The 56,747-nt window shown below is 36.6% G+C and carries 66 protein-coding genes and 2 tRNA genes (2 of these 68 only partly in view); 47 read left to right on the top strand and 21 right to left on the bottom strand.

Annotated features, from left to right (window positions below; all coding sequences use genetic code 11):
• The 5 genes from J2743_RS09380 to J2743_RS12060 form a co-directional block, all read left to right on the top strand.
• On the top strand, nt 1–416 hold the 3' portion of the coding sequence (locus tag J2743_RS09380; protein WP_209626553.1) for a class I SAM-dependent methyltransferase. The gene continues 154 nt to the left of window position 1, outside the view; the window shows 416 of its 570 coding nt (coding positions 155–570); its start codon lies beyond the left edge, outside the window; it ends in the stop codon at nt 414–416.
• 5 nt (nt 417–421) lie between these two features.
• Nucleotides 422–1,036 (top strand): GNAT family N-acetyltransferase, encoded by a 615-nt coding sequence (locus J2743_RS09375; RefSeq protein ID WP_209626551.1) that lies wholly within the window; start codon nt 422–424, stop codon nt 1,034–1,036.
• A 255-nt stretch (nt 1,037–1,291) separates the two neighbouring features.
• A complete protein-coding gene (locus J2743_RS09370) occupies nt 1,292–1,777 on the top strand; it encodes a MarR family winged helix-turn-helix transcriptional regulator (RefSeq protein ID WP_209626548.1) in 486 nt (161 codons plus the stop codon).
• Nucleotides 1,770–2,897 carry an MFS transporter gene (locus tag J2743_RS12065; protein ID WP_245248209.1) on the top strand — a complete coding sequence of 376 codons (1,128 nt, stop codon included), beginning with the start codon at nt 1,770–1,772 and terminating at the stop codon, nt 2,895–2,897. Before J2743_RS09370 ends, J2743_RS12065 begins: the two co-directional genes overlap by 8 nt.
• An 8-nt stretch (nt 2,898–2,905) precedes the next feature.
• Nucleotides 2,906–3,529, top strand: a complete 624-nt coding sequence (locus J2743_RS12060; protein ID WP_245248208.1) for an MFS transporter — start codon at nt 2,906–2,908, stop codon at nt 3,527–3,529.
• Nucleotides 3,530–3,613: 84 nt separating this feature from the next.
• Here the strand turns inward: J2743_RS12060 and J2743_RS09360 are convergent, their stop codons facing one another.
• Nucleotides 3,614–4,294 (bottom strand): hypothetical protein, encoded by a 681-nt coding sequence (locus J2743_RS09360; RefSeq protein WP_209626546.1) that lies wholly within the window; start codon nt 4,292–4,294, stop codon nt 3,614–3,616.
• Between the two features lie 571 nt (nt 4,295–4,865).
• Here J2743_RS09360 and J2743_RS09355 point away from each other — a divergent pair.
• Genes J2743_RS09355 through J2743_RS09340 form a run of 4 tightly spaced genes read left to right on the top strand, consistent with a single transcriptional unit; the run spans nt 4,866 to nt 7,785 of the window.
• Nucleotides 4,866–5,537 (top strand): MBL fold metallo-hydrolase, encoded by a 672-nt coding sequence (locus J2743_RS09355; RefSeq protein ID WP_209626544.1) that lies wholly within the window; start codon nt 4,866–4,868, stop codon nt 5,535–5,537.
• A 20-nt stretch (nt 5,538–5,557) separates the two neighbouring features.
• Nucleotides 5,558–6,022, top strand: a complete 465-nt coding sequence (locus J2743_RS09350; protein ID WP_209626541.1) for a flavodoxin family protein — start codon at nt 5,558–5,560, stop codon at nt 6,020–6,022.
• A gap of 34 nt (nt 6,023–6,056) precedes the next feature.
• Nucleotides 6,057–6,902 (top strand): EFR1 family ferrodoxin, encoded by an 846-nt coding sequence (locus J2743_RS09345; protein WP_209626539.1) that lies wholly within the window; start codon nt 6,057–6,059, stop codon nt 6,900–6,902.
• A gap of 25 nt (nt 6,903–6,927) precedes the next feature.
• Nucleotides 6,928–7,785, top strand: coding sequence for an EFR1 family ferrodoxin (locus tag J2743_RS09340; protein WP_209626536.1), 858 nt, complete (start codon nt 6,928–6,930; stop codon nt 7,783–7,785).
• A gap of 56 nt (nt 7,786–7,841) precedes the next feature.
• On the opposite strand, the gene J2743_RS09335 is transcribed toward J2743_RS09340, so the two are convergent.
• From J2743_RS09335 to ectA, 3 genes are read right to left on the bottom strand one after another with little or no spacing between them, the layout of a single operon-like run.
• On the bottom strand, nt 7,842–8,255 hold the full coding sequence (locus J2743_RS09335; RefSeq protein ID WP_209626534.1) for an ectoine synthase: 414 nt from the start codon (nt 8,253–8,255) through the stop codon (nt 7,842–7,844).
• On the bottom strand, nt 8,245–9,528 hold the full coding sequence (gene ectB, locus J2743_RS09330) for a diaminobutyrate--2-oxoglutarate transaminase (protein WP_209626532.1): 1,284 nt from the start codon (nt 9,526–9,528) through the stop codon (nt 8,245–8,247). Before ectB ends, J2743_RS09335 begins: the two co-directional genes overlap by 11 nt.
• Before the next feature lie 54 nt (nt 9,529–9,582).
• The gene (ectA, locus tag J2743_RS09325; protein ID WP_209626529.1) at nt 9,583–10,092 is read right to left on the bottom strand and encodes a diaminobutyrate acetyltransferase; all 510 of its coding nucleotides are present in this window, start codon (nt 10,090–10,092) and stop codon (nt 9,583–9,585) included.
• A 597-nt stretch (nt 10,093–10,689) separates the two neighbouring features.
• Between ectA and J2743_RS09320 the strand changes: the two genes are divergently transcribed.
• The 6 genes from J2743_RS09320 (at nt 10,690) to J2743_RS09295 (ending at nt 14,351) form a co-directional block, all read left to right on the top strand.
• Nucleotides 10,690–10,974: an ArsR/SmtB family transcription factor gene (locus J2743_RS09320; protein WP_209626527.1), complete on the top strand. Its 285-nt coding sequence runs from the start codon at nt 10,690–10,692 to the stop codon at nt 10,972–10,974.
• 40 nt (nt 10,975–11,014) lie between these two features.
• Entirely contained in the window at nt 11,015–11,347 is a 333-nt protein-coding gene (locus tag J2743_RS09315) for a DUF8036 family membrane protein (protein WP_209626525.1), read from the top strand.
• A 286-nt stretch (nt 11,348–11,633) separates the two neighbouring features.
• Nucleotides 11,634–12,527 (top strand): hypothetical protein, encoded by an 894-nt coding sequence (locus J2743_RS09310; protein WP_209626523.1) that lies wholly within the window; start codon nt 11,634–11,636, stop codon nt 12,525–12,527.
• Nucleotides 12,528–12,724: 197 nt separating this feature from the next.
• Complete coding sequence (locus J2743_RS09305) at nt 12,725–13,240, top strand: flavodoxin family protein (protein ID WP_209626521.1); 516 nt, start codon at nt 12,725–12,727, stop codon at nt 13,238–13,240.
• Nucleotides 13,241–13,420: 180 nt separating this feature from the next.
• Nucleotides 13,421–14,053, top strand: a complete 633-nt coding sequence (locus J2743_RS09300; RefSeq protein WP_209626519.1) for a class I SAM-dependent methyltransferase — start codon at nt 13,421–13,423, stop codon at nt 14,051–14,053.
• A gap of 37 nt (nt 14,054–14,090) precedes the next feature.
• Complete coding sequence (locus J2743_RS09295) at nt 14,091–14,351, top strand: DUF6326 family protein (RefSeq protein ID WP_209626517.1); 261 nt, start codon at nt 14,091–14,093, stop codon at nt 14,349–14,351.
• A 131-nt stretch (nt 14,352–14,482) separates the two neighbouring features.
• On the opposite strand, the gene J2743_RS09290 is transcribed toward J2743_RS09295, so the two are convergent.
• Nucleotides 14,483–15,163 carry a DUF4332 domain-containing protein gene (locus J2743_RS09290; RefSeq protein ID WP_209626516.1) on the bottom strand — a complete coding sequence of 227 codons (681 nt, stop codon included), beginning with the start codon at nt 15,161–15,163 and terminating at the stop codon, nt 14,483–14,485.
• A gap of 68 nt (nt 15,164–15,231) precedes the next feature.
• The gene (locus J2743_RS09285; RefSeq protein WP_209626514.1) at nt 15,232–16,251 is read right to left on the bottom strand and encodes a prenyltransferase/squalene oxidase repeat-containing protein; all 1,020 of its coding nucleotides are present in this window, start codon (nt 16,249–16,251) and stop codon (nt 15,232–15,234) included.
• A 130-nt stretch (nt 16,252–16,381) separates the two neighbouring features.
• Between J2743_RS09285 and J2743_RS09280 the strand changes: the two genes are divergently transcribed.
• The 22 genes from J2743_RS09280 to J2743_RS09175 all read left to right on the top strand — a co-directional run bounded on the left by J2743_RS09280 (nt 16,382) and on the right by J2743_RS09175 (nt 33,183).
• The gene (locus J2743_RS09280; RefSeq protein ID WP_209626512.1) at nt 16,382–17,137 is read left to right on the top strand and encodes a class I SAM-dependent methyltransferase; all 756 of its coding nucleotides are present in this window, start codon (nt 16,382–16,384) and stop codon (nt 17,135–17,137) included.
• A gap of 147 nt (nt 17,138–17,284) precedes the next feature.
• Nucleotides 17,285–17,629 carry a PadR family transcriptional regulator gene (locus J2743_RS09275; protein ID WP_209626509.1) on the top strand — a complete coding sequence of 115 codons (345 nt, stop codon included), beginning with the start codon at nt 17,285–17,287 and terminating at the stop codon, nt 17,627–17,629.
• A complete protein-coding gene (locus J2743_RS09270; protein ID WP_209626507.1) occupies nt 17,622–18,221 on the top strand; it encodes an HAAS signaling domain-containing protein in 600 nt (199 codons plus the stop codon). Before J2743_RS09275 ends, J2743_RS09270 begins: the two co-directional genes overlap by 8 nt.
• A 26-nt stretch (nt 18,222–18,247) precedes the next feature.
• Complete coding sequence (locus J2743_RS09265; RefSeq protein ID WP_209626505.1) at nt 18,248–18,592, top strand: ArsR/SmtB family transcription factor; 345 nt, start codon at nt 18,248–18,250, stop codon at nt 18,590–18,592.
• A gap of 536 nt (nt 18,593–19,128) precedes the next feature.
• Nucleotides 19,129–20,181 carry an ABC transporter permease gene (locus tag J2743_RS09260; protein WP_209626503.1) on the top strand — a complete coding sequence of 351 codons (1,053 nt, stop codon included), beginning with the start codon at nt 19,129–19,131 and terminating at the stop codon, nt 20,179–20,181.
• A complete protein-coding gene (locus tag J2743_RS09255) occupies nt 20,174–20,845 on the top strand; it encodes an ABC transporter ATP-binding protein (protein ID WP_209626501.1) in 672 nt (223 codons plus the stop codon). Before J2743_RS09260 ends, J2743_RS09255 begins: the two co-directional genes overlap by 8 nt.
• A 126-nt stretch (nt 20,846–20,971) precedes the next feature.
• The gene (locus tag J2743_RS09250; protein WP_209626499.1) at nt 20,972–21,532 is read left to right on the top strand and encodes a GNAT family N-acetyltransferase; all 561 of its coding nucleotides are present in this window, start codon (nt 20,972–20,974) and stop codon (nt 21,530–21,532) included.
• Between the two features lie 115 nt (nt 21,533–21,647).
• Nucleotides 21,648–21,932, top strand: a complete 285-nt coding sequence (locus J2743_RS09245; RefSeq protein WP_209626497.1) for a winged helix-turn-helix domain-containing protein — start codon at nt 21,648–21,650, stop codon at nt 21,930–21,932.
• A 38-nt stretch (nt 21,933–21,970) separates the two neighbouring features.
• A complete protein-coding gene (locus tag J2743_RS09240) occupies nt 21,971–22,303 on the top strand; it encodes a DUF8036 family membrane protein (RefSeq protein WP_209626495.1) in 333 nt (110 codons plus the stop codon).
• 156 nt (nt 22,304–22,459) lie between these two features.
• Nucleotides 22,460–23,650 carry an ABC transporter permease gene (locus tag J2743_RS09235; RefSeq protein WP_209626493.1) on the top strand — a complete coding sequence of 397 codons (1,191 nt, stop codon included), beginning with the start codon at nt 22,460–22,462 and terminating at the stop codon, nt 23,648–23,650.
• Nucleotides 23,651–23,675: 25 nt separating this feature from the next.
• Nucleotides 23,676–24,347 (top strand): ABC transporter ATP-binding protein, encoded by a 672-nt coding sequence (locus J2743_RS09230; protein ID WP_209626491.1) that lies wholly within the window; start codon nt 23,676–23,678, stop codon nt 24,345–24,347.
• A gap of 107 nt (nt 24,348–24,454) precedes the next feature.
• Nucleotides 24,455–24,793 carry a DUF8036 family membrane protein gene (locus tag J2743_RS09225; RefSeq protein WP_209626489.1) on the top strand — a complete coding sequence of 113 codons (339 nt, stop codon included), beginning with the start codon at nt 24,455–24,457 and terminating at the stop codon, nt 24,791–24,793.
• Between the two features lie 297 nt (nt 24,794–25,090).
• Nucleotides 25,091–26,020 (top strand): ABC transporter ATP-binding protein, encoded by a 930-nt coding sequence (locus J2743_RS09220; RefSeq protein WP_209626487.1) that lies wholly within the window; start codon nt 25,091–25,093, stop codon nt 26,018–26,020.
• Entirely contained in the window at nt 26,017–26,754 is a 738-nt protein-coding gene (locus J2743_RS09215; RefSeq protein ID WP_209626485.1) for an ABC transporter permease, read from the top strand. The genes J2743_RS09220 and J2743_RS09215 overlap by 4 nt, the downstream gene beginning before the upstream one ends.
• Nucleotides 26,755–26,881: 127 nt before the next feature.
• Complete coding sequence (locus tag J2743_RS09210) at nt 26,882–27,163, top strand: winged helix-turn-helix domain-containing protein (protein ID WP_209626483.1); 282 nt, start codon at nt 26,882–26,884, stop codon at nt 27,161–27,163.
• A 59-nt stretch (nt 27,164–27,222) separates the two neighbouring features.
• A complete protein-coding gene (locus J2743_RS09205) occupies nt 27,223–27,522 on the top strand; it encodes a DUF8036 family membrane protein (RefSeq protein ID WP_209626481.1) in 300 nt (99 codons plus the stop codon).
• An 823-nt stretch (nt 27,523–28,345) separates the two neighbouring features.
• A complete protein-coding gene (locus J2743_RS09200) occupies nt 28,346–28,927 on the top strand; it encodes a YbhB/YbcL family Raf kinase inhibitor-like protein (protein WP_209626479.1) in 582 nt (193 codons plus the stop codon).
• 305 nt (nt 28,928–29,232) lie between these two features.
• Nucleotides 29,233–30,036, top strand: a complete 804-nt coding sequence (locus tag J2743_RS09195) for a methyltransferase domain-containing protein (RefSeq protein ID WP_209626476.1) — start codon at nt 29,233–29,235, stop codon at nt 30,034–30,036.
• Between the two features lie 47 nt (nt 30,037–30,083).
• The gene (locus J2743_RS09190; RefSeq protein ID WP_209626474.1) at nt 30,084–30,827 is read left to right on the top strand and encodes a class I SAM-dependent methyltransferase; all 744 of its coding nucleotides are present in this window, start codon (nt 30,084–30,086) and stop codon (nt 30,825–30,827) included.
• Nucleotides 30,828–30,945: 118 nt separating this feature from the next.
• On the top strand, nt 30,946–31,770 hold the full coding sequence (locus J2743_RS09185) for a pyrroline-5-carboxylate reductase family protein (protein WP_209626472.1): 825 nt from the start codon (nt 30,946–30,948) through the stop codon (nt 31,768–31,770).
• A 169-nt stretch (nt 31,771–31,939) separates the two neighbouring features.
• Nucleotides 31,940–32,428, top strand: coding sequence for a hypothetical protein (locus tag J2743_RS09180; protein WP_209626470.1), 489 nt, complete (start codon nt 31,940–31,942; stop codon nt 32,426–32,428).
• Nucleotides 32,429–32,508: 80 nt separating this feature from the next.
• Complete coding sequence (locus tag J2743_RS09175; protein WP_209626468.1) at nt 32,509–33,183, top strand: hypothetical protein; 675 nt, start codon at nt 32,509–32,511, stop codon at nt 33,181–33,183.
• Between the two features lie 230 nt (nt 33,184–33,413).
• Here the strand turns inward: J2743_RS09175 and J2743_RS09170 are convergent, their stop codons facing one another.
• Nucleotides 33,414–33,791 carry a zinc-ribbon domain-containing protein gene (locus J2743_RS09170; protein WP_209626466.1) on the bottom strand — a complete coding sequence of 126 codons (378 nt, stop codon included), beginning with the start codon at nt 33,789–33,791 and terminating at the stop codon, nt 33,414–33,416.
• Between the two features lie 136 nt (nt 33,792–33,927).
• Between J2743_RS09170 and J2743_RS09165 the strand changes: the two genes are divergently transcribed.
• The 5 genes from J2743_RS09165 (at nt 33,928) to J2743_RS09145 (ending at nt 36,028) form a co-directional block, all read left to right on the top strand.
• On the top strand, nt 33,928–34,086 hold the full coding sequence (locus tag J2743_RS09165) for a hypothetical protein (RefSeq protein WP_209626464.1): 159 nt from the start codon (nt 33,928–33,930) through the stop codon (nt 34,084–34,086).
• A gap of 445 nt (nt 34,087–34,531) precedes the next feature.
• Complete coding sequence (locus J2743_RS09160; RefSeq protein WP_209626462.1) at nt 34,532–34,912, top strand: DUF3221 domain-containing protein; 381 nt, start codon at nt 34,532–34,534, stop codon at nt 34,910–34,912.
• A 141-nt stretch (nt 34,913–35,053) separates the two neighbouring features.
• Nucleotides 35,054–35,125, top strand: a tRNA-Cys gene (locus tag J2743_RS09155).
• 40 nt (nt 35,126–35,165) lie between these two features.
• Nucleotides 35,166–35,319, top strand: a tRNA-Trp gene (locus J2743_RS09150).
• 88 nt (nt 35,320–35,407) lie between these two features.
• A complete protein-coding gene (locus J2743_RS09145) occupies nt 35,408–36,028 on the top strand; it encodes an MBL fold metallo-hydrolase (RefSeq protein WP_209626614.1) in 621 nt (206 codons plus the stop codon).
• A gap of 86 nt (nt 36,029–36,114) precedes the next feature.
• Here J2743_RS09145 and J2743_RS09140 read toward each other — a convergent pair whose 3' ends face one another.
• The 3 genes from J2743_RS09140 to J2743_RS09130 form a co-directional block, all read right to left on the bottom strand.
• A complete protein-coding gene (locus J2743_RS09140; RefSeq protein ID WP_209626459.1) occupies nt 36,115–37,062 on the bottom strand; it encodes a metal-dependent hydrolase in 948 nt (315 codons plus the stop codon).
• Nucleotides 37,063–37,117: 55 nt separating this feature from the next.
• Nucleotides 37,118–38,578 carry a TrkH family potassium uptake protein gene (locus J2743_RS09135; RefSeq protein ID WP_209626458.1) on the bottom strand — a complete coding sequence of 487 codons (1,461 nt, stop codon included), beginning with the start codon at nt 38,576–38,578 and terminating at the stop codon, nt 37,118–37,120.
• A 267-nt stretch (nt 38,579–38,845) separates the two neighbouring features.
• Nucleotides 38,846–39,637 (bottom strand): slipin family protein, encoded by a 792-nt coding sequence (locus J2743_RS09130; RefSeq protein ID WP_209626456.1) that lies wholly within the window; start codon nt 39,635–39,637, stop codon nt 38,846–38,848.
• 375 nt (nt 39,638–40,012) lie between these two features.
• Here J2743_RS09130 and J2743_RS09125 point away from each other — a divergent pair, with 375 nt between their 5' ends.
• From J2743_RS09125 to fhcD, 4 genes are all read left to right on the top strand, one after another.
• Nucleotides 40,013–40,495 (top strand): metallophosphoesterase, encoded by a 483-nt coding sequence (locus J2743_RS09125; protein ID WP_209626454.1) that lies wholly within the window; start codon nt 40,013–40,015, stop codon nt 40,493–40,495.
• Nucleotides 40,496–40,594: 99 nt separating this feature from the next.
• Nucleotides 40,595–41,608 carry a UPF0104 family protein gene (locus J2743_RS09120; protein WP_209626452.1) on the top strand — a complete coding sequence of 338 codons (1,014 nt, stop codon included), beginning with the start codon at nt 40,595–40,597 and terminating at the stop codon, nt 41,606–41,608.
• 121 nt (nt 41,609–41,729) lie between these two features.
• Nucleotides 41,730–43,433 (top strand): histidine kinase dimerization/phosphoacceptor domain -containing protein, encoded by a 1,704-nt coding sequence (locus J2743_RS09115; RefSeq protein WP_209626450.1) that lies wholly within the window; start codon nt 41,730–41,732, stop codon nt 43,431–43,433.
• 200 nt (nt 43,434–43,633) lie between these two features.
• On the top strand, nt 43,634–44,527 hold the full coding sequence (gene fhcD / locus J2743_RS09110) for a formylmethanofuran--tetrahydromethanopterin N-formyltransferase (protein WP_209626448.1): 894 nt from the start codon (nt 43,634–43,636) through the stop codon (nt 44,525–44,527).
• 112 nt (nt 44,528–44,639) lie between these two features.
• On the opposite strand, the gene J2743_RS09105 is transcribed toward fhcD, so the two are convergent.
• The gene (locus J2743_RS09105) at nt 44,640–46,568 is read right to left on the bottom strand and encodes a 3H domain-containing protein (protein ID WP_209626446.1); all 1,929 of its coding nucleotides are present in this window, start codon (nt 46,566–46,568) and stop codon (nt 44,640–44,642) included.
• 140 nt (nt 46,569–46,708) lie between these two features.
• On the opposite strand from J2743_RS09105, the gene J2743_RS09100 reads away from it, so the two are divergent.
• Complete coding sequence (locus J2743_RS09100; RefSeq protein WP_209626444.1) at nt 46,709–48,187, top strand: NAD(P)H-hydrate dehydratase; 1,479 nt, start codon at nt 46,709–46,711, stop codon at nt 48,185–48,187.
• A 99-nt stretch (nt 48,188–48,286) separates the two neighbouring features.
• Here the strand turns inward: J2743_RS09100 and J2743_RS09095 are convergent, their stop codons facing one another.
• The 10 genes from J2743_RS09095 to J2743_RS09050 all read right to left on the bottom strand — a co-directional run.
• Nucleotides 48,287–49,507, bottom strand: a complete 1,221-nt coding sequence (locus J2743_RS09095; protein WP_209626442.1) for a VWA domain-containing protein — start codon at nt 49,505–49,507, stop codon at nt 48,287–48,289.
• Between the two features lie 15 nt (nt 49,508–49,522).
• Nucleotides 49,523–50,383: an AAA family ATPase gene (locus tag J2743_RS09090; RefSeq protein WP_209626440.1), complete on the bottom strand. Its 861-nt coding sequence runs from the start codon at nt 50,381–50,383 to the stop codon at nt 49,523–49,525.
• Nucleotides 50,384–50,419: 36 nt separating this feature from the next.
• Nucleotides 50,420–51,064, bottom strand: a complete 645-nt coding sequence (locus J2743_RS09085) for a DUF2284 domain-containing protein (protein ID WP_209626438.1) — start codon at nt 51,062–51,064, stop codon at nt 50,420–50,422.
• Nucleotides 51,065–51,306: 242 nt separating this feature from the next.
• Entirely contained in the window at nt 51,307–51,783 is a 477-nt protein-coding gene (locus J2743_RS09080; protein WP_209626436.1) for a DUF3795 domain-containing protein, read from the bottom strand.
• 120 nt (nt 51,784–51,903) lie between these two features.
• On the bottom strand, nt 51,904–52,815 hold the full coding sequence (locus J2743_RS09075; protein WP_209626433.1) for an SAM-dependent methyltransferase: 912 nt from the start codon (nt 52,813–52,815) through the stop codon (nt 51,904–51,906).
• Nucleotides 52,816–53,060: 245 nt separating this feature from the next.
• A complete protein-coding gene (locus tag J2743_RS09070) occupies nt 53,061–53,972 on the bottom strand; it encodes an SAM-dependent methyltransferase (protein WP_209626432.1) in 912 nt (303 codons plus the stop codon).
• 34 nt (nt 53,973–54,006) lie between these two features.
• Nucleotides 54,007–54,684 carry a TetR/AcrR family transcriptional regulator gene (locus J2743_RS09065; RefSeq protein ID WP_209626429.1) on the bottom strand — a complete coding sequence of 226 codons (678 nt, stop codon included), beginning with the start codon at nt 54,682–54,684 and terminating at the stop codon, nt 54,007–54,009.
• A gap of 229 nt (nt 54,685–54,913) precedes the next feature.
• Nucleotides 54,914–55,573, bottom strand: coding sequence for a TetR/AcrR family transcriptional regulator (locus J2743_RS09060; RefSeq protein WP_209626427.1), 660 nt, complete (start codon nt 55,571–55,573; stop codon nt 54,914–54,916).
• Nucleotides 55,574–55,717: 144 nt separating this feature from the next.
• On the bottom strand, nt 55,718–56,359 hold the full coding sequence (locus tag J2743_RS09055; protein WP_209626425.1) for a TetR/AcrR family transcriptional regulator: 642 nt from the start codon (nt 56,357–56,359) through the stop codon (nt 55,718–55,720).
• Between the two features lie 133 nt (nt 56,360–56,492).
• Nucleotides 56,493–56,747 carry the end of an NAD(P)/FAD-dependent oxidoreductase gene (locus tag J2743_RS09050; protein WP_209626423.1) on the bottom strand. It continues 927 nt past the right edge of the window, so only the last 255 of its 1,182 coding nucleotides appear in the window; the start codon falls outside the window, past its right edge; it ends in the stop codon at nt 56,493–56,495.

The following is a 56,747-nucleotide window of genomic DNA, read 5'->3' as shown; positions in this document are numbered from 1 at the left end:
AGAAAGTGGGAAAAGAAGGTCAGGTCTATGCTATTGATGTTAACCAGAAATCCCTTGACTATATAGTCAGGAACCTTGAAAAAGAAAGAATCAATAATGTAAAAACTATACTGGCCCAGCCACAGGGGATAGACTTACCTGAAAAAGTTGACCTATTTTTTTTAAGAAACGTATTCCATCACCTCTTTGAACCAGTAAAATATTTTAAATCCATTGGAAAATTTCTAGAAGATAAGGGCAAAATAGCCATCATTGATTATCAGAAGAAAAAATTCAGTTTCACAGGACTGTTCGGACATTACACACCTATTAACATTCTTTTAGATGTTCTGGATAGTGCCGGATTTTATCCTCTGGAAAAAGAAGATTTTCTCCAGGATCAGTTATTCGTAATTTTCGCAAAGAAGGGGGATTAAAAAAAATGCCCATAAAAACAATTAAAGACCATTTTTCCAGCAATCCATTGAAAAATCATTTTGAAAGCAACGTTTTAATGGAACATTTCAAGAACAATTCATTGAAAAATCATGGGATTTATTTTTTCAATGATAACATGGAAAATGGAGTTTTAAACCAGTTTTATAGTAGTAGTAATTTTGAATTCAGGCGATTTTCCTGGGATGATCTGGATGAATGTACACAACTATTTAAATCAGTGTTTTCAGCAGATCCATGGTACGATGAATGGACCTCCCTGGATCAGGCACGAAATTATTTGAAGGAACTCATTGGGAATCCAGTTTTTGAAGGATTCATATACTGTGAAAACTCTAATATCGTGGCAGTATGTCTGGGGCATCGGCGATCAGGGTGGATGGGTAACGAATTTTTTATAGATGAATTTTTTGTTGAAAACAATAAGCAAAGTGAAGGTATTGGAACCAAAACGTTAGACTTAGTTGGGAAAGTTCTTTTTGACATGGGGTACACTCGTTTAACATTGCTTACCAATAAAAGTATACCTGCTGAAAGTTTTTATCTTAAAAATGGGTTTTACACCAATGAAAAGAGAACAGTGATGGTTAAAGAGTTTTAAATCATCGATTTTTTGGTTAAATTTATTTCAATCTTTTTTAACACTCAACGGCTTGGGCATTGTAAATGTTACGATTTTTAGTTATTCAAAACCGACATATAGATTAAAATCACTCATGTTGCATAAACAATTGTTGCATAGTCAACATATTTATATAGGGTTAACGGCTAACTGTTACTACTTCCTGGATTCTTAAAAAAAAACCATACGATGAATTTATCAAAACCATTTTTTCAAAACAGGGGACTAAAAATCATGCATAAGATTGAAAAAATAATCGAAGAAGACTTAACTGATATTCCACTGGGTATTCTTATCTCCATAATTCACAGAACTCGTATGATGTATTTAAACAATAAAATGAAAGATTTAAACGTCACCGCTAGTCAATCTCTTTATTTAATTGGGTTATATAAAAAAGAAGGACAGACGCAGGAAGATCTGGCCACCCATTTTTTCATAGACAAGGGAACTGTGGCCCGTGGTGTGAAAAAATTAGAAGACAATGGATTCATCTGCCGAAAGACTGATCCAAAAAACCGCAGAAGATACCTCCTTTACATCACCGAAGAGGGAAAAGCATTGATGCCCGAGATCTGGACTATAATTTCAGATTGGGAAGATGTAATGAATAAAGACCTCAGTGAAGAAGAAAGACAACGAATAAGTGATTTTTTGAAAAACCGGACTATAAAAGGTTTGAACAAGCTGCGTGATGCTGGGGAAAACTTGAATGAGTAATAACATTGCTAAAGGGGGCAATTCGCCTCTCAACCCGTCACAAGATGGAAACGGGCATGGTTTTGACTACAAATGGATAGCTTTATCCAATGTTATCATTGCATCATTGATGGGAATGATCAACGGGAGTATAACCTTGATTTCACTTCCTGCCATCTTTAACGGTATTCAAATTAATCCCTTAACTTCTTTCCAGTATCTTTTATGGATACTTATGGGGTATGGGTTGGTAACAGCCACTCTGCTTTTAAGTTTTGGACGTCTTTCAGATATACACGGACGGGTTAAGCTTTTCAAACTTGGATTTCTCATATTTACCATAGGATCCATCCTGCTTTACTTGACACCATCCACTGGTGATGCTGGGGCCATGGAGATCATCCTGTTTAGAATTGTTCAGGCCGTGGGCAGTGCCCTTACCATGGCCAACAGCTCCGCCATACTCACTGATGCATTCCCAGTCAGTGAAAGAGGGAAAGCATTGGGTATAAACATGGTAGCTCTCATGTCTGGCCAGTTCATAGGTCTCCTTTTAGGAGGAATACTGGCAGTATTCAACTGGAGATACATATTCCTGGTAAGCGTGCCCTTCGGTATTTTAGGAACACTTTGGTCCACATTCAAACTTAAAGAAATATCCCTTCGCGCACCTAAAACCAAACTGGATATCTGGGGAAATGTTATATTCGTCTCAGGTATAACCACACTACTTTTAGGAGTAACCTATGGTCTCATGCCCTACGGTAATAATGCCATGGGATGGAACAATCCCTGGGTAATGGTGGCAATGATAACTGGTTTCATCCTCCCGGCCTTATTCCCTGTGGTGGAAAGTAAGGTGGAAAATCCCATGTTCCGATTGGACTTATTCAAGATAAAAATGTTCACCTATGCCAACCTTGCCGGGTTTTTAAGCTCTTTGAGCAGAGGGGGGATGATGTTCATGTTGATACTTCTCCTGCAGGGAATATGGCTTCCTTTACATGGATACAGCTATGAATCCACACCATTCTGGGCAGGAGTTTACATGTTACCTCTAACCATAGGGGTGATCATCATGGGACCAATCTCAGGAATGCTTTCAGATTTAAGTACGGTCCCCGCTGGATCGCCACTCTAGGAATGGTAATGAACACCATTGGTTTCTTGATATTAGCAACACTCTCTTACAACTTCAACTACCTGGAATTCGCCTTAGCCCTATTTTTTATGGGATTAGGCAGTGGAATGTTCGGATCTCCAAACAGTGCATCCATAATGAATTCTGTACCACCACAAGAAAGGGGAATAGCATCTGGGATGCTGACCACCATAATGAACACTGCATTCACAGCAAGCATGGCCATATTCTTTACCATTGTCATTGTAGGGATCACCCAACGTTTTCCAGATGCCTTAGCATCGTTTCTGGCCAATATTGGCGCAGCACAACTCACCCCGGTCCTAAGTAACATACCACCCACAGGGGCATTGTTTTCAGCATTTTTAGGTTACAACCCAGTTGAAACCATCCTGAGTAGTGTACCATCATCAGTGGTTAGTCAAATACCTGCTTCCACATTAACCACACTCACTGGAACATCTTGGTTCCCATCTACCCTGGCTGAAGCCTTCATGCCCTCACTGAGAGTTTCATTCTACATTGGAGCATTATTCTGTGCCATGGCTGCCATATTATCTGCAATGCGTGGAGATAAGTACATCCATGAGTTAGAGGTAATCAAAATAAGTCCAGATGATGGGGGGCAATGAATCTGAGGAAAGCCCGCAACATTTGGTAAAATATGACCCTATTCAGGGGTTTTTAACCTTTTTTCTTCAAATTATTCCTTTAAATTATTTATTTTTCAAGTTTAAAATTACATTGTGGAAATATTTTCTGGAATAAATGGCTGATAAAAGTGTAAAAACTAAAAATGAACCAAAAAGTGCTGTTAGGTTAAAATTTAGAAGAGGGGTTAAAACTGAAATCATCTGGCTCTGTTCATACGGAGGAAAATTTAAGAGACCTATAATATCTAAAATGGAGTATTTGCTGAAGGTCATCATAATCGAGATTAACATAAGTCCATAATAGATGATAAGCCCATAAAAAGCCCAAAAATACTTTTTCCAGAATCCATAGCTTAAAATAGCTAAGATAAACACGGCCATAGTAACATAAATAACTGATTCTCTCTGGAGAATAATTTTTCCAAATAATGGAAAAATGTACTGAAACAGTGTACTGGCATGAAGAATCAATATAAAAATAATGTTAAGGCTGCAAACTAGTAATATGCTTTGAGGGATTCTCTCAATGAAGTTTTCACTTCTATTTTTAAACACTTTTTTTAATTTTTTGCTTTTATAAATTTTAATCAAAACAGCAGGGATAATAATTCCGAACAAAGCCAGAAACAACAAAATAACAGTAAAAATGGCAGAATTAAGGTTTTTGAGAAATTCTGGAAGGGCAAAAATGAAACTACTCGTTATACTTATACCTAAAACAATCCATATATACAGAAGATTCAAGGAAAGTTTCCGTGCCCAATTTTGCAATTCAACTGTTCCTATGCCTATGGGAATCAGTAAAAATGTTACAATATAATATGCGGAATTTTGGATGGTTAAATAGGCAAACCAGAATGATCCAATCTGGAAACCTTCATAATAGAAGGGACCTCCACCTGAAAAAAGATAAAAGCAGTATATCTCTAATGGACCATAAAAGAGACCCACCAATCCTATGATAAGTAAAGTTATTCCTAATATTTTCATAAATAGTTCGGAATATGGTCTCAGGCGGATTTTCATTGGTAAACATCCTATATTTTCTGAAATGGGCAAAAATATTGGGAACCTAATTTCGTTTATTTCTTGTTTAATTATAAAGAATAAATCAATAATATTATTATTGTTCGTAGAATAGTTGCTGCTATTTGGAAATCAAACTACCGAAAGTGACATGTTTTCCCAGCTAGGAATTTTAGGATATTCTTACAAAAAAGGATGAATAAATATTATAACAATTAGTTAAAAAAAATTAAGTAACGGTTTCAAATGGAGAGAGGTCCCATACTATTTTACCAATTGAGGGGATAATATGCCACTGGAAATCATAACCATAAAATTAAAAATGTTAGCAGGTTTAGCTACTGTAAACTGTTATCTTATCAAAAATAATGATAATTTTGTTTTAATAGACACTGGAACTTCAGGAAATCGTGTTGAAATTGAAAACCAGCTGGAAACGGCAGGTTGTAAAACAGGAAATCTTAATTTAATCCTGTTAACCCATGGAGATTCAGACCATGCAGGGAATGCTGCATGTCTACGGGATAAATATGGTACCAAGATAGCCATGCACCAGAAAGATGAGGGGATGGTCCAAGAAGGAGACATGCTATGGAACAGGAAAGGCAATCCTCTTTCTAAAATAATGAAACCTTTCATGGGTTTAAGTAAATCAAATCGATTTACGCCTGATTTTTATGTTGAAGATGGCTATGATCTTGTTGACTATGGATTAAATGCAAGGATTATCCATATTCCTGGCCACTCCCTAGGTTCCATAGGGATACTAACTGATCAAGGAGATCTTTTTTGTGGAGATATACTAACCAACACAGATAAACCAGCTTTAAATTCTATTATGGATGATAAAAAGGCTGCCTATACCAGTATTGAAAAACTGAAGAAGTTAGATATAGTTAATGTTTACCCGGGTCATGGGGAACCATTCCCAGGGAATTTTCTAACCGAGGTAAAAGAATAAGAAAAAGGAGGGGTTTAGTTTTGAAAATAGGGATTATAGTTTATTCCCAAAGTGAAAATACCTATTCTGTTGCTTTAAAACTTCAGGATAAGTTTTTAACGGGTGGAGAGGAAGTGGATGTTCAGCGGGTGGTTTCTGTAGGGGATGCACCTCCAGGAACCAAGGATGTGAAGTTTGAAAACGCGCCTGAGGTAACTGATTATGATGCCATAATCTTTGGTGCACCAGTACACGCCTTTAACCTTGCACCAGTCATGGCAGCCTATTTAGAGCAGATTTCATCCCTTCAAGATAAAAAAATTGCCTGTTTTGTCACCAAAGGATTACCTTTTAACTGGACCGGTGGAAATAAGGCCATCAGTAAAATGAAAGAAATCTGCCAGTCTAAAGGCGGAACTGTAGTGGGAACAGACATCATAATCTGGAGAGGCAACATTGATGAGAAAATTGAGGAGTTAATTCGAAGATTCAGTGTATTATTCTAAAATCTATTATAAAGTTTTAAAATGGGGGTTAACTATGGGCACTGAAATCTACTATTTTTCAGGTACAGGGAATTCACTGACTGTAGCCAGGGATATTGCCAGGAAAATCGATGGAAAACTGATTTCCATAGCATCGGTAGTGGATAGAGGAAATATAAGAACAGATGCAGATGTAGTGGGGATTGTTTTCCCGGTTCATTTTTCAGCTATCAATGGAATTCCCGGCATTGTGCAAAGATTTGTTGAAAACCTTGAAAACGCAAATTCAAAGTATATATTCGCAATTTGCACCTGCGGTGGTTTTTCTGCGGCCACCATAGAAAATTTAGGGAAGATTATAGAATCAAGAGGAGGTGAGCTTGTTGCAGGCTTCACTGTGCAAATGCCAAGCAATATAGAGGCAGTATCTGTGAAAGAACAACAAAAACTGTTTGATGAGTGGGATAACAAGCTGGAATTTATCCATGAATTTGTGAAAGCCCGAAATGAGGGAGAATTTGAAACCATGGGATTACCCCTTAAAATAGCATTGGCCCCAATTTTTTTCTATTATAAAAACAAAACTTTCAACTTTTTCAAAAAAATCTCAGAATCATCAGATTCAGATTTCAAACAGTTAATATGGTTATCAGATAAGCGTTTTTACACTGATGATGATTGTGAAGGATGTGGAACCTGTTCACAGGTTTGTCCTGTGAATAATATTAGAATAATAGAGGAGAAGCCGCAATGGCAACATCATTGTGAGATATGTTTTGCCTGCTTAAACTGGTGCCCCAATGGAGCAATTCATGGAGAATGGATATCTGAGGAAGTAAGGTATCATCATTCTGATATTGAGGTGGCCGACATGCTGAAGCAGAGTTCGTTTAAAGATTAACTGAATTTAAGATTAAAAGAGTATTATGACTATGGAAATATATTATTTTTCAGGTAGCGGCAATTTTCTTGCAGTAGCAAGAGACATTGCAGAGAAAACCAATGGAAAACTCACTTCCATAGCGTCGGTAGTGGATAAAGGACCAATACGGGCAAGTGCAGATATGATTGGAATTATTTTCCCAACTTATCATGAGCCATACAATGGTGTTCCACTCATTGTCAGAAGATTCGTTGCAAAACTGGAAAACATTGATTCAAAATACATATTTGCCCTCTGTACCTACGGAAGTGTCTCAGTTAATACATTGAACTTTTTGGATGAAATTCTCCAGTCACGTGGTGGCAGGCTGGTGGCAGGATTCACAGTTAACATGCCCTATAACATGGGAGGTTCGTCACTTAACAATCCTGAAAAACAGCAAAAAATGTTCCGGGTTTGGGAAGAAAACCTGGAAATTATATATGAACATATTAATGCCCGTAGAAAAGTCAGATTCGACACTCCCAATGTGCTGGCTGGCAAAATTTATGGATTGATTAAATATATAGTAACTCCCCTCATTTTTCTTTTTAAACCCACAACAATCAGACATTTAAAACAATATTATGATTTAAAGAACGGGGCCTATGATGAAATGTTGCCATATGCGGATGGAACTGACAAATGTTCTGGTTGCGGGACTTGTGCCAGTATTTGTCCGGTTGAAAATATTGAACTGGTTAATGAACGGCCGGAATGGCAGCATAACTGTGAATTTTGCCTGGCCTGTTTTCATTGGTGTCCTCATGAGGCAATTGAAAGTACTGAACTGGAAAATACCATTAGATATCATCATCCCGATGTGGAAATAAGAGATATGTTAAGAAAGAATAAGGGGTAGTGAAATCTCTACCCATTAAATAAGCTGATTTTCCCATTTAGTATTAATGGATTTTTTTATTTCTCAGCAACTGATTGTTGGTCGGGTTTAACATAGGAACCATCCTCATCATGAACCTCATCACCTGCCAGTGCAGGATTAAAGACACATAACAATCGAAGATCCTTTTCATAAGCTCGAAGAAAATGTCGATCGTGTTTGTCCAGAGCATACATTGTACCGGGTTTAATAGGATAAACAACGCCATCTTCTGTTGTTTCGATTTCACCTTCGCCTTCTACACAGTAAACGGCTTCTACATGGTTTTTATACCAGATTAAAGTTTCAGTGTTGGCATAAATTATGGTTTCATTAAAAGAAAAGCCCATATTATCTCCTGCTATAAGGAAACGCTTGCTTACCCAGTTACTATTTTCAGCAAAAACTTCCCGACTGCTACCTTCAATTTCTCCAAGGGTTCTAACTATCATTGTTTAAATCCTCAATCATGGCCTCTCTTTTTTCTAGAACATCTTTAATTGAATCTTCAATTATGCCTATACCTTCTTTAAGTAACTCGGGTTCAATGGTTAATGGGGGTAGCAATTTTAGTACATTATCCTCTGCACCTGCCAGTTCTATCAGAAGACCTCTTGAAAATGCTTCTTCTGACACATCACTACAGAAACCTCTTAAAGGAATTTCCAGCCCGTATATTAATCCTTTTCCACGTACTTCTGCTTGGATGGCAGGGTATTTATCTTTTATTTCCATTAATCTTTCTTTGATTAGTTTTTCTTTACTTTCAACAGCTTGGGAGAGGTTATCATTCTCCCAGTAGCTTAAAAGTTCTGAAGATGCTACGAAAGCAAGGTTATTGCCTCTGAAGGTGCCGGTATGTTCTCCTGGTTTCCATTGATCCAATTCAGATTTCAACAGTACCATGGATAATGGTAAACCTCCTCCAATTGATTTGGAGAGCGTGATGATGTCTGGGTTGATCCCAGAACTTTCAAAACTGAAAAAACTTCCACTACGGCCGTTTCCTACCTGAATATCATCTACAATTAGTAATATATCGAAATCTTTACATATTTGTTCGATATCTCTTAGCCATTTATCACTAGCCACATTTATACCACCTTCCGCTTGAATAGTTTCCAGAATTATGGCAGCGGGTAAGTCCACTCCACTGCTTTGATCTTCCAGGTATTTGCGGAGGTAATCTGCGGTGTTAACTTCATCTCCGAAATATCCGTCAAAAGGCATGAAACTTACGTTGGTCCGGTTGATGAATGCTTCATCTCTGTAAAATGCATTGGCAGTTACAGCCATGGATCCCATGGTCAAGCCGTGGAATGCATTGGTAAAGGCAATGATATTTCTTCTACCTTTAACCATTCTAACTAATTTTAAGGCCGTTTCAACAGCATTGGTACCGGTTGGTCCGGTAAATTGTATTTTGTATTCCATATGCCGGGGATGTAAGATGATATCATAGAATTTCTCCAGAAATATCTTTTTTGCAGTGGTTGCCTTATCCAGGCCATGAATAATCCCTTCATCCTGTATATATTTTATTAAGGCTTCTGAAACCAAGGGATTATTATGTCCATAGTTTAGGGTTCCTGCACCGGCAAAAAAGTCAATGTATTCATTTTCTTGTTCATCATATAGGGTAGATCCCTTTGCTTTTTGGAATATTACAGGGAAACTTCTTATATAACTACGAACCTGTGATTCATGTTGTTTGAATGTTTTCATCTAATCACTACTATTTTAAAAACGTTATTTTCATGTCTATTGAATGGGTTTCTCCTATTTAGTTAAGGGGCCTATGCGAAGAAGTAATTCCTCTTCATGATTTGATTCGCCAAAGAGATCGCTGGTAAAAAATGAGGATTTCTGAAGATTAGTATCTAGTTTTGAAGCGATTTTTCCAAATAGGGACATTGAAGCTTGATTTGAGGGGGTTACTGTGGTTTCAATGAATTCAACTGATTTAATCTCTTCTCTTTCAAGGATGTCCTTCATCATTTTGATTGCCAGGCCCTGGCCACGCATATCAGGATGCACTGCCACCTGCCATATAAAAAGAGTGTTTTTTTGATGTGGATTAATGTAAGCAGATATATACCCAATTATTTCACTATCTAATTCTGTTATCACGCTTGTTTGATCAAAATGGGCGCATATCAATAGATAGTAATATAATGAATTAATATCCAGTGGTTTACATTCTTTTACCAGATGGAAAATCCGATTTCCATCCTTTATTTGAGGTTTTCGAATATTTATTGGCGTATTTTCGTCATTTCGCGAGCCCATACACAATTTTTTTTTCTCATCCTTTAAAAACTATTCGATAAAAATGGTCTTTTAAAATGCTTTAAACTGTATTTGGCTGATTAATTGACTTATTTTAATTCCATATCTTTATAAATAGAATGATTTAATGAAGGAGATTAAAATTATATTTCATGTCATTTTTTTGATATAAAAATGAGGTACAACTGAGCTCTAAAATTCAACGTGGCTGTGTTTTGAACTTTTAAAATGATTATCTTTGTGTAAAAACAGTTTTTATGGGTTATGGGGATGTCAGGATGAGCATGCCAAAAACAACAATGATTAATAGATAATTTCCCTATATCAATCATTTGATGGGTTGTTATGGGTAATGGTGATATTTATTATTATTCAGGTACAGGGAATTCACTGCACATAACCAGGCAATTACAAAAACGAGTTTTAGAAACAAAAATAATTCCCATAGTCATTCTTTTAATAATGAAGTGGATGATATTGCCATGCAAAAATGATTTAAAACATTCAAATGTTATTTGTATAATATAGTGATAAAGTCTATTTCACTGATGTATGCGTTAGCATTAGTAAGTTTGATCCCTTTAGTAGGAGTCCTTTATGAAGAAAGTATTTTTATGGTGGTTAATTGCCGGGAGTAAAGGTGGGGAAAATCGCGGCAGAATAATCGTTGAACTAAATAAGAGACCTTATAATGCTAATAAACTTGCAGAAAAACTTTCACTTGATTATAAAACTATCCGGCATCATATGGATGTTTTAAAGGAAAACAATTTGGTTGAATCAACCGGGGAGAAGTACGGTGCGTTATACTTCCTCACTGGCGAGATGGAAAAAAATTATAAGGTTTTTCTGGGGATTTGGGAAGAATTTAATGAAGAATAGGGCATAATGAATTATATTAGAAGGATAAAAGGTGTAAAAAATGTTGTTGGAAATAAATTTTTTTGGGCTGTCAAATTTAATACCCACTTTGTTTGTATTGGTAAAAACATCGGCTTTAATAACCAGTATTGCCAATATCATCCTTTTAAGCGGAATGCTCTATGTGTATATGGAAAGATACCTTAAAGTAAAATCCAAATTCACCACAACCCTGGTTTTATTTTCCTTACTGTTCCTGGTTCAGAACATATTATTTTCCATTTATTTCGTGTTCAATCTTCCTGAAACCATCATCAATGCTGTGTTACCTTTAATCTTTTTAGGACTTGAATTCACAGCATTAGCATTGCTTTTAATGATAACAAGGGAATAATTTTCTATTTTTTCTTATTGGGCTTATTTTATTCTTTTTTTTATTAAATTAAATCTTTAAACTGTTTTTAATATTTTCTAATTTTACTTACTTAATCTATAATCTGGAATGAATTTGGAGGTAAAAGGGAGGAAATGCTGAGTAAATTTTGGAAAAATTACTTTTAAGTGTTTAAACTAGAATTAAGTGAAGGTTAAGAACTTAAAAATAATTCAGAGGATTCAACATATCATGCATTTGTTGAAACCTATCCTTTGAGTTAAAAATCAAAAATGGAGGTTAAAAGATGGTAGATGTAAAAGAAATTAAATCCTTAAAACTGACACCCTTTACCAGGATGTCAGCTTCAATATATGGAATTTTGGGATTGATTGCTGCTATTGTGATGTTAATTGCACTTATCATAGTGCAAGCTGCAGGACTACTCCCCCAATTAGGACAATTTAATCTGATTACTGGATTAGGAATACCACTAATTGTTCTCCTTCCAATAGGTGCGTTTTTCAGTACTATAATGGTAAGCTTCTTCTCTGTGATGCTTTACAATGTGTTAGTGCCCAAGTTAGGTGGTGTGAAGTTAGAATTAGAGGGTAATGAGGTGGAAAAAATTCCAATTGTTTCATTTTCCCTGATACTATCTGCTATTGGGGCAATATGGGCGTTTATCGTTGGTTTGGTACTTGCAGCTGTGTTTTCACCATTATTCTCATTCATAAGTACAATCAGCACCATGCCAGCAGCAGCCAACATCACTGCTAATATAACTAATGTTTCTGGAGCAGCCATGCCCACCGGTGCAGAAGTTGGAGTAGCAGGGACATTTGTGTTCCTAGTATTAATAATCGGACTACCTATAATGGTATTTGTGTTTGGATTCATTTGGAACGCTTTATTTGCACTATTCTACAACTACATAGTCACCAGAGTAGCCAAGATCCAGTTAGAGTTCAATCAAATTACTGGAAGTTTGCATGAACTCAAACACATACCAGTACTACCCACTGCACTGGCAGTAGCAATCGTTTGCGCCTTATTAGGAATTATATCCGGGATTATTTCCGGGAACTATGGAGAATTCATATCAAACTTCATAACCTACTTCATAGAAACCGCATTAATCGCACTCCTATACAACTACCTGGCACCTAAGATTGGATCAATTAAATTAAATCTGGAATAAATCCAGATTAATCTATTTTTTTATTTTTTAAGGATAAAAAGTTCTAAAGGATTAAAATTGGGGTCAAAAGGATATTAAACTTGTTATTGGTACGATTGACTCTCTGTAAAAAAATTGTTGAAGCTCACCGGTACGTTGATCAAGGACACCAGAACGGAAATGTGGTTATAACTGTAATGGGGTAAAAAGGTGAAAAAATGGAAAATGAAGTAACTGAGTTAAAAGAAGCATCATCATTGAAATTTCTCCTGGTTTTGTATTCGTATCATCATCATAATACTGAAAAGATAGCTAACGTCCTGGCCAAAACTCTTGATGCAGAAATAAAATGGCCACAGGAAATTAGTCCTGAAGAAATTCAAGACTATGATCTAGTTGGCTTTGGTTCAGGGATTTACAGTGCAAAACACCATGAATCTTTACTTAAACTTGTCGATGAACTAACAGAAGTAAATAATAAGAAATCATTCCTTTTCTCAACTGCGGGAATAACAGGAAAATCCAAAGCCTCCAAAGATCACGCCACACTAAGGGAAAAACTAGAATCCAAAGGTTACATCATCCTTGATGAATTTCAGTGTAAAGGTTTTAACACCAACAGTTTCCTTAAACTGTTTGGGGGGATGAATAAGGGCCGCCCCAATGCCCAAGACCTCCAGAATGCAGAAAAATTTGCTTGGAAAATAAAGCAAAAAGCCGCGGAAAATGGGTAGTTAATTCACAGGATGGTACGAAAATCAGGAGATCAGGAAAAATTGGCTGAACAGACTTTAAATGTATCATTAGGTATTGGTAAGATTTCTGGCATGCTTTGTTCTTAATAATGCCTGTTTAAGTCGATATGGTTATTGATCCTAATAATATAAACACATTCTAAATAGGGGGGAATGATTATGTCAGAAAAGATTTGGAACTTGATGGCAAATAATTATGATAAAAGTGAAGAGCCGTTTACAAAGATTCACATCACGAACCTTAAAAAAACCAAAAAATATCTGAATAACTGCGACATGGTTTTAGATCTTGGATGTGGTACAGGAACTCAAGCACTGGAAATTGCTAGCGATGTTAAAGAGGTTCATGGTATTGATACATCGTCAAAAATGATCGAAATTGCAAAAAGAAAGGCACATGATCGTAAAACTCCGAATGCCCACTTCAGGCAAGCAACCATATTTGATGAGAGACTTTTGAAAGAATCTTTTGATGTGATACTGGCTTTCAATATCCTAAATTATTTAGAAGACACACCTGAGGTTATGCAAAGGATTAACGAATTATTGAAACCAGGTGGATTTTTCATTTCTTCAACAGAATGTATGGGGGAGGAGGAGAAGAAGTTTTCAAGAATTCTTTCTTTTTCTGCCTTATTTATCATGGAAAAAGCACGTGTAATCTCTACGAAATTCTATAAATTCTTTGAATTAGAGGATTTAATATATAATGGTAATTTTCAAATTGTTGAAACTGAAAAGTTAAAATTAAGACATTTAAAGTTCTATTTTATTGTAGCAAAGAAGATTTAGCGAACAGAACTATATGGACTTCTATGGAGATTGAATCATGGAAGATGTACAAATAATCCTTTCAGCGTTATGGATAGTTTTAATGTTAACTTATCTTTTGGGGGATGTGCTGCGAATATTTAGTGGTGCCTTTAAAGTGGGAGAAATAGCAGGTCAGAAGATAAGTCAGAAAATGCTATTTGGGATGGCTTTATTAATGTTAATCCCGATTATTATGGTTATCATGTCCTTAACATTACCTTATCCTTTGAAAAAGTTAGAATCAACTTCTTTTATTTTGGATAACCAGAATGGATAGATTTGGGGGTAAGTTAAGGGATCAGAAATCAATTTCCAAACCACATCATAAGGTCTTTTCTATTATGACTTTTTAGGTGAATATCTGTCATTAGAGCACCTTAGTTATAGATTCAATTATAAATTCGTTAATCAGTATTTTATTGTCTTGGGTACCATTTTAGAAACTTTAATACACAAAGCAACATCACTTTCTAGGAATTTAGCTTTGGTATACTTTTTTTTCTGGTTAAGTTCAACAAGTTTTTTGTAAAAGGATCCAGCATCTGCTTCAGACACCTTTTCAACAGTATCAATCCCTGAATCCAGAAAAATCCTGGCAGAAACAGGGCCAACCCACTTGATTCTGGAAAGATCTGTTAATTTTGCCAATTCCAGAATTTCTTCCTCTGGTATTTCAAGTTCTGCAGCCAATTTTATCCGATCCTCAGGAGTTTTAACTTTTTTAAACAAATGAGCCGTGTTTTTAATCCCAACACTTTTTAATTTATTCACAGTCTCTTTTTCCACTCCTGGGAATTTTTCTAGATTAACAGGGTTGGGAGTGTAACTATTCACTTCTCTCCGCAAAATCAGGAGGTAATCTTCAGGTAGGCCAGATTTACCTGCAAATTCTCGGGTTTTTTTAGGGGTTTTTAATGATACTTTGAGATCCTGTAGGTTTCCAATTCCATTATTTTCCAGAATTTCGAATCTTTCATTTATTTTTTCTTTTAATATTTTCCTGCTGGGAATAAGTTCTGATTCTGATAATTCTTTCTTAAATCTATTTAAAGGGAATTTTTCAAGATCAATGTGGTAATCCTCTTTCATAACTGTCCCCCTACGTTTTGTAGATATTTAATATTATATTCTTTCTCATTTTAACATGATAACTGTTTTTAACATTCTGTAAACCTCTTAAAAATCCTGCAAATTGCTAAAGTAATCCATAATTTTGATTTAAATGTTTTCTGGTCATCTGGAGACTTATGAATTTTTGAATACGAAACTTTCCACAATCCATCTGGTTCCTGATGATCAATAAACCATTTTAAGGCTTTTTCAACATCATTATCCTCCTTTGAAAATCCCATAAGAGAAAGTGAGTCCAGTGCAGATACCAGGTTAGTCCACCAGAATGGGTACTGGAATCGTAACCAGTTATCCGGATGTTGATAAGATGTCCAGTTGTCTTTTTTAAAGAACTTTGATTTTAAAAGTCGTTCTGCAGTTAATGCTGCTTCAGATTTTTTATAGGTAGGATGAACAGAAAAAGCCCGTAGGACCATTCCTGTGCCTGCCGCAGAAAAGGGTTTAGATCTGTCAAATGCTTGAGCAGTCTCCCTATTTTTGTTGGAAGTTAGATCATTCATCTCTGCCCTGGTGAGATCTGAAAGGCCAATCATACCGGGACTACCGATTACCCAACCACCATCGTCTTGTCGCATTTTCAAAAGCCATTTAAAACCTTTTTCTATGCGAGGGTCGTTTTGGTAACCTGCTTTAATCAAAAGGTACATTATTGCTCCGGTGTAGTAAGGGGTGTACTGATTGGCCAGAATTCCCCGGATATCTCCTTCAGTAGTCTGGCAGGAGAATATGAATTCAGCAACTTTTCGGATGGATGGATGGGTATTGTTCAACTCATATTGTTGGATTAAAATCCTTATCTGTTTCCAGGTTTCAATTAAAGGATATTTAACTCCAGAAACAGCGTATTTTCCGTTGATGGGCCATGAACCATCTTCAACTTGTTTTTTGACTATTTTTTGGACTTCTGATAAATTCCAAAGACACTCAATGGGGTTTACATCTTCTTCTAAGAGATTCTTTTTTGTAAAATAGATGATTGTTTCATTCCCTGATTCGAGAAGTGATTTAGTAGGATCATAGTTGAATTTTGAGAGCCAATCAGTCATTCCAATCCCTTATAAATTAATTATAAAGTAATTGTTTATTATTTTGACGCGTCATTAAAGATAGTAAGGTTTTTAATAATTAACTAATTCATATACTCTGAATTACAGATAAAAGTTACAGGTGTCATAAATGAAGCAATGGTACGAGGAACTATTCACAAATTACGTTGATAAGTATGAAAAGGAATCATTCACTCAGGGTACCATGGGGGAAGTTGACTTTATAGAATCTGAAATTAACCACGATAAAAACTGTAAAATTCTGGATGTTGGCTGTGGAACCGGTCGACATACCATTGAACTTACCAAACGAGGTTATTCGGTCACTGGTGTGGATCTTTCCCAGAATATGTTGGAAAAAGCCAGGGAAAATGCGAGTAATGCTGGATTTGAGATAGATTTCCGACAGGCTGATGCCAGAGATCTCCCCTTTAAAGGGGAGTTTGACCTGGTTATCATGCTGTGTGAGGGTGGTTTCCCATTAATGGAAACTGACCAGATGAACTTCCAGATATTGGAAAGCGCGGCACGTTCACTGAATGATAAGGGTAAATTGATCTTCACCACCCTTAATGGATTGTTCCCTTTGTTTCATTCAGTTAAAGATTTCATAAATGCCAATTCTAAATCTCAGACCAACAGCGGAAACACATTTGACCTCATGACCTTCCGGGACAAATACCGGTTTGAAACAGAAGATGATGATGGCAACAAACTTATTTTAAACTGCAATGAACGATATTACGTTCCTTCTGAAATCACATGGCTTCTAAAATCCCTTGGTTTTAATGAAATTGGTATTTATGGGTGCAAACTTGGTGAATTCAGTAAAAATGACGTTTTAACAGTTGAAGACTATGAAATGCTGGTTATAACTGAATATTAGACTTTTAAATTTTTTATTTTCAATTTTTTTTACTTATTTTGCCTTTTCATTCCCATTTTATGCAATTGCGGTGTACTTATGGGGCAGGTCTAAAACTATAAATAGTACCTTGCATTATACAGTACCTTGTAAGATTCAGTGATAATCATGAACCCACAATTTAAGAAAGGTGTACTGGAACTTTGTGTACTGGTTCTTCTAGACAGAAAAGACTGTTACGGTTACGAAATGGTCGATGAAATTTCAAAGAGCATTTCAATTTCTGAAGGTACTATTTATCCTCTCTTAAGAAGGCTAAAAAAGGATAAAATGGTGATTCCTTACCTAAAAGAGTCGCAAGATGGACCTTCAAGGAAATATTATCAGATAACAGATTTAGGAAAAGAAAAAAAGGAAGAATTGGTTGTGCAATGGGATGAATTCTCCACAGGTGTTAATAATTTAGTTCATGAGAAATTAGTTGATAATTTGGGGGATATTAAGGATGAATAAGGATGAATATATTAAAAAACTCAATAAACTTCTGAAAAAACTTCCAAAGGAGGAACGAGAGGATATAATTTCGGATTATGAGGAACACTTCCTGATTGGTTTAGAAAAAGGTAGGACTGAAGAAGAAATTTCAGGAGCACTTGGGAATCCAAAAAACATTGCAAAACAAATTAAAGCCGAATACATGCTTAGAAAAGCAGAAAATAAACAGTCAGCAGGCAGTGTATTTGAAGCGGCACTGGCTACAGCAGGGCTTGGAATTTTCAATTTGATATTTGTGGCAGTACCTGCCATGTTGTTAATTGCAATTTTATTAACTTTATTTGTCTTGGGAGGGGCAATGGTTTTTGGTGGGATTTTTATCACACTTGGAACGGTTCTAAAACCAATTTTACCTCCTTACAATTTAAATGTAACTGCATATGATGGGTTGTTGGGTACTTTAATAGGAATATTGTATGGAATTGGTTTAACAATATTTGGTCTGGCTTTATTGGCCGGTCTGGTGTACGTAACTAAGTGGTTCTATGGATTGGCAATTCGATATTTAAAATGGAATTTAAGGATTATAGAAGGTAAAAAAGGGAGTTAAAATTAAAGGATGTAGAAGGGTTTTTCATGAGAAAATTATTATGGGAATTGTTGGCAGGAAGTAAAGGCGGAATAAATCGTGCTAGAATCATAGCACAATTGAAGAAAAGACCATACAACGCTAATCAACTTGCTGAAATCCTTTCTCTTAATTACAAAACCATAAAGTATCATATCGAAGTTTTAGAGAAAAATGATATAGTAGTGTCTGCTGGTAAGGGATATGGCATATTATACTTCCTTTCAGATAAAATGGAAGAAAATTTTGCCATTTTCATGCAGATTGTAGAAAAATTCCGAGGATCTGATACTGAAGTGTACTATATGGGGGATAAGATGACGGATACTATTCCTGTGGAACTAATTCATTAAATATCATTATTTTTACTTTTTTTTAAAATTTAAAATTTTATTTTCAGTTTTTTTGACTTTAAATATTTTTAACGGTAACAATTTAGTTTTCATCTGGTTAATTATTTTAAATGAGTTTTAAATCTATTTTATTCCTCTTTTTTAAAATTCAGTTTTCCAATTCTGGGCGAATTTGGGTATAAATTAGGGGAAAATCATGGCGAAACAGAATAAAAAACGGGGAAAATAAGGTTGAATTATTAAAAAAACTATTTTTATGGGGTTAAACTACAATTAAATAACAAATAAATCATGAATTATTTTAAAGGAGGTTTTTTTTTGGATAGTGATGGTAAATTTGATTTTAAAAATCAGGATGTCCCACTGAAAGTCATGCTTTTTGATGTTTAAAAATGGGTATGATTTTACGCCTCTGTGATCCGTTCTAGAGGGACATGCAGATTTAAAGGATGAATAATTTATTTCACAATTCTAAAAAAGGATGAAATCAACAAAATAGTTAGATAAATAGCTAAAACAATATTTCAGGTGGGAAAATGGATCTTTACAAATTGTCATTTAACAATATAAGAAGAAGAAAACTAAGAAGCTCTTTAACCATGTTGGGTATAATAATTGGCGCGGCAATGCTTATGACACTATTAGGTTTAACCGCGGGGGTAACCACAGCGATTGAAGATGAAACAAATGCATATATGTATGATATAGTAATAACACCAGCATCCAGCTCTGGATCTTATTTAATGGATAATAAAACCGTATCCAAAATAAGAAACCAGTCCGATCTCTATGATTTCCGTGAAGTGACCCAGTTTTCAGAGGATGTAAATGGAACTGAACTATACGTGGAGGGAGTCAATAACTGGAAGGATGTTAAACTAATAAAAGGGACGCAAGGTGTTGTAATCAACAAAGAAGCAGTTGAAAAGTTAGGTTATGATGTTGGGAGTGTAATAACCGTTAAAGGCAATGAATTGACTGTTACAGGAATAGTTAAAAAAACGCAAGTTCCTTATATTTACCTAAATCAGGATACTGTTCGTGAAATGGCAGGAGATAAGGTAGGTGCTATTTATGCCAGGACCAATGGAGATCCTGAAACAGTATCCGATGAGGTGGAAAAAAATATAGACGGAATTTCAGCAGTAACCAAATCAGAACATGTGAGTGAAATTCAGGAAATGACAGGACAGGCACTGCTTTTCATGGGAATCATAGCCAGTATTGCTTTACTGGTGGGGATCATAAGCGTGATAAACACCATGCTAATCAGTGTCATGGAAAGAACAAAAGAGTTAGGGGTATTAAAGGCCATTGGATTTACTAACTGGGAAATAAAAGGAAGTATCCTGTTTGAATCCGGTTTATTAGGATTTTTAGGGGGATTTATTGGTGTAATATTGGGACTTATTGGAATTGTGATAATTGCCAATTTACTGCAACTTGGAGATTATATTCCTGGAATGATGCCGTTATGGCTGATTTTAGGGGTGATCGGTGGGTCTACCCTTTTAAGCATACTTGCAGGATTATACCCTGCAATGCGCGCATCAAAACTCAATGTAGTGGAGGCTTTACGAAATGAATAAACACGTACTTGAATTCAACAACGTCTGGAAAACCTATCATATGGGTGATGGGCTGGTGAATGCCCTGGCAGGACTAGATCTGAGGTTAGATGAAGGTTCATTCACCGCAGTCATGGGACCTTCAGGTTCTGGTAAATCAACCTTTCTACACGTGGCTGGTATATTGGACACACCTACTATGGGTTTATTCCGTATCAATGGGGAAGAAACCATCAACATGTCTATGAAGGAACAGGCCCGTCTTCGGAGGAATGAAATCGGATTCATATTTCAGAGGTTCAACCTCCTGTCCCAGCTCACCTCACTGGAGAACGTCATGCTCCCAATGATTAACAAGGATCTGGAGAAAGCAAAGGAAGTTCTGGATAAGATGGGATTGGAGGACAAATATCATAAACGCCCCACACAGCTTTCAGGGGGAGAACTACAACGTGTGTCTATTGCCAGAGCCCTGATCAATGATCCGTCCCTAATATTGGCTGATGAGCCAACAGGAGAGCTGGACACAGCAAATGCCAATTCCATAATGCAAATACTACAGGATCTGAATCATAATAATGGGGTCAGTATTGTGGTAGTTACTCATAACCCAGCATCAGCAAGTTTTGCAGATGAAATCGTCCATATGAGTGATGGAAAAATAGTCAACAAGGATAGTAAATAGGTTTAAGTTGGAGTTTCATCCACTTGAACTCTCCTTTTTCTTTTTAGAAAATTTATTAAAAAAGATATCAAAATAATATTATACATCTAATTTATATAATATAACGTCAAAATGACTGGGATTTGCATGATAAGACTTAGAAAGGCTACAATTGGGGACAGAAAGAAAGCATATTACTGGTTATATTATTCAGATTTTTCAATGTTTTTAAACAAGTTAGAAGGCTTGACTGAGGAGACTATACCCTCTTATGAAGAATTTAAAGCAGATTATCAGGATTATTATTTCATTGGTTCCCAGCCAGAAAAGGGGAGATGTTACATTATTGTTTCCACAAAAAATGGAAAGAAGGAGGATATAGGAATCATATCCTACACTTCCTTTCATCTTTTTGAAAAAATCACTGAATTTGATATTTGGCTAAAAAATTTAGCCTGTACCGGTCATGGTCATGGAACGCAGGCTATTTTAAAACTTGTAAGGATTGTTAAGGATCTTGGCTATGCAAATATAATCATACGCCCTTCAAAATACAATAAAATGGCCATAAAATCCTACAAGAAGGCAGGATTTATCGAAAAAGAATTAAAACCCGGAGAATATTATCGGGCAGAATATATTGATAAATTTTCAGAAGGAGAGTATGGTCCTGGTGGGGACGTGTTCATGGTACTATCTCTTCTTTAGAATTGATACTACCACACCATCCGGTTTTTTATAGAATGTTATTTTAGTAATTGAAATCATATTCCATTCATCTCCAGAATATAAATAAAATCTAAATCTAGGAATATGTGATCCTATGAGGAAGCTGCTTTGGTGGTTAATAGCCGGCTCAACAGGGGGGCCAAACCGTGCTAAAATCATTATGACATTACATGACAGGCCTTACAATGCCAATAAACTTTCAGAAGAATTAAATTTAAATTATAAGACGATAAGACATCATATTAAAGTTTTAAAAGAAAATAATGTCATTACATCGACAGGTGAACATAAATATGGTGAAATGTACTTCCTCACAGATAAAATGGAAGAAAATTATGATACATTTCAGGAAATCTGGAAAGAATTAAAACTAAATTAAATAGGCTCTAACTTTGAGTCAGATAAAGGGGTAAAACAATGGTACTGGCAGAATATGGTCCTTTTGGTGATGTGGTAATCTTTGTAGCAGTGGCGATTGGAATTGCAAATGTATGCCTGTTGTTAGGATTGTTGTATTCGTATTGGGAAACTTACCGTCAGGTAAAATCAAAATTTACCATTGGATTATTATATTTTTCAACTTTTCTTCTCTTCCAGAATATCGTTGCCACCATATTCCTGGCTTTGCCCCTATTCGTTCAAATAGAATTCCATGGTTCTGAGATAAGTGGCCCCAGATTACCACTATTTCTGATTAACATAGTTCAGTTAATTGCACTATCAATTCTTCTGAAAATCACTCGAGAATAATTATTTCAACAAAATGGTTATAGGTGGAAATGAGGGCAGCATGTGTTAGTGAGGTGGGGGATGATTAGATTTATGTATAATTTGTGCATAATTTTCACTTCATTAATGCTTGAATTCGGCATAAACATTTAATAATCCTTTTTAAAATGAAAACCCATGTCATACTTAAAGTTGATCCTGAAAAATCCATTCAGGAATAAAACAAGAGGTTTACTTGCTATTGTAGGAATTGCAATAGGCATAATGGTCATTGTGGCATTGGGCATGGTCACTGGTGGTCTTAAAGCGTCAACCACCAGCACCCTGAAAGCAGGGGCTGCTGAAGTCAGTGTGATGCAGACTGGCGCTGGTAACTATGGATCAGGAAGGATCAATGAAAGCCGAGTCACTGAACTCATGGATATATCGGGAGTAAAAGAAACTGCAGGAATGTTAAGAGCAACCAACACTTCAACCAGTGAATCATCAGCAACTGCTGTGTCAGGAACTTCAACAGGAACAGGCACCACCAGTACAAGTGGTGTTCCTGGGGGGTTCGCTGGGTTCTCAGTCACAGGAATGGATCCTGAGAAATTAAGCCTTGCAGGAATCGAAAACATTGATGGGGCATTGTATTCTAATGAAAGTACAAATGAGGTCATAATTGGTAAAACAGCTTCCACTAATCTCGATAAAAAGGTGGGGGACACCATTAACTTATTTGGTAAGGATTTCACCATAACTGGAATTTATGAAACTGGAAGCTTCATAACTGATGCCGGAGCTTTCATGTCACTATCCACACTCCAAAACCTGACTAACAATGATAACCAGGTAAGTAACATAGCAGTGAAGATAGATGAAAATGCCAACGCAACAGAAGTAGGTAAAGCAATTGAAACAGCATATCCCACTGAATTATCCACCACAACTGCTGCATCAATGGCAGGTCGGATGAACAATGCACTTAACACCATAGACACAGCCAACTGGGCAATTTCACTCTTAGCCATAATAATAGGTGGAGTGGGAGTGGTAAACACCATGGTAATGTCAGTATTTGAAAGAACCCGCGAAATAGGTGTTTTAAAGGCTGTAGGATGGAAGGAAAAAAGAATACTGGGAATGATACTCGGTGAATCCGTGGTCTTGACCTTAATCGCTGCAGTGGCTGGAACCATAGTGGCAGTGATAGGAGTTGTAGCTTTACTCTCAGTTTACTTCAGTGGAACCATAGAACCATCCTTTGCACCGGATATATTCATCAGAGCATTCCTGGTGGCATTTGTTGTGGGAATAATTGGTGGATTGTACCCAGCATACCGGGCATCCCAACTATCACCAACAGAGGCGTTGCGCTATGAATGAAGGGGATAAAATAAGGGGAGAGCATATGAATAAAGAAAACAACATCATTGAAATTCATAACCTTAAGAAGACTTATGATGGTGGGAAAATAAAAGCCTTAAATGGTTTAAATTTGGAAGTGAGAAAGGGAGAGTTCCTATCCATAATGGGACCATCTGGTTCGGGAAAATCCACACTCCTGAATATGATTGGAGCATTAGATGTGGCTGATGAAGGAACCATTAAGGTAGCGGGTATTGATCTCATGAAAAACAAAAAATTTGACGAATTCCGATCAAAAGAAATTGGATTTGTCTTCCAGATGCACAATCTGATACCCAACCTCACTGTGATGGAGAATGTGGAAATACCCATGTATGAATCAGATTTTTCCACCAGCCAGATGAGAGAAAGGGCACTGGAACTTTTAAAATCCGTGAACTTGACAGATAAGAAAGATCAAATCCCCACCAAATTATCAGGTGGGGAGCGTCAGAGGGTGGCCATAGCCAGGGCACTGGTCAATCATCCCTCCATAATTCTTGCTGATGAACCTACAGGGGCTTTAGACTCCAAAACAGGGGATGTGATCCTGAAACTCCTGCGTGATCTCCATGATAAGGAGAATGTAACTCTGGTGATGGTAACTCATGAACCCTACGTGGGAAAAATGGCTGATAGGATTGTAAATGTATTTGATGGAAAAATACAGAACTAAATACTAACATTCCAGTGAATAAAAGGTGAATTTACCTGAATTATAAGAGTAATGATAATTCACCAGATATTTTTTTATTCACAATTCTAGATTCAATGGATGATGACATGTTAATGGGAGAACTGGGATTATCATTATTAATAGTGGCTTTAACTGTAGGAATTGCAAACGTTTGCCTGTTACTTTTCCTACTCAAAGCATACTGGAAAACATATAAACAGATTAAATCAGGATTTACCATAGGATTACTGTATTTTTCATCCTTTCTGCTCCTGCAAAATGTAATGTCCACCCTATTCATTGCCATAAATTTACTAATCCCCATTGATATCAACCCTGTTAACATCTACGTTTCAGAAATACATGGGCCCCGACTACCGCTGTTTTTAATTAATATAGTACAGTTAGTTGCCCTGTCCATACTCTTTAAAATCACCAGGGAATAAATAATAAGTTCTAATCTTTTTCCATTTAACTTCTTACGTTTTAAATTTTTTCCAATCACTCAATCAATCAGTTGGTTCTACTCACCAGACAATCAACTCACTTTTTTTGGCACCATAGATATGGAAGAGATCTGGAACAAACCCAGAACGAATCTTGAAGGGAACTGGAAAAATCTTTTTATTCTATATAAATCTCATTTCAACTATGAATCAACTAAAAAAGTTCGAATTAGGGTTTATAATACTATCAACTCATTTTGAACTTATAAATGATTAAAGTTGGAAGTGAGGGATAAAATGGATTATGCTATTGAAACCGACCATCTCACCAAGAAATACAAAGATGTAAAAGCAGTAGATGATCTGGGGATCCGGGTGCCGGTAGGCAAAGTATACGGCTTCCTGGGAAGGAATGGTTCAGGTAAAACCACCACCATAAGAATGATAATGGATCTTATCAAGCCCGATACAGGACATGTGAAGATTTTTGGTCATGAAATGACCAGAAACCGTAGCCAGTATCTGGCGGATATCGGAGCCATAATAGAAACTCCTGGATTTTATGAAAATCTTTCTGCCTATGAAAATCTGGAAATAACTTCAAAAATGTTTAAAACTGAGGAATACAGGATCAACGAATCACTGGAAACAGTTGGCCTGTCTGATACCGATACTGCCATTGGTAATAAACCAGTTGGCAAGTTTTCTCTGGGAATGAAGCAGCGTCTGGGCATAGCCAACGCTTTAATACACTCGCCACGTATTTTAATTTTGGATGAACCCACTAATGGTCTGGATCCTGCGGGGATCATTGATATGAGAAAGTTAATCCGCCACCTTTCAGAATCCATGGGGATTACCATTTTCGTATCCAGTCATTTACTCTCTGAAGTACAGCAAATCGCAGATTATATTGGAATCATTGATCAAGGCCGGCTTCTTGAAGAAGGAGAAATAGAACTCATTAATAGTGATGAACAAAGTTCCCTAATCCTGGAAACAGATCAATTTAAAAAAACAGCCCAGATACTTGAAGCAACAAATTTTGATTTTCAAAAACTGCCTGAAGGGTTTAAAGTATTCTGCAAACGTGAAGATAATGTGATAATCAATAAAACCCTGGTTGAAAACAAAATCAATGTTTATAATCTTGAATCAGTTTCAAAAACTTTGGAAGAGAGATTTTTGGGAATTACTGATACAACTGATTTTGAGGTGATTTTATGATTAATTTACTGAAATCTGAATATAAAAAGTATAAACGTACTTATATCTACACTCTTGGCTTTTTAGGGATGATATCGCCTGTATTAATCATTGCAATCGGCACTTTCATGGTAAGGGACGATTTAATAACCCAGGGTATATATACGTGGCATTCATTCACAGGCAGAGTGGTACAGTTATTCATATTCCTTATTGGGCCATTGATCACATCATTCATTGCCATAAGCGCTGTTTTTTATGAGTACCAGTCCCATACTATTGGAAACATTTTAACCACTCCTTATTCTCGGTTAAAAATCATCACCGGAAAATTAGTGTATGTTGCACTTTTCATTCTGGGGTTATATGCTTGTGTGGCTCTAACTAACACAATCTGCGCTCTCCTTTTAGGGTTTCCCATTACCCTGGATGAAGTAATCAACTACAACTCCGAATTCTTGCTGGCTGGTGTTACCACCCTGGTTATCATACCTTTGGCTATGATTTTGACTTTGATTTTCAGGAGTTTTATCCCGGCAATGGTCATATCAGTGGCGGGGATCATCCCTAACCTGGCAGCATATCACTGGGACAAATGTTATCTTTCCCCATGGGCTGCTCCTGAAGTTTTAATGCTTTCAATAGGGGGAAACTTAGAAATAGATCCTATTTATCCGATAGTGTCTGTTATATTGTATTCTGTACTCTTTGTAAGCGCACTTTTGCTTTACTTCCACTATTCGGATCAGTACTAAACCATACCGGGCTCTATGTTTGGAAGATCAAATGGAAACTAATAATAGCAAACTAAAAATCAGATAACCTTAATATAACTCTGTAATCATAACTAATACTATGTTGGAGTTTTATTGAGAGGTTAACATGAGAAGGATGCTATGGTACTTGATCGCAGGAACCAGAGGGGGTGTAAATAGGGCTAAAATTATAAATTTCCTAAATGAAAGGCCCTATAATGTTAATCAGCTTGCAGAGATTCTTGAAGTTGATTATAAAACCATAAGGTACCATATTGATGTTCTGGAAGAAAATGAGATGGTTATGCCTGCTGGGGAAAAATATGGTACCATGTACTTTTTAACCACAAAAATGGAAGAAAATTACGGTATTTTCATGGAAATTTGGAACGAAATCGTGGATAAATAGGGAAAAAATAATAAATAAATATTACATGGTTATTTGATCCAATGTTAAGGGGTAAAATAATGATAGTAGATAGTTCAATGGAGTTATGGTCGTTTTATATTGCAGCAATTATTGGAATTGGCAACATTCTTTTATTAGTAGGATTATTTTATATTTACTGGCAGAACTATAAGGAAATAAAATCCAAGTTCAACCTGGGACTGATATTCTTCGCAACGTTCTTATTGCTTCAAAGTCTATTTTTAACTTTGAGCATACTCTTCCACGGGGGTTTCGGTAGGGGAGTGGGAGTTTTGCTGGCAATTAACAACCTTATATTATTTATCGCTCTTTCAATACTATTGAAGATCACCATCTAACATTTTAAAGGTGTAATAATTTCTTGAAGGAGCAATATATATGGAAATATCAGTTATACTGGCCCACTTTACCCTAAGAGTTTCAACCATGCCATTTACCAGAAAGTTCTGAGAACTCTAAAAGAGAAGTGGACATCAGATCAATGTTCATAAACTCTATGAGGGAATATTTAAACCCTGAGTGAAAAACCCTGATGATCACTGACCATTACTGTTGGTTCATGATATTAAAGGATAGATAGTATCGAGAGTGAACTATTAAAAATGCCCTATATTATGGATGTGCCTGTTTTATGCACTCGTTCCACACCTGCAGAGTACCTGAACTTCTGGATGAGTATTATATCAATTATTTGCTAAGGATACCAGTAAATTGACATTTAAAATGCTCTGGAAGAATTTAACATTAGATTTGGGGTTAAAAAGATAAAAATGGATATTTTAAGTATTTAAACGGATTTTTACTTCGAGAAGCTTGGTAGATGAGATACGCTAACTTATAGATCCAGAACTGGTGGGAGGTATCACTCAAAATTCCATTTTCCAGGGGACCTGACTTGGAAGATGAATATCATACTATCAAACTTCAATTAGACTCCATGGAAAAAAATTAAGAATGATAATTATATATTTAAAATAAAAAGTCTTAAATGAAGTGCTTAAGTGACAAATAAAGTCTGATTCAGGTAGATTGATGGTGGCATGATTTTTTAGGGGCATACTTAGTGGAAGGTAAATTTTATTATATTTTTGTATACAACATTTATAACAATACAAATTATATTTTAAATATATAAAAATAAAGAGAATTAGGGGGGATACAATGGAAAAAAAGCTAATTTTAGGTTTAGGGGTAGTACTGGTATCTCTGGCTGTTTTTGTATCAGGATGCACAACCCAAAGCAATCAAATCACCAATCAAACCAGTAATCAATCGGGAAGTTTTCAGATAACCAGCACGGCATTTGTTCAGGGTGGCCAAATACCACAGAAGTACACCGCGGATGGTGAGGATATATCCCCACCCCTTTCCTGGACTTCAGCACCCCAGAATACCGTAAGTTTCACCATAACCTGTGAAGATCCAGATGCATCAGGCTCTGGTGGGGGTGCATTCTACCACTGGATAGTGTTTGACATATCTGCAAACATCACCCAGCTATCTGAAGGCATAACCAACCAAAGAACATTGGATAACGGTGCAAAACAGGGAACCAACGATATGGGCACCATAGGTTACTCAGGACCATCACCACCCAGGGGAACACATAGATATGCATTTAAAATCTATGCACTGGATACTACGCTCAATTTGGAACCGGGAGCTACAAAACAGCAGGTGAAAGATGCAATGGAAGGCCACGTACTGGCTGAGGCACAGATCACTGGAAAATATGGAGCATAAATTGAAATATTATCCCAAAACATGGAATGAACTGAATGATAAAATGATAAGGAAAAAAGATGCTGTGTCCTTGTTCTGTATCATAAATTAAGGTTAAATAAATGGCATGACAAGGATATTTCCAGAATTTTTTCTCTTTTTCTTTTTTATTTTACATTGTAAACCAGGTTCTGCTTTGGGTTAGATTTAATGCTGAGAATGAATTCAATGTACAAAAACATGCTATGAAGTTTTAAATAGTGCTCTAATTTAACTATTCTTTGAATAACATTGATAAAAATCATTAATAATTAGGGTTTATCTAAATGAGAAAAGATTATGTCCATGGATACTCAGAAAGAGAAGCAATTAGACTGGTTGATCAGGCAAAAGCACTGGCCCTGCTAATGCATCATGACACAAGTTATCCTGAAGATAGTATGGTACTGGAGGCTGGTTGTGGAGTAGGAGCCCAGACCATCACCCTGGCTAGGAACAGTCCTCTGGCAGAAATAACTTCAGTGGATATATCAGAACCATCTTTAAATCATGCAAAGGCTTTAATTAACAGGGAAGGGTTTTCAAATGTTAAATTTCAAATAGCAGATATCATGAAACTCCCATTTGAGGATGAAACCTTTGACCATGTGTTCATTTGCTTTGTTTTAGAACATCTGCCTGACCCAGTGGGAGCACTTCTAAGTTTGAAGAAGGTTCTAAAAAAAGGAGGCTCTATCACTGTTATTGAAGGAGATCATGGCTCCTGTTACTTCTATCCAGAGACTGCAGAGGCTGTAAAAGTCTGGCAGTGTTTGATTAAGGTTCAAAAAGATTTGAAGTGTAATCCATTAATGGGCAGGGAACTCTACCCTCTATTAACTGAAGCAGGATTTAAAAACATCGAAGTAGATCCCAGAGTGGTTTATGTGGACTCCAGCAAGGGCGAACTGGTGGATAGATTTATAAAAAAGACTATCATTGCCATGGTGGAAGGAGTTAAAGAGCAGGCAATTGAATCCGGCTTGATAGATATTGAAATATGGGAGAAGGGTATTAAAGATTTACACAAATCAGCAGAACCTTCTGGAACATTTTTCTATAACTTTTTCAAGGGAATAGCTACGAAGTAACAGGTTAATGGTATTTAGCATTCATCATAAACATTAAGGCGATTCATATGAGCAAATTCGAAAAATCAGGATGGGCAGAGAAAAAACATGCCAAAGAATTCGTAGAAAACGCTGATATCTACATATTGGAAAGAAAAAGATTATTCATGATATTAAAATCATTTTATAAATATTTCCTGTTAGACAGTGAATTGGAAAGGCCAATTAAGGTTTTAGATCTGGGTTGTGGTAATGGAGCACTAACCATGGAACTATTAAAGGAAGATGATAAAATCCAGGCCACTTTAGTTGATGGTTCCTCTGAAATGCTCAAAAATGCCCGGGAAAATCTGGAACCATATAGTCATATAAATTTTATCCATAAAACATTCCAAAAACTACTTAAAAGTGAATCAGAAGAGAGTGATATTCTAGTTGATGGATTTGATCTTGTGATTTCATCCCTGGCCATCCACCACCTACACCTTGAAGAGAAAAGATCGTTTTTCTCTTACATATATAATCATCTAAATCATGGTGGGTTTTTTTTAAACATAGATGTGGTTAAAGCTCCTGTCAATGAGCTGGAAAGATGGTATCGTGTACTTTGGAGTGAATGGATACATGAAAACCAGGATAATCTGGAAGTTGATACAAATTTTGAGTATCTGCCACTACAGTACAAAAACAATCCAGATAATCATCCTGATAACTTGCAAGATCAGTTGGATGCCTTAAAATCTGTGGGATTCAAACAAGTGGACTGTTATTATAAGTACGGAGTATTTTCTATTTATGGAGGAAAGAAATAACCTCATCACAATGGATATGCAATAAACTGACTCCAAATACAGATAAATGGAGATATAGCTATTTTCTGAACATAATTATCTAAATAACTATTAAATACAAGTTGAAAGAGGTAATTCAATGGAAAAAATTGGATTCATTGGTTACGGTGCCATGGGGAGCATGATAATTAGGGGAATCCTCAGATCTGGAGTTTTAAAAGAATCTGAAATGATCATTAGCACCCGCAGCCTGAACAAACTATCAGATTTACAGAAATCACATCCAGAGATAGAAATTGCTCAAAGTAACAAAACAGTAGCAGAAAAATCACAAAAAATATTTTTATTCATCAAAACAGGACAGGTTAAAGAATCATTAGAAGAAATAAATGATCATACCTCTGTTAACACGCATATAATCTGCATAGCCGCAGGTTTAACCATAGAAAACATTGAAAAAGTTTTTCCAGGAAAAATAAGCAAGGTAATTCCTAGTTTAACCTCCGAGGTCAATGAAGGAATATCTTTAGTTGCCCATAACTTGCAGGTAACTCCAGAAGATGCTGAATTTGTGGAAAAAATCTTCCAAAGCATCGGCGAAGTGAAAATCGTAAACGAAAAGGAATTTCCCATTGCAACTAATCTAACCAGCTCTGCCCCGGCATTTATATCATTCATAATAATGAAATTCACAGAATCTGCCCTGGAACATGATATTTTCACCCGGAAAGAAGCAGAAGAAATGGTTACAGAAACTCTATATGGAACAGCCAAACTCCTTCAAGAAAAAGATCTGACATTTGAAGATGTGATAAGACAAGTGGCAACTAAAGGAGGAATCACTGAAGAAGGATTGAAGGTCCTTGACCAGGGATTAACTCCTTTATTTGATGAACTATTTGCAAGCACCCTGAAAAAATATGAAAAGGTTGAAACACAACTAGATAATGAATATGAAAACTGAAGGAGAAATATAATGGAAACTTCGGAGGATAATTGAGAAAAAATGGAGTTTATGAAGATTTAGTCATGATTTTGTCCATTTTGGGGCTGTTAATGTTGTCGATATCACTCCATTTTTAAATGTAGGACCAAACATAATTGAGGTATCTGTTATAGATATTTATTCATGTATGATTGGAAGCAGTCCACTGTACATAATTGAGACAAATGAATTATTACCACCTCCTCCTCAGGAATCTAACCAGATTAAAGATATTGCAGAAGATGTTGTTGGTGGTGGATTTATTACTATTGGTGTTACGGCGTTAGTTGCAGGGGGTCCTGTTACTTGGGCTGCTTTAGCCATAGGCGTTGGTTGTTTCTTATGTCTTGATGCAGCAGGGGTTTTTGATGATCCAAAAAATCCCCAAGCATGGATTAAGGGAGGAGTTTCTATATCTTTATCAGCCATCCCTGGATTTGGTGCTGCTAAGGGAATTACAACAATTTCAAAGGTACCATGGACACTTATTAAAGATGGCGCGGTATTTAGTGGTGGTAAGTGGGCTGCCAGTACTGGAATTCATGGTCTTCCAAAAGGTATTGGTACTAGTGTGACTTGGGATTTTGGTTTGAATAATATTATGGATTATCTGGGAATTCCAAAACACATATACTAAGAAAAGGTGATTTTCATTAAATCACCTTCATAATCAATTAGTAGAAAATTTTATTATAATAAGAATAACAAGAGGTTAATATGGGTTTATTATTTATGGGCTTTGTTATATCGGGCTTTGTCTTAGGTACTATCCTCATGTGTTATGAGGATAGGTTGATAGACAAAATGGAGCTGATTTTAGGCATTAAAATACTAAGAATTGATAGTAAAGTTAAAGATTACACTTATGAAGGTCTTTCTTGGCTTCTTTTAGTATACATGTCAATATTGGCTATTTTTCTCTTTTATCCGGTGGCAATTGATTATAATAATTTCCCCGGTTATATTGGCTGTTTATTTTTGTTAATTTATCCACAGATAGTGATGATTATCCGAAATGGCACTTTTAACGATAATAGTATCCCTTCGGAGGAAAACCCTTTATATGTGGGTTCTGATGTGGTTATGGATGGTCCTGGTTATTATCCTTTTTATTATTGGTTGTTTTCCCTTGCAATAGGTGGTGCGTCCACTATTTGGGGATTTTCCATGCTGAATTTCCCGAATATACCGGTAAGTGAGGGATTTTTTTTGGTTTTAGTTGGATTGATATTTCAGACATTGGTGCTTTTCCCAGACGTGATAAACTGGGTATCTCCAGTAGATCTTAGGACTACAAAAGGAGTGCAATTAATGAGTGGGGTCACGGTTACTTTAGTACTCATTTTAATCATTTTAAGAGCTATTTCGAGCATGGTACCGAGTGTGGTGTGATGAATTAAAACCATTCAAATTAGATATAGTAATCCTCCATGATGTGTATCTAAATATTGATTGAATAATTGGGAGGACTTCATTAACTTGTTGTTAATAAAAATGGCTGGGGGAAAAATTTTCTAATTGTTTTTGATAAATGTGCATTTATATGGCTGTAAAAGCAGAATTTACCTCTTTGAACTTTATAATTAGAAATCTAATGCCCTACTAGTAATATGGGGAGCTGGTCATGTATTCATCTCAATAACCATTATTACTAACATGAAGGCAGAACCTATGGCCATAATAATCCATTGTATTTGAAAATCTTGAAAATCTTTGTATAGAATATCCCGAAGTATTAAAAATACCTTTTTTGATGATTTATCCGTTCTTGAAAGTTTTGCTCCACATTCCTGACAAGAAACCGAATTATCTTTATTTTCCATTCCACACTGAGGGCAGATTATTGTAGTTTCGGATTCATTTGAATTTTCTATTCCTTCAAGTTTTTCTACATAAATTAATTCTCCACCACAGGAACATTTGAGGCCAAAATCTTCTGGAGATTCTCCTTCTTGGAGTTCATAGTAACTTCCACATTTGTTACAAATTAAATAAGGCATGATCAATTGTTATTATTCATTCTTAATATTATACTATACATCTTATGATACTAGATAAATCAATGATGATACTACTTGTCAAAGGGGAATATGAATAAATCGGAAAAAACTTATTTTTAAAATGGAAGTAGGGTTCATGATTCAGGAGGAGTGGAAGGATGCTAATATGTCTGGTGGCCCTCCTACCACTGTGATATCCTCTGAAGATTCACCTGCAAGGAAAAGACTGAAAATAACGGATTTACTATTATTAAATAAGTTAAAAAATTATTTAAAATATTTAAAATATTTTTAATGAACTACTCTTTTTTCCAATGTCATGCTGCGGGTTTGTAGAGTGCATAGATTAGTACAAGATAGGCCGCGGATCTTATAATCAGAATGAAGAGATTAGAACTTTCAATGCCAAGGATGATTGCTAAATGGGCTATACCAAAAAGACCGAAAGTTACAGCTATATAAATGTGATAAGATTTTCCTTTTTCTTATACTCCCAACAATCTAGGCCAACAATTATTATTATACAAAAAATTAGGTTCAGAATAGTTACTGGATCAGGGACAATTGCTATCATAGAACATTCTATGCATATTATTTTTATGTCAAGATATGTTAAATTGTTGGTTGATAACATAACAAGAAGACGTTAAGCAACAAATCATTTATAGTAGAATTAACTTATACATTTCTTAGAACTGGAATACGGTGCCAGTAATCATCAAAGAATAGGATTTGGGAAGATGAAGATCATAACCTTGTTTGCAATATTAGTTGTGTTAATGATGGGGGTAGTTTATGGGGTTATGTTTGCAACTGGAGAAGAAAGGGCTGATATGGATGGTAAAATCATCGGAATCTGTCATGCAGATCCTAATGATGAAAATAATACCCAGGATTCTATTTTGGTTGAGGGAATAGTTGCCGGTAACAGCCAAATCTGTAACGTATCTGTTAAGATTAATAATGACACAGTTATACTCAGAAAAAATGGGAATAAACGTGAAAATGCATCTTTGGATGACATGAAAACCGGGACTGAGGTGGCGGTAATGTTTACCGGACCCTTCCTTGAGTCATATCCCCCACAGACCACGGGTAAGGAGATTGTTATCATCCCTTAAAATATTTTTCAATCATTTTTATTAAATAAATTTTTAATTGAATACCATTTTGGTCTTTATCTAACTTGTGAGTTAATATTGTGTGTTGGAATATTTTCTCCGTAAGGTTTAAATAGCAACAGCACGCAACGTATCTAATGAGCCAAGGTAGCTTAGCGGCGAAGCGGTGGACTGCAGATCCATTACACGGGAGTTCAAATCTCTCCCTTGGCTTTAAACCATTTATAAAGTTATTTCAGTAATTTATTAGTTAGGGGTCATAGTGTAATCAGGCTATCATCTGGGACTCCAGTTGTCTTTGAGGAAACGCGCGCTCTGACGTTAGGTATGACCAATCGGATGATGATCGATTGGAGTACTGAGGCAAGAGAAATCCTAGGATCTGGGTTCAAATCCCGGTGACCCCACTATTACTTTTTCTAAAATTAACACTTCTTTAAAACTTCTTTCAGATGAAATAAAAAGGAATGTACCTTTCAAGGGATGGTGTCAAACATTAGAAAAATCAACGACATTATCATAATAGATGGAATGGGCTATGATTCCAATGTTTACGTCTTCAATGACATCATAGTGGACACTGGAACCGGTCAAAATATGGATTACATCCTTAAATCCATTAAAGATGCAGGTGGCAGTGTTGATGATTTGTCCCTCATTGTAAACACCCACCACCACTACGATCATATTGGCGGAAACCAGTACCTGGACCTGGAGGTAGCCATGCACTCCAGGGATGCCCGTGCACTTGAGGAAGGAGATCAAGAGGCATTACTGGCCACCATGTTCGGAAAATCCATGGAAAAGATGAAAATTCACCATAAACTTGAAGAAGGTGACAAAATACACGATTTTGAAGTTTTACTCACCCCTGGCCATACTTCCGGAAGTATTTGCCTGTATGATGGTGAAACCCTGATTTCAGGGGACACAGTCTTTGCAGATGGAGGTTTTGGTAGGGTGGATCTTGGTGGGGATATGGGTGATATGCGAAGATCTCTGGAGAGACTTTCCAAGCTGGATATCAAATATTTACTCCCTGGCCACGGCCCAGCAGTGGAAGATGGTTCCAAACACGTAAAAATGGCCCATGAAATTGCCACAGGATACTATTAATTATAATAAAGGATAATGTAATGGAAGTAGGGGACATTAATGAGCATAATGGGGCACTAAATTAAAATAGTTATTTTTTTATCAGTTCAATGGTATGGTACTAGAACTGATAACTCATTAGGGCCGAAATGCGATGAGGTAGGATCGAAATAGGTTATATTCCACTTAGAAGACGTTTTTTCGGCGTTTACACAAGTGTATTCGTGGTTCCATTTAAAGCCACCTACCTCTGGTAGCTTGTCAGCATATTTTATGGCTTTTTGGGCGGATTCAAAGGTTCCATTTTTAATGGTGAGATTTTGAACTTCTCGAATATCTGAAGAAGTCTTTTGCAGGTTATTATAGCTGTAAATCCTGTATTTGGAACCTCCATCACTCTCCACCACAGTCCAGATGAACATATTTGAGGTGGGATAGGTGGTGATCTGAGTGTAACCATCACTGAGGGTTAAACTTTGGCTTTGAATAACATCTATTTTTTCATAAGCACGAATACCTCCAAAGGAAATTAACATTATCATAAAACATGCCAGAGTTATTTTCTTATATTTAGGATCTAAACGGAGGTAGAGTATTACGAGCACAGCCAGGGCAGCAATGGTGGTTACTGGATCGGTGTAGTAATAGAGGTTGGCAGTGAACCGGGTTAGGGAAAATGGATAGAGAAGAGGTATGCCTCCAGTGGTCAGGAAGTCCAGGAAAAGATGGGCCAGCACTCCGAAGTATGCTAATAATATATTGTGCCAATTGAATTTGACCTCGATGTTTCTTTTTATCACACGATTGATCAGACCATATATCCTTGGTCGCGATATTATGTATAGAAATATGGTGGAAGTTATCAATCCAAAGACGAAGCTGTGGGTTATTCCCCGGTGCGTGAATATGAAAAGTCCGGGGGAAATAAAACCAACTACAAAAAACACCACATCAAAATCGACGGATATTCCTCCGAAAGCCCCTGCTAACCTATCTTTAACCTTGAAAAGTGTTAAAATCGCAAAAGGAACAATGAAATGGGTGAAAAAATCCATGGAAATACATCTTCAGTTATTCATATAAAATTATTCGCAGGCTTTTTTACATCTATTATCTTTTATTAGTTTTTATTATCCTCTTATACCTTTTGAAAATGTCCAAAAATCCTTTTAACAATACCAAAGCAGGTATAATCTCAATCCTACCTATCCACATGTTGAATATAAGGAAAAATTCCGCAATATCTGGCATGGTAGGAGATACAATGCCCATGGAAAGTCCTACATTTCCCTGGGCTGATGCAACTTCAAAAAGTGAATTAACTCCATCATATCCACATAGCATAAGTACCAACCAACTTATAAACAGGAAGAAAAAGTATATGAATGTGTAACTACCTGCTTCTCTGATTTCTGCGTCATTTACGGGTTTACCTCCAATTTTACGAGGTATAACAGTTCCTTGCGGAGATAATATTCTCCTAATCTCCCAAAAAATTCCTTTAAATAGGGTGACTACTCGTATGAGTTTTAAAGCACCGGTAGTGGAACCTGCAGCCATACCAATAATCATGGCACTGAGTATGATTATTTTAACGTAATCTGGCCAGTTAATCATAACTTGTGTGGGTTGAATGCTTGATCCACAACAACTTAAAGCGCTAACAACGAAAAAAACAGAGTCCATGGTACTGAACTTTGAAAAGATAAGCAAAAAGATAGAAAATGTGATGATTATAATTATCATTGCCTTAAATTGGATATCTTGGAAAACATCCAGGGCACGTCCCTTTAAAGCTTTATAATGGACCAGGAAACTGGTACCTCCAATGATCATCAGGATCATGGTGATTATATAAATGGGAACGCTGTTGTAGGCCCCTATGTTATTGTTTTTGATGGACATCCCTCCTGTGGAGAGATTGGTGAAAGTATTGTTTATGGCATCAAAAAGATGCATTCCTGCCAGTAAATAAAGAAAAATCCCTACAAAAGTGTATAAAAGATATATCCACCAGATAGTCTTCACCGTACTTGCTATGCTGGGTTTTATTTTCTCTTCACGTGCTTCAGATTTGTATAAACGGGCTGCTGCAGTTCCAGGACGGATTAAAATACCTATAACTACAATCACAACTCCCAAACCCCCAACCCACTGTTCAAGACTTCTTAAAAATAGAATGGACTTGGGTAGTATTTCCACGTTGGGATATATGCTGAGGCCACTTCCACTCCAGGCTGACATGCTCTCAAAATAAGCGTTCAAAAAGTCTATATTGGTGGAATACATTAAGCAAAAACTACCAATTAGCGCAGCCCATAACCATGCCAGAGAAGCAATTATCATACCATGTTTAAGCTGCAATCTGTTATAATCTGCAGGCAACTTTCGGAAGAGGAATCCTAAACCTATTGAAAACAGTCCAAAGACTAAAAGACTGAGTTGTTCATGTTCGCCGTATATGATGGCTACTATGAGGGGTATAAGTACTACTACGCCTATTCCCTGCATTATCATGCCTAAAGGGTTGGCTATTAATAATAAATCTTTCTTCCCAAGATAGAATCTCATATACTCTGATCGATAAACAACATAATATATAAATTTCACTAAGAAAAATCTCACAAGGACAGATTAACAGGTAAGTTGTCTTTTAATGCCATAATATCTGGAAAAAATATTCATAAAAAGAGTAGTTTAATTATGGAGATGTTGATACAGTATATGAGTACGGAACTGCTGATTATTGTATTTAATTAGATGATACTTTCATGTTATGGGCGTGAGGAGTAAATGGGGGATAATAGTTAAAAATCCATTACTCCTCGGGGGATCCTGTTATTTTTTGCCTTTATCTTTTTCCAAGACTTCCATTTCAGATCCCAGGAAGTCTTTAATGTCTCTTAAACTGTTCAGTAACTGGGCAGGGAACACTATGGTAGAATTCTTCTCAGCAGCGATATTACTCAAAACCTGCATGATCCTGAGCTGCAATGCTACGGGATGTTCACTGATTATATCCGCAGCTTCCCCCAGTTTACCTGCAGCAAGGTATTCACCTTCAGCCGATATGATTTTAGCTCTTTTCTCCCTTTCAGCCTCAGCTTGCAGAGCTATGGCTCTTTGCATACTGTCTGGGAGTTTGATATCTTTTATTTCCACGGTGGTAACTTTTATACCCCATGGCTCACTGTGACCATCGATAATTTCCTGGATCTTGGTGTTAACCTTTGGTGTTTCTGAGAGCACCTCATCCAGGGTGAACTGTCCCACCACGCTTCTTACTGTGGTCTGTGATATTTGGTTAACTGCTCGGTTGTAGTTTTCAATTTCCACCACAGCCCGATAAGCATCCACCACTTTAAAGTAAGCAACTGCAGCCACGTCAATGGTTACATTGTCTTGGGTTATGATTTTCTGGGCAGGAATGGGCATGGTCACTATTCTTAGGGATGGTTTAACCATTCTATCTACCAGGGGAATTATAAGGCGCAACCCTGGTTCTCTGACTCCGATAACTTTCCCTAATCTAAAAACAACCCCTTTCTCATACTGGTTTACAATTTTTATGGAAAGTCCCAGTATAATCAAGATCACAATGGCAACAATGATTATAGTTATTAAATCCATTTTTAACACCCCTTATTTGAATTAAATGAATAATTTTTCTAATTATTATGTATGTATAAACACCTAATTAAATAATGGGAAAGTTGTTTATTAGAATTAAAGGAAAATCGTGGAAAATAAAAAATTCTGGTTTATTTAATAAATGAGCGTAATTAGGGTACTTATTCATCTGTTTAGATGTAATTTCCCTGCAAAAGGTTGAAAATGATAAGGAAAAATTTTATTTATTTTAGTATAAATCTTGAAACTAAAGTTAATGTTTGCTTATTTTTCCTTTTTCATCTCATTTTTCCATTATGAAAAGTTATATATTCTCAAATGATCAATATTTAATGTGTTTTTCTTTGATTTTTGTATTTTGAGGGGGTTATATAAATGATAGGTATTATGTCAGACAGCCATGATCATTTGGAGGCTATTGGGGATTCAGTGGATGTATTTAACCAGGCAGGGGCAGAACTGGTCATCCATGCAGGGGATCTGATAGCACCATTTACAGCACGACCATTTAAAAATCTCCAATGTCCCCTGGAAGCAATTTTTGGCAATAACGATGGTGAAAGACACATGTTGAGAACTGCGTATAGCGACATGTGTGTGTTGGAAGATTTCAAGGAATTGGAAGTTGGCGAAAGAAAGGTGGCTGTAATACATGGAACAACAGAAGCTTTGGTGGACGCACTTCGAAAAAGTGGGAAATATGATCTGGTGATAAGGGGTCACACCCATCAAATGGAGGTATCTGATGGGAAAACAATGATGATCAATCCCGGAGAGGTATGCGGGTATCTATCCGGAGAAAAAACTGTGATACTGCTGGATACGGATGATCTGACCTGGGAAGCAGTACATCTTTAAATGGAGTTAACTTTATATTTTCCAACAGTTAATTGGAATTTTTGATGTGTTAATAAATAATCTGATTTAATTTGATTTTGTGAGAACGGTGAAATATTAATGAAGCATAAAACTCTGCTTCTAATGTTGGCAGGCATCGGTATTCTGGCTTTAATGGTACTAATCATTGGACCAGGGCAAATTGAAAGCGCCATTAAAATGGCTAATCCATGGTATTTGATCTTAGCTGTTTTAATCCAGCTGGCAATATATGGCCTCTGGACTGAAAGATGGGCAGTAACCACGTCTGCAGTGGGCATATCAGTTAAAAGAAGGCATCTTTTCCCAATGTTAATGGTGGGCCTGGCCATAAACAACCTCACACCCAGTGGCAGAGGAGGAGGCGAACCAGTAAGGGCATATATACTGGGCAAATATTCATCTTCCCCAACTGAAAACGCATTTGCAACAGTAATAGCAGATAGAGGTCTGGATACATTCCCTTTCATTGCTTTAGTAGTGTTTACCATAATCGCAGCAGTTTTATACCTTAATTTACCTCAGTGGATGGTTATAACTCTGGCCATATGTCTGGTAGTGTTAGTTGCGATTTTCATTCTGGCTTTGTACATGTCTTTAAACCGTGAATTTGGAGACAGGGTTATTCGATGGTTTTTAAGAATTTTAAAGAGAATTTCAGAGAAAACACACAGAAAATTCGAACAAAGAGCCTTAAACGCGGTTGAAGGATTTCAAAATAGCATGAAAATCATGGTCACGGATCGTAAAGTATTGTTGTATGGAATACCTCTTTCTTTCCTGATATGGGGGTTTGAAATCCTTCGAGTGTACATAGTTTTTGCTGCTCTTAATGTTCAGGCTCCTGTAGGGATCATAGCAGCGGTTTTTGTAATTTCAACCCTCATAGGCATGATACCATTATTACCTGGTGGTTTAGGGGCTGTGGATGGCATGATGATACTATTATATTCATACGCTGGCATTTCACCATCAGTTAGTGCAGCATCCACCATAGTAGAACGGCTGATCTCATTCTGGATGACATCCATCATAGGAATGGCATTTATACCATACTTTGGTGCAGATGCAATGGAAAAATTGTCAGAAAAATAATAGTCATAATCCAGGAAACCATTGGACATTGCTTTGTTCATGGACAACAATTTATATAGTAAGGTTCCATCAGACCTTTAATAGAAATTCAACATGGAAACTGAGTGGAGTCTATGGGGATATGAAAACATCCGAAACAACTACGTCTACTACTGATTTTAAAGAAACTGGTGATCCACCCCATGAAAAAATGATATTTGGCCGTATATCCTTTTTAAAATCCATTTCCCGGATCATTGCAATTATCGTGGCCATCATAGGATTTTTAATACTCTTCGGATGGGCATTCAACATCTCTACGTTTAAAAGTCCAGGACCTGCCTTTTCTACAGTAAAAAGCAATGTTGGATTGGCTTTTCTTGCTATTGGAATCTCTTTATGGTTATTTCAAACTCAAAGGAAAAATAAGTGGTTTCATATCATAGCTCAAATTTTTTCTGTGCTTGCCATAATTCTAGGATGTGCAATCATGTTGGAGTATTTTTTCAATTTGAATCTGGGAATTGACCAGATGATGTTCAGGGAAGCAAAAGGAGCATTATTGACGTATACACCGAATCGGATGGCTTTTACTGCAGCGCTTAACATTTCCTTGCTGGGTCTGGCTCTTCTGAGCATGGATCGAAAAACTGAAAATGGCTACAGATTATCCCAGGCTCTAACCATAATAAGCGGGTTTTTGTCATTATTATCAATTTTAGGTTATATTTACGGTGTTCAATTGTTATATTACATTCCTAATTACACCAGTATATCTGTATATGCAGCATTCACTTTTTTTCTAACGGCAGTGGCTATGCTTTTTGCACAACCCGACAAAGGCCCTATGGGAATAATAACCAGTGATTATTTTGGAGGGCACCTTGCCCGGCGCTTGATTCCGGTTGCCATCGTTGTTCCAATTTTTTTCGGGTTATTAGCAATTTTAGGCCAGAATGCAGGCTTTTATGGGGGTAACTTCAGTGTTTCTCTGGTAGTGATCTCTACAACCATAATTTTCATTCTGTTCATATGGTGGAACTCTCTTTCCTTCAACTGTATGGACATAAAACGTGAAAAAGCAGAAATTCAATTAAAAAAATATAAAGATAATTTAGAGATAATGGTTCAGGAAAAAACTGCTGAATTAACCTCCACTAACCGTGAATTAGAAGATGAAGTTAAGGAAAGAAAATCAACTGAAGAAGAACTTAAAAAATCACTGGAAGAAAAGGAACTGTTGATGAAAGAGATTCACCATCGGGTGAAGAACAATCTTATGGTGATTTACAGTCTTTTGAATTTGCAATCAAGATATATTAAGGACAAAGAGACTAAAAATATTTTCCAAGAGAGTCAGCGTCGTGCCCGGTCAATGGCTTTGATCCATGAACTACTTTACCAATCCAAACAACATAATGAGGTTGACTTTGGCAGTTACATCCGTACAATAAGCACAGAACTATTCAGAAATTATTCTCTTAATCCAGAACAGGTAGAACTTAACCTGGAAACAGAAAATATTATGCTGGACATCAATACTGCCGTACCTCTGGGGCTCATCGTCAATGAACTTGTTTCTAACAGCATGAAACATGCATTTTCAGACGGTAAGAGTGGCAAAATCGACATCAACTTCCTCAAAGAAGATGGTAAATATGTTCTGGTGGTTAAAGATGATGGTATGGGGATGCCACCTGATTTAGACCTAAATAACACAGAAACACTGGGGTTACAAGTTGTTGATAGTTTGATAACTCAAATACATGGTGATTTAAAATTAATCCGTGAGGGTGGAACTACATTCCAAATAAGATTCCAAGAACCAGATTTTCGAAATAAATGATTTAAAAGATAGTTATTCACCTATTTCTTGATAAAAATTTTAGATCATTGATCCGTATCTTAATAAACCATAGCAACATTAAATAAACATTTAATTCAGGAAATTTAATTATTTGGTTAGTTTTTAATTCCTTGTTTAACCAAAAGAATAAATGGAAAAACTTATTAATTCTTTTATATCTAGATGGATTGGTGATAATCATGGAAATAAACGGAGTGGAAATTCAAGACACTTTTGCAGAAGCATTTGGTATACAAGTATCACGATTGCTGGTAACCGCAGCCACTAAAAAATTGGCGAAAATAGCAGCTACTGAAGCCACAGGATACGGAACATCAGTTATTGGATGCCCGGCAGAGGCAGGAATTGACTGTTACGTGCCACCAGAAGAAACACCTGATGGTCGGCCTGGTTACGTTATTATGATCTGTAACATGGACAAGAAGAAACTGGACCACGAATTACTAGAACGTGTGGGAATGTGTATCCTCACTGCCGCTACCACTGCAGTCTTTGATGCCATGGAAGATCCTGATGAAAAGATGACTACTGGTAAAAAGCTTAAATTTTATGGTGACGGTTACGAGAAGAAGACAGAGATTGATGGAAGAACAATCCATTCCATACCACTCATGGCAGGAGACTTCCTGGTGGAAGAAGAACTGGGAATTAAATCTGGAGTGGCAGGAGGAAACCTATTCATAATGGCAGAAAACCCAGCATCAGGCCTTTTAGCAGCTGAAGTTACTGTAAATGCCATTGAATCTGTGCCTGGAACCATCACCCCCTTCCCTGGAGGAATAGTTGCTTCCGGTTCCAAGGTGGGTTCTCATAAATACAAATTCTTGGGTGCTTCCACCAACGAAAAGATGTGTGTGACCCTTAAAGATGATGTGGAAGGATGCCAGATACCAGAACAAGTGGATGGTGTTTACGAGATCGTTATCGATGGTGTGAGTGAAGAAGCAGTAAAAGCAGCCATGAAAGCAGGTATAGAAGCAGCAGTACAGGTACCGGGTGTTATAAAAATCAGTGCCGGAAACTTCGGTGGAAACCTGGGTGCTTACAAACTAAACCTGCAGGATCTGTTCTAGATAATCTGTTAACATAAAAAACTATTAGTTTTGAAGGGATTAGATTATTTTTCCCTTTAAATTTTCTTATTTTTGGTCTTAATTCCTATTTTTACTCTATTGATCATCTTTGTTATTCTACACAGAAACCAGCAGGTTCTGCACTTTCCACAATTTTCCAAATCTCTTTTTCAGGTAGATCAACCCCTAAAAGCTGTCCAGATTTGTTTAATGCATTAATTATTTTATTAATGGTTTTTACATTGGCAGCTGAAACAGTATGGGAGTGAATATTACGAGAGATGTGAGATAAGGTGTCCAGGGATCTTTTGGCATCAGGCCTCTTATATTCTTTTTCACACCTTTTAAGATCGTTAAAATTCTTTAAATAAAGTTTTCTGGTTACAACTTGCTCTAAACCTGGAAGATAATGTTTTGAATCCAGTATTCTCCCACCATGGCTAATGATAATGTTCTTGTCATCAGTTAAACCAGGTTCATGTCTAAGTAACATCTCACTGACCCTTCCATATTCTTTGATCTTCTTGAAAATCTCATCTTGACTGAGGTTAACCCCCAACAGGAATCCTCTTTTTTTAAGCTCTTTTTCCACCCGGCCTAGGCTTTTAGTGTCAGGACCCGTTATGCGATGGGAGTGTATACCCCCACCAGAGAGGGTGTAAAGTCTTTCCAAAGCATCCATCCGAGCCGAATCTTCTTGCAGATGTTTAAGGAAGTTTTCCATCTTACTAGCCTCGGAAAGGCCTACATTTCTTTTAAGAGGTTCATGAAATCCTGGGAGATAGTATTCGATGTCTTCCAGGGTGCAACCATACTTCAAAATGATTTCAGCCTCTTCTCGGATGTCCCTTACATCGTGGGTTTCGGTGATTTTGATCTCTGGTCTGATTACTACTTCCACCAGCCGACCATACTTACGGGCGGCTTCTTTGATCTCTTTCTCAGTGAGATTAATTCCCAGAAGGAATCCTTCTTTTTTGAGTTCTTCTGCTACTTTTTCCAGGTTTTCCTTGTCTGGTCCTGAAATCCAGTGGGAGTGGATACCACTCACTGATTCATAAATCCTTTTTAAGGATTCTTTTCGTTTTGGATCTTTATCCAGACTTTCCAGAAAGTGATCCAGTTGATCTAGTTGGGTTACTCCAATTTTCCTGGCCAGAGGTTCTTTGAATTCAGGAAGATGGTATTCGATATTTTCAAGAGTACAATCATGTTTTAAGATTATTTCAGACTCTTTGCGGATGTCAGCCACGTCATGCATCTCGGTGATCTTCATGATGGTGGGCTGGATGGCTGCAAAGTAGATGTCTTCTGCACCACTACTTTCAGGGGATATGACTTTGTTTGCCCCTGAACGATACAACCTCTTGATATTTACTTTTTTACTGGCTCTGGTCACTATCCATATTTCGGGTTGTATTTCTCGGGCAGTTAAGGTGATAAAAAGGTTGTCCACATCATCACCGGTGGTGATAATGACTCCCCTAGCATGTTCAATACCCGCCTCCCACATCACACTTTCGTCAGTGGCATCACCGGGGATGGCCAGCACATCTGGATCATCCCAGAGCTCTTTTTCAACGATTGATGGCTCTTTTTCAATTATAAGGACCTTCTGATTTCTTTTTAAAAGCTCTTTATGAACGGCGCTACCTACTCTTCCATAGCCGCACAGGACAAAATGGTTCTTGGCGGCTTTTATCATTCTCCTGTGCCTTGCTCCTGAAGTAATATCTTCTACAGTCATGGAAACCACCATAATAATTAAAGTAAAAGCATAAGCAATCAAACTAGCCCCCCCAAGTACCAGGGTAACCACAAAAAATTTTTGTAATGGGCTTTGAGGGCTAATATCACCATAACCCACGGTAGCCGTGGTGATAACGGTAAAATAGATGGAGTTAATAACATCAAGGTGCATGATTAAGAATGATCCAATTATTCCATAAGTCAACAATCCCACTACGGCTATTATAGGATATTTAACAACGGAAAAAGTAAGTGAGGGAGTAATTGGCATGGAATTTTTAGGACTTTGCAAATCATCACCTTATACACCATTATTTGCAGTGCTTAAATGATTAACCTGTTTTTTGTAATTCATTTCCTCTCCAAATTTGGGAAAACATTGGAGGGGCATGGTTAAATATCATCTTTCTTATAATTATAAGTAGTGATATCATGACTCCTAAGGATATGATGGTTGCTGATGCCAATGCCGAGGCCATGGGCATTCCTCGAACTTCTTTAATGGAAAATGCCGGAAGATGCTTGGCTCATAGAATCATCCAAAATAGAAACCCTTGTAAAGTTGCCATTTATGCTGGCAATGGTGGAAACGGGGGTGATGGATTTGTAGCAGCTAGATACCTTCTAAATAATGGTTTTGAAGTGGAAGTATTTCTTTTATCTGATCCTTCATCCATCAAATCAAAAGAAACTAAACTTAACTGGGAAGTTCTGGAGAAGATCAGTAAAGGAACCACTCCCCTGAAAGTGGAAATAGTTCGAGATTCTTCTTATCTTTCAGAAACAGATGCGGAGGTTTTAATCGACGCGTTGTTGGGTACAGGTGTAAGGGGTGAGCTTAGAGAACCTATATCTACAGCAGTGGATATTATAAACCGATCTGAAGCGTTTAAAGTAGCAGTTGATGTGCCAACTGGTGTGGATCCTGGTTCCGGGATGGTTACAGATAAAGCTGTGCAAGCTGATGTTACGGTAACCTTCCATAAAGTGAAAGTGGGTCTAAATATCGCCAGTGTGGAGTACGTGGGCAGTATAGAGGCCTGTGATATTGGAATACCAAGGGAAGCAGAATTGTTCACTGGTCCTGGAGATCTTTTAAGACTACAAAATAGGGATTACAGATCTCATAAAGGCCAAAATGGTAAAATTTTAATAATTGGGGGTAGTAAGGATTATTCGGGAGCACCAGCACTGGCTGCACTTTCCTCATTGGCTGCTGGTGCTGATATAGTTGTGGTGGCATGTCCGCGTGAATTATCACAGATTATCCGATCTTACTCTCCAGATCTGATTGTACATCCATTATCAGAGGATTTCCTGAATCCTAAGGACACGGAAGAACTGATAAAATTATCAAAAAATTTCGATACAGTAGTTTTAGGGTGTGGGATAGGTAGAGAAGAGGAAACTTCTCTGGCAGTCAATGATCTGGTGGTGGAAATCGAAAAACCCCTGGTGATAGATGCTGATGCCCTTAAACTCATTTCACCCTGGGTACTACCACGAAGAAATCATGAAACTGTTATCACTCCTCATGAGGGGGAATTCAAAGAATTTTCAGGTAGAGATGCTCCTAAAGATCTTAAAGGCAGGATAGAAGTTATTAAGGATGTTTCCGTTGAATCTGAAACCACCGTGCTGCTGAAAGGACCTACAGATATCATTGCTCGTAATGATAATTTAAAGTTAAACAGCACAGGAAACCCGGGAATGACTGTTGGGGGAACAGGAGATTGTTTGGCTGGTTTAACCGGAGCTCTACTGGCTCAAGGTCATGATGGATTTGAAGCAGCCTTTTTAGGGGCTTACATTAATGGAAAAGCTGGAGATGTGGCAGCAGAGAAGTATGGCTACAATTTCAGAGCTACAGATCTTATACAGTTCGTTCCTGAGATTTTTTTTGAAAAATAAATAGTTTCCCTAAGTATTTTTATCAACATAACAGCTGTTTAAATTCCTCTTCACTGGATTTTTTCATAAGAACACGTCTCACATCATTAAACAAACGTGTTAAATTTCACTTATTAAATCTGCCAGCTGTTTCAAATTACAAACTTCAAAACATTCTGCTCCGGCATCTTCATAATACGAAACACAACTATCTGCAACATTCCATTTGGATATGGGTTCAGGATTTAGAATTAAAACTTTTTTAGAATTTCGTGACATTTCTTGAATGAGATCGGCGCTTAAAGGTTTACGTCCGTATTTTGTTAAAAATTCAGTTTTCATGGATTGATTTTTGTATTTTGGCCCGGCCCAGTCCCGGCAATCACTTAAAATCATAACATATGACTTGTTGTTTAAGCTGGCTTGGTTGAGAAAACCTTCAAAGGCAGTAAACATGTTAGATTTACCGTGGATCATCTGATTTTGCTTCCGGATCTCCAGAACTTTAAGAAAAGCATCAAGCAATTCATCTTCATGGAGGGCCGATGATATTTCAGCAGTCTTGTTGTCAAATTCAAATGCCCTTAGATTGCTAAAAGAATTTTGGGCAGCATATACCATGCAGAAGAACCAGAGACTGATCCAATCACAGGAAACACTAACATCATTTAGAAAATAATGATTGTGCTTTTTTAGGTGGGGTCTGCTTTTCACCATCTCCAGCAGGGTCCCGCCATGTTTCATATTTTTCCGGATAGTCTTTCTGATATCAGGTTTTTGCTTTTTAGATTCTTTAAGCCGCCTTGCTCTTTTAGTGGCTATTTTTTTACCCAGTTTCTGACATAAATCTATAAGTTCTGGTTGCAATGAATTTAAACAAGTTAAATCACTTTTAACTGACTTAGAATCTGTATTATCTCCGGAATCATTGGCACTGCTTCTTCCCAATGTATTTTCAATGTATTCAAGTTTTACTTCATCAACAAGACTATCTTGGATACGTTCCATGGTTTTTGCAAAGGGGATGTACTTATTTTTGGAGTGAAAAGACGTATCATGGGTGTTAAATGCATTATGTCGGTGTTTTGGTGTTTTGTTATTAGGATCAGACGGGATTTGGGGAATATCTCCTTTTCCTTCAAAGAATGATTCGTATATTTTATTAAATTTCTTTCTTTTGCGTTGATCTTTAATATAAATGGCTGCAAGTGCTTCTTTTAAATTTCCATCCGCCTCTTCGATTAAAGGAACTGCTTCGTAGGCACTTTGTGTGCATCGCAGGCTGACCGGAATTCCGTTCTCCCGAAGAGTCCTGGAAAATCTGATAAGATCATCTTTCATTGTTCTGCTACATTTTCACTTACGGAATGATTTTAAGACATTTTCCCGATCTTCTTCGTTTTTTATAACCACGTTGATGGTTTTTTTAACTGAATCTTCGTTGAGATCATTTTTACCGAACATGATCATGCTTTTAATCCAATCCACAGTGGCCCGGATGGAGGGTACTTTAGAGAGGTTCATCTTTCGGATCTTCTGCATGGTCTTAACTACTTCTTCCACCAGGTGGGGAGAAGCTTCAGGTAAATGGGTCTTAACGATCTCCACTTCCCTTTCCAATGATGGATAGTCAATATAAAGATAGAGACAACGATCTTTGGTTTCATCCAACAGTTGCCTCTGACTGTTGGAAGTCAGGATCACCACAAGATCATTTTTGAGATCAAAGGTTCCCAGATCATTTACTGTAATTTGCTTCTCCCCCAGGGCTTCCAGGAGGAAACTCTCCACTTCTTCATCTGCCTTATCAATCTCGTCAATGAGAATAACTGAGGATTTATTATTCATGAATGCAGAAAGAAGGGGTCTTTTAATGAAAAAATCCTCTCTAAAAACATCATCTTCTTGTTTAGTTGTAGTATCGTTTATTTTTGACATTTCAAGGTGTAATAGTTGTTTTTGGTAGTTCCATTCCCCAACGATCTGTTCAAAGGTAATTCCTTCATAACATTGCACCCTAAAAAAATCCCTTTCAAAAGCTCTTGCTACAGCCTTGGAAAGTTCTGTTTTGCCTGTTCCCGGAGGTCCTTCAATTAGTATGGGTTTTTTAAGTGAAATGGCAAGAAAAACCACGTTAACGATGGTTTCATCTGGAATGTAATTATTCTCTTCTAGAATTTTTCCCACGAAATTTGTATCTAAACTAGCCTCACTCATAGAATCACCATTCATTCTAATTGCACGTAATTTGTCTTAATCTATTAGTAATATGGCCATTGGAGTGATTTGAACTGGATTATCAGAAGTAGAAAACTTTAATTCCATATCTGCATTTTTTGCTGTTTTTAACAGGTTTATGCCCATAGCTTCGGATGCAAAACGTGACATTAGAGGATTCAGACAAACTCCACCTTCCACGTTGCATTTTTCACAGAGCATGCATTTCCCACCGAAAAATGCAGTGGCCAAAGAATATCCCTGTTTGAATGCTGCCCTTTCAAGTTCCAACAGAACTATTAACATGGATTTGTAAATTTGTGATAAATCGGTCCAGATAGAGGATTTTACCGTAACTGGGTCCTGATATCGATCCCATAGTCGGAACTCCTCACTCTGTTTAGGTTTGTATTTTTCCAGCAATTCTTTGGATATTTCTGGGGGTTTGATCCTGATGACCATCGCCACACTGTAATCATTCAAAATCTTCCGGAAACTATCTACGCTCGGCGCGTACGGAGGACATCTCAAATTCTTCCCATAGGTTGGGCAGCCAATCATACATCGGAGGCGAACTCTGTCTTCAACCACTATATGATCTGCGGGAATAACCTTTGCATCTGTACAACCCAATTTTAAAGCTGTTTTTTCTAAAAACTTAAATTTATCAGTTTTTTTCATTTACATGCCTGTATTTCTTACTTCACTGTTTGATGGAAAAAAATTCAAGTAATATTGATTAATTATCAATACATTTTGATATTTATATTTTCAGTCCCCAAATTGGAGTCTTTTTGTTTTTACATTTTGGGGGTTATGGTTGTATTTTTCGCATGCCAATGCCGCGAATAAACGGTTCACATTCATGTGAATTTTAAAATACAAATTTACAACGTTTACATTTACTATTGAAACTCAAAAGCCTAAATATTCCATTTTCCATTGAAATAGGTATCTCTCACTGAGTTTGCTTTTTCACTGGCCCATTTTTCTAAGCCCATTTTTCTTATTAATGCTAAATTAAAAACTTTCATGTTATGTGGAAGCATAGATGCCTTGTCTGCGTAAGGTTGCAGATGATCACAAGGGAAACTAGAGCAATCAGCACAAGATTCTATGCCTTTCGAAGTAATACACTTAAATACTTTGCATGGCTCTGTCCGCATACCTCCGATGGGACAGATACCTTCCTCTTTTCGACATCCTTTGCACACAGATATTTCATAAGCTTTTTTGTATGGAATGCCATATTCCGAAGCTTTAGTTGCTAACTGTTTTCTTATTTCTTCATTATCATTTGCTAAATAGCCCTGGCAATTAAAACAGTCTAAACCACATGGAGCAGTTAATTGCCTCAAATCTAAACTTTCATCTTTACTTATCTCAATTTTTGGTTGCATTTCATCCCCTCCTCTTTTTTAAGAAGATTGTTAGATATCATCACGCAATTAATCTTTCCCTTTCTCCCATTGGCCATTGGAATTTGAATCCACTTGATAAGCACCACCTAAATGGTCTGTTTAGTAGAACTTTTCATCAACCATTGCATGGGCAAAGAACATGGGATTATAGAATTTTTCGTTTTCATCTGTCTCAGGAAGATATTTATTTCTATATTCTGCACTGGAAACACTGATAATATTGAAAAATCCGTGTTGGGAGAGAAATTTTTCAACTTCTCCCTTGTTAATACTAAATTTAAGATGCTCTCCCATCTGTTCCAGAAAATTTTTAATCATTTTCCCTGCTTTGCTGGTTTCATTAATTGCAGATTCATCATGGTAATCAAAAATAACTGCACTTCCTTTACCTGAATTTCTGGCAATAAATGAAAAAATTTCATCAACATATTCCGGTGAAATGTATTGAATAAGCCCTTCCATTACAAAAAGAGTCTTTTTTGAACTTTCATATCCCTTATCAACGAGACTTTGACCAAGTGTATGGGTTTCCAGATCAACGGGTACATATACAACATGATCAGATAGAAAACCAAATATTTCCACGATTTTTTGGATTTTAAAGTGCTGAGTGTCCGGATAATCAACTTCAAAAACTTTCACATTTTCCAATCCATTAATACGGTAAGCACGAGTATCGTATCCGGCGCCCAAAATAACCAGTTGTTCCAAACCGTTATCAACTGATCTCTCAATGAAATCATCAAAGTATCTGACTCGGATGCGAAGCGAAGTACCCATCTCCTGACCGATGGGACCAGCCATCTCGTTTATTGCCTTCAATTTAACCGGATCATTTATTATTTCCAATGTTTCAGGTTTAAGAAACTGGATGGCATAAGGATCATAGCATATGCGTTCATTTTCAGGCTTTAATGATTCAACTGCTCTGTGTGATGCCACAAATTCAGCTGTTGGATTTGGTTCTTTTAAATTTTCCTTTGATCTATCTTTTACCTTATTTTTCCCCATATAATCCCCTCATTTTTAACAGGATGTTATTCTGTAACAGATTGCTATTTTATAACAAACTGTTATTTTATAACAGGATGTTATTTTATAACATGGTGTTATTGTGTATATAAATGTTTGGATAAAGATGTGAGTTTTCTTAATATAAAGCTTTAAAATCTATTTAAGTGATAATAAATGGCGGAATTAAAATAAACAAGAAAAGATCAATGCAATAATGGAAAAAAATATTATCTGGGTCTATTTTAATGTTCAACCATGGCATGAACAAATGAGTAAAGACTGCAAACCTCCCGGTTTTCATTTTTACCATAAAAATAGGCTTTTTTATAATCGTCACTGGTCACATTTTGGATATGGGAAAAACCTCGCTCTTTTAGGAATTTTTCTACAGTTCCTTCCTTAATTCCGAATTTAAGTGGTTCTCCAGATTGTTTCACACGTTCATGTATGAGGTTCCCAACTTCCAACTCGCAGGTGCCATCAACCATTGATTGAGGGAAGTAATCGAGAATTATTTTACTGCCATGGCTTGAATTCTGCACTATGGATGACAGTAAAGTTTTTACATCCTCCGGTGGGAGGTAATAGATGAGTCCTTCCATAATGAAGAGTGTTTTTTGTGAAGGGTTGTATTCATGTTCTAATAAAATTTTGAATAAGTTTCCACTCCCAACATCAGCATTCACAAACTTAACATGACTGGGAAGTGAACCAAAAATTTCTTTAATCTTTTCCATCTTCACTTGCTGGGTGCCCTGATAATCAACTTCAAAAACTTTCACATGTTCTTTAATCCCTTCAATACGATAAGCTCTGGTATCATATCCAGCACCAAGAATAACCAGCTGTTCAATTCCCTCCTCTATAGAATCATGGAGATAATCGTCGAAATATCGGACCCTTGCTACAATTGAATTTTGCGTACCTGGAAACAGACGATACATCTCTTCCAGTCTTGCTTTAGCTTCTGGATAATTACAAGCAGTTGCTTCAAAAAATTTCAGTAATTCCGGGCCAATAAAATGTACAGCATAGGGATCATAACAGATCCGTTCTTCTTCCTCCTTAGCTGATTCAATAACTCTATGAAAAGTTATTTCTTCAGCTGTACCGCTAGTATCTTTCCTTCTTATCTGCATTTTACTTATTTCCATTTTTCCCCCCTCTTCATATAAGCAATTCAAAACTTCATTTTTCCTCATCACCCATTTCAGTAACAGAAAGATCTAATCCATGGTTGGTTTCAATGGCCGGAGTGATGAAACGTAGGTAATGCTCCCAAATTTTATCTTTACCTGTTCCTGCTGCTTTTAAAGTTACCTTCCAGACTGGATCCATGTTTGTGATACTATTTCCCATGATACTGAGGAAAATTGCCATTTCTGTGGGGTGTAAATCTCTTCGCACTGTTCCCTCCACCATACATTCTTCAAGTATTTTGGTTGATATCTGGATATTGCCCAGGGCGAGATCAGTGAAATCTTTTGCATATTCATTATCTGTTATGGATGAAGGGTTGGATGCAGCATAACAAAGCATATGAAAGTATTCAGGATATTCCTGAGTGAATTGGAAATATCCATCAATTAGTGCATGTAATTTATTTAACCCGCTTTTTTTCTGATTTAAATATTTTAAATGCACTGAATTCAGAATTTGCATCCCACGCAGAGCTACAGCATAAAATAAAGACTCTTTACTATTAAAATAAATATATAAGGTCCCTTTACCCAAGCCAATTTCCTTGGCTATTTCATCCATGGAAACATTATCATAGTCTGTTTCAAAGAATAATTTTTTAGCAGCATCAATGATGTTTTCACGTCGCTGTTTTTTTTCTTTTTCCTTCCATTGGGCTATTGACATTTTATTTCACCTAATTTTTGTAAAGTGTTAAAATCACGTGATTGTATAAAAAATTATTAATGACTCATATTTTTATATATGACTAAGAGTCATATTAGGTATATAAATGTTTCTATTTGTTATGTTTATTATAATCAAAAAAAGAGCTATCATACCCTTGGATATTTAATATAAAGAGATTGAATCATGAATTATCAATAGATATTTCATATAATGAAGAAAATTTTTGTTATTCTTTATTTTTAAGTAATTCATTAACAAAATGGGTAAAATCCTGAGGAAAATATTGTTGTGTTTTGTTAAAATTCCTGTCTTTAAGTTCCTTGGTTAAAATTGGAGGAGGATTTACCATAGAGTCTATGGCAGACATGACTAAAAATGTTGCATAAAATGTATTCATATTCGATAAAATTTTTCCCATCTTTATTCCATTTTTAATAGCCAAATGCAGGATATCAACTATCTCTTTCTGCAGGCGGATTATCTCCATCACATCATCCCATGCAGGACGTTTTAAGCCAGTATCATAGGATCCAAATCTTCCTGACTGGAAGTAACAATAAACCTGAAAATACTGAGGATATAAACTAAAAAAAGTGTTATAGGTATTTCCAATGGCACTGATTTTTTGGGTGTCACTGGCGACCTTCGCATTGTTTTTAACCATACTATTCAATATACGAACCCCGCGCAATACAACAGCAAAGCATAATGCTTCTTTATTCTCAAAATATATGTAAATGGTAGCTCTGTTCAATTCAACTTCCTTGGCAATGTCATTAATTGAAACATTATCATAACCCTTGGAAAAAAATAGACTTTCAGCAGCATCTATAATGGACTGCCTCCTTTGTTCTTTTTCTCGTTTTCTCCGGGCTGCCGTTGACATTAAATCCACCTATAGAACATTATCAGTTTAAACTATAACAAATCTAATGATGATAATTTGTTTTAAGGGGTTATATAATTAATATGGAACATTCTTATGGACTGATAATTGAATAATTGGAAGCATATGTAGCAGATTTAACCATCAGTTTTGGACATTATTCATAACCATATGCCTCCACAGATCCATGGAGTCTTCAATAAACTTTTCATGACTGATCCCCTGGCTTTCAAGAATTTTTAAAGTGGTAGAACCTAAACCCACAATCCTTTCTGCAGTCACTGCTACGAAAACAGCCACTTCTATGGGTTTAACCTTTTTGCGGATGGTCCCATCTTTAATACCTTCCTGAATGGAGTTGCAGATGATGATCATTAAATCTCCAGTTAAAGATTCTATCTGAAGAGCGTATTCATCTGTACTATCTTTAAATCTTTTTGATTTAAAGTAAAGGTAAGCATCATGGTAATGGGAATAATCCTTATAAAACTCAAAATAGGCACGGCCTGCCTCTTCAAGTTTATTTATTCCAGTTTCCCCAGTGTTAACCTTATTTTTAAGTATTTCCTTGAATATTTGGACCCCTCTAAGGACAATAGCAAAATAAATTGATTTTTTATTCTTAAAATACAGGTAAAGAGTGGCTTTGTTGAGTCCAACTTCCTGGGCAATCTGATTCATGGAGACATCATCGTAATCCCTGGAAAAAAATAGTTTTTCCGCCTCATCCAGGATGTAATTACGTCTTTGTTCCTTTTCACGTCTTTTGATTTCTTTGATTGACAATGGTATCACCATAAACATGATCCAGTTTATATAAATGCTATATCTTCACTGTAAATCCTAAAGACTTTTTTTTCATCCTAATGACTCTTCGGGATATAAGTAGGTAAATAGTTAGAATAAGTTAGGTGAATTGTTAGAATAATTTACCTAACTTAAGCATAGCCTTTGGTGAAACTTTAACCAGAACTTTTAACAGATCAGTGGGACTTATTCTGTCAAAATCACTTTCATTGAATGCTTTGGCTATGGAATCCAGTTCATCATCAGAAAGACTCAGAAGGTATTCTTTGGCCTTAAGGTACTTCTTAAAGGAATCACCTATCTCTTTTTGGCAGCGTTCCTGGTATTCTTTGAGATTCTTTTTAGAGTAATCACCATCCGCAATGGC

It is taken from the genome of Methanobacterium petrolearium (assembly GCF_017873625.1).
In the GTDB taxonomy this organism is placed as follows: Archaea; Methanobacteriota; Methanobacteria; order Methanobacteriales; family Methanobacteriaceae; genus Methanobacterium; species Methanobacterium petrolearium.
This window is presented reverse-complemented; position numbering and strand designations above follow the sequence as displayed.

What these genes read in the sequence shown, in the direction of transcription:
- J2743_RS09375 (WP_209626551.1), top strand. Translation starts at nt 422, where the DNA reads ATGCCCATAAAAACAATTAAAGACCATTTTTCCAGCAATCCATTGAAA.
- J2743_RS09370 (WP_209626548.1), top strand. Translation starts at nt 1,292, where the DNA reads ATGCATAAGATTGAAAAAATAATCGAAGAAGACTTAACTGATATTCCA.
- J2743_RS12065 (WP_245248209.1), top strand. Translation starts at nt 1,770, where the DNA reads ATGAGTAATAACATTGCTAAAGGGGGCAATTCGCCTCTCAACCCGTCA.
- J2743_RS12060 (WP_245248208.1), top strand. Translation starts at nt 2,906, where the DNA reads ATGAACACCATTGGTTTCTTGATATTAGCAACACTCTCTTACAACTTC.
- J2743_RS09355 (WP_209626544.1), top strand. Translation starts at nt 4,866, where the DNA reads ATGCCACTGGAAATCATAACCATAAAATTAAAAATGTTAGCAGGTTTA.
- J2743_RS09345 (WP_209626539.1), top strand. Translation starts at nt 6,057, where the DNA reads ATGGGCACTGAAATCTACTATTTTTCAGGTACAGGGAATTCACTGACT.
- J2743_RS09340 (WP_209626536.1), top strand. Translation starts at nt 6,928, where the DNA reads ATGACTATGGAAATATATTATTTTTCAGGTAGCGGCAATTTTCTTGCA.
- J2743_RS09335 (WP_209626534.1), bottom strand. Translation starts at nt 8,255, where the DNA reads ATGATAGTTAGAACCCTTGGAGAAATTGAAGGTAGCAGTCGGGAAGTT.
- ectB (WP_209626532.1), bottom strand. Translation starts at nt 9,528, where the DNA reads ATGAAAACATTCAAACAACATGAATCACAGGTTCGTAGTTATATAAGA.
- ectA (WP_209626529.1), bottom strand. Translation starts at nt 10,092, where the DNA reads ATGGGCTCGCGAAATGACGAAAATACGCCAATAAATATTCGAAAACCT.
- J2743_RS09320 (WP_209626527.1), top strand. Translation starts at nt 10,690, where the DNA reads ATGAAGAAAGTATTTTTATGGTGGTTAATTGCCGGGAGTAAAGGTGGG.
- J2743_RS09315 (WP_209626525.1), top strand. Translation starts at nt 11,015, where the DNA reads ATGTTGTTGGAAATAAATTTTTTTGGGCTGTCAAATTTAATACCCACT.
- J2743_RS09310 (WP_209626523.1), top strand. Translation starts at nt 11,634, where the DNA reads ATGGTAGATGTAAAAGAAATTAAATCCTTAAAACTGACACCCTTTACC.
- J2743_RS09305 (WP_209626521.1), top strand. Translation starts at nt 12,725, where the DNA reads ATGGAAAATGAAGTAACTGAGTTAAAAGAAGCATCATCATTGAAATTT.
- J2743_RS09300 (WP_209626519.1), top strand. Translation starts at nt 13,421, where the DNA reads ATGTCAGAAAAGATTTGGAACTTGATGGCAAATAATTATGATAAAAGT.
- J2743_RS09295 (WP_209626517.1), top strand. Translation starts at nt 14,091, where the DNA reads ATGGAAGATGTACAAATAATCCTTTCAGCGTTATGGATAGTTTTAATG.
- J2743_RS09290 (WP_209626516.1), bottom strand. Translation starts at nt 15,163, where the DNA reads ATGAAAGAGGATTACCACATTGATCTTGAAAAATTCCCTTTAAATAGA.
- J2743_RS09285 (WP_209626514.1), bottom strand. Translation starts at nt 16,251, where the DNA reads ATGACTGATTGGCTCTCAAAATTCAACTATGATCCTACTAAATCACTT.
- J2743_RS09280 (WP_209626512.1), top strand. Translation starts at nt 16,382, where the DNA reads ATGAAGCAATGGTACGAGGAACTATTCACAAATTACGTTGATAAGTAT.
- J2743_RS09275 (WP_209626509.1), top strand. Translation starts at nt 17,285, where the DNA reads ATGAACCCACAATTTAAGAAAGGTGTACTGGAACTTTGTGTACTGGTT.
- J2743_RS09270 (WP_209626507.1), top strand. Translation starts at nt 17,622, where the DNA reads ATGAATAAGGATGAATATATTAAAAAACTCAATAAACTTCTGAAAAAA.
- J2743_RS09265 (WP_209626505.1), top strand. Translation starts at nt 18,248, where the DNA reads ATGAGAAAATTATTATGGGAATTGTTGGCAGGAAGTAAAGGCGGAATA.
- J2743_RS09260 (WP_209626503.1), top strand. Translation starts at nt 19,129, where the DNA reads ATGGATCTTTACAAATTGTCATTTAACAATATAAGAAGAAGAAAACTA.
- J2743_RS09255 (WP_209626501.1), top strand. Translation starts at nt 20,174, where the DNA reads ATGAATAAACACGTACTTGAATTCAACAACGTCTGGAAAACCTATCAT.
- J2743_RS09250 (WP_209626499.1), top strand. Translation starts at nt 20,972, where the DNA reads ATGATAAGACTTAGAAAGGCTACAATTGGGGACAGAAAGAAAGCATAT.
- J2743_RS09245 (WP_209626497.1), top strand. Translation starts at nt 21,648, where the DNA reads ATGAGGAAGCTGCTTTGGTGGTTAATAGCCGGCTCAACAGGGGGGCCA.
- J2743_RS09240 (WP_209626495.1), top strand. Translation starts at nt 21,971, where the DNA reads ATGGTACTGGCAGAATATGGTCCTTTTGGTGATGTGGTAATCTTTGTA.
- J2743_RS09235 (WP_209626493.1), top strand. Translation starts at nt 22,460, where the DNA reads ATGTCATACTTAAAGTTGATCCTGAAAAATCCATTCAGGAATAAAACA.
- J2743_RS09230 (WP_209626491.1), top strand. Translation starts at nt 23,676, where the DNA reads ATGAATAAAGAAAACAACATCATTGAAATTCATAACCTTAAGAAGACT.
- J2743_RS09225 (WP_209626489.1), top strand. Translation starts at nt 24,455, where the DNA reads ATGTTAATGGGAGAACTGGGATTATCATTATTAATAGTGGCTTTAACT.
- J2743_RS09220 (WP_209626487.1), top strand. Translation starts at nt 25,091, where the DNA reads ATGGATTATGCTATTGAAACCGACCATCTCACCAAGAAATACAAAGAT.
- J2743_RS09215 (WP_209626485.1), top strand. Translation starts at nt 26,017, where the DNA reads ATGATTAATTTACTGAAATCTGAATATAAAAAGTATAAACGTACTTAT.
- J2743_RS09210 (WP_209626483.1), top strand. Translation starts at nt 26,882, where the DNA reads ATGAGAAGGATGCTATGGTACTTGATCGCAGGAACCAGAGGGGGTGTA.
- J2743_RS09205 (WP_209626481.1), top strand. Translation starts at nt 27,223, where the DNA reads ATGATAGTAGATAGTTCAATGGAGTTATGGTCGTTTTATATTGCAGCA.
- J2743_RS09200 (WP_209626479.1), top strand. Translation starts at nt 28,346, where the DNA reads ATGGAAAAAAAGCTAATTTTAGGTTTAGGGGTAGTACTGGTATCTCTG.
- J2743_RS09195 (WP_209626476.1), top strand. Translation starts at nt 29,233, where the DNA reads ATGAGAAAAGATTATGTCCATGGATACTCAGAAAGAGAAGCAATTAGA.
- J2743_RS09190 (WP_209626474.1), top strand. Translation starts at nt 30,084, where the DNA reads ATGAGCAAATTCGAAAAATCAGGATGGGCAGAGAAAAAACATGCCAAA.
- J2743_RS09185 (WP_209626472.1), top strand. Translation starts at nt 30,946, where the DNA reads ATGGAAAAAATTGGATTCATTGGTTACGGTGCCATGGGGAGCATGATA.
- J2743_RS09180 (WP_209626470.1), top strand. Translation starts at nt 31,940, where the DNA reads ATGATTGGAAGCAGTCCACTGTACATAATTGAGACAAATGAATTATTA.
- J2743_RS09175 (WP_209626468.1), top strand. Translation starts at nt 32,509, where the DNA reads ATGGGTTTATTATTTATGGGCTTTGTTATATCGGGCTTTGTCTTAGGT.
- J2743_RS09170 (WP_209626466.1), bottom strand. Translation starts at nt 33,791, where the DNA reads ATGCCTTATTTAATTTGTAACAAATGTGGAAGTTACTATGAACTCCAA.
- J2743_RS09165 (WP_209626464.1), top strand. Translation starts at nt 33,928, where the DNA reads ATGATTCAGGAGGAGTGGAAGGATGCTAATATGTCTGGTGGCCCTCCT.
- J2743_RS09160 (WP_209626462.1), top strand. Translation starts at nt 34,532, where the DNA reads ATGAAGATCATAACCTTGTTTGCAATATTAGTTGTGTTAATGATGGGG.
- J2743_RS09140 (WP_209626459.1), bottom strand. Translation starts at nt 37,062, where the DNA reads ATGGATTTTTTCACCCATTTCATTGTTCCTTTTGCGATTTTAACACTT.
- J2743_RS09135 (WP_209626458.1), bottom strand. Translation starts at nt 38,578, where the DNA reads ATGAGATTCTATCTTGGGAAGAAAGATTTATTATTAATAGCCAACCCT.
- J2743_RS09130 (WP_209626456.1), bottom strand. Translation starts at nt 39,637, where the DNA reads ATGGATTTAATAACTATAATCATTGTTGCCATTGTGATCTTGATTATA.
- J2743_RS09125 (WP_209626454.1), top strand. Translation starts at nt 40,013, where the DNA reads ATGATAGGTATTATGTCAGACAGCCATGATCATTTGGAGGCTATTGGG.
- J2743_RS09120 (WP_209626452.1), top strand. Translation starts at nt 40,595, where the DNA reads ATGAAGCATAAAACTCTGCTTCTAATGTTGGCAGGCATCGGTATTCTG.
- J2743_RS09115 (WP_209626450.1), top strand. Translation starts at nt 41,730, where the DNA reads ATGAAAACATCCGAAACAACTACGTCTACTACTGATTTTAAAGAAACT.
- fhcD (WP_209626448.1), top strand. Translation starts at nt 43,634, where the DNA reads ATGGAAATAAACGGAGTGGAAATTCAAGACACTTTTGCAGAAGCATTT.
- J2743_RS09100 (WP_209626444.1), top strand. Translation starts at nt 46,709, where the DNA reads ATGACTCCTAAGGATATGATGGTTGCTGATGCCAATGCCGAGGCCATG.
- J2743_RS09095 (WP_209626442.1), bottom strand. Translation starts at nt 49,507, where the DNA reads ATGAAAGATGATCTTATCAGATTTTCCAGGACTCTTCGGGAGAACGGA.
- J2743_RS09090 (WP_209626440.1), bottom strand. Translation starts at nt 50,383, where the DNA reads ATGAGTGAGGCTAGTTTAGATACAAATTTCGTGGGAAAAATTCTAGAA.
- J2743_RS09085 (WP_209626438.1), bottom strand. Translation starts at nt 51,064, where the DNA reads ATGAAAAAAACTGATAAATTTAAGTTTTTAGAAAAAACAGCTTTAAAA.
- J2743_RS09080 (WP_209626436.1), bottom strand. Translation starts at nt 51,783, where the DNA reads ATGCAACCAAAAATTGAGATAAGTAAAGATGAAAGTTTAGATTTGAGG.
- J2743_RS09075 (WP_209626433.1), bottom strand. Translation starts at nt 52,815, where the DNA reads ATGGGGAAAAATAAGGTAAAAGATAGATCAAAGGAAAATTTAAAAGAA.
- J2743_RS09070 (WP_209626432.1), bottom strand. Translation starts at nt 53,972, where the DNA reads ATGGAAATAAGTAAAATGCAGATAAGAAGGAAAGATACTAGCGGTACA.
- J2743_RS09065 (WP_209626429.1), bottom strand. Translation starts at nt 54,684, where the DNA reads ATGTCAATAGCCCAATGGAAGGAAAAAGAAAAAAAACAGCGACGTGAA.
- J2743_RS09060 (WP_209626427.1), bottom strand. Translation starts at nt 55,573, where the DNA reads ATGTCAACGGCAGCCCGGAGAAAACGAGAAAAAGAACAAAGGAGGCAG.